Below are 48,348 nucleotides of genomic sequence, written 5' to 3' on the forward strand. Positions count from 1 at the left end.
GATAATGGGCAATTGCATATTTTATGGCTTAACTGCTTTTTCAGCGTTCAATTTAAGTTTTGGGCAAATGCCACCGCTTAAAGCCAATGCTTTTAACAGAACATTAAGCAGAATGTTCTCGCTGCATACTGTCTGCAAAAGCCTTGCATCCTTTCTTTAATAAAACAAAGGACAACACGCAGGCAATGCCGCCCACGATGGATAACGATGTTCCGACCATCAGCGGGTTTTCAAAAATTTTATCTGTCACCAATGCAACCAAAGTGGTTCCAATCCCGACTGCAACCAAGTTGCTGATCAGCAGGAAAATTGCCGAGATTTGCGCACGCAATTGGTTTGGCGCCAACATTTGCATTGCTGTTGTTGAGATTGGCATTGGGAAAGATGCAAAGAACATTGCAGGCGCGAGCAACGTCACCGCTAACCAATATTCAGAGACTTGGGTAAATGCCACTAAAGGCAATACCAAACCGACAATGCCAATAACGCCGGTAATTATTGGCGCATCTTTACGTCCTTTTTGAATCAACCAGTCATTCAGCCAGCCCGCACAAAACACACCTAGTGTATTGGCAACCAGCAAAACAGTACCTAACATATAGCCTGCTTCAGTCGGCGTCATACTGAACTTGCGCATAAAAAATGCAGGCGACCAGCTGATTAAGCAATACAAAGCCATCGCATAGAAAGTAAAGCCTAAATAATGGCAAGTAAAGGTTTTACGATGCTTTTTCAAAAACGTAAATGCAGCCCGGATAGTAACTTTTTCAACTTCACCTTCAGCATTTACACTTTGCCCTTTACGCTTTGGATCACGCACCGTCAAAACAAACAATAGGCCAATAAATATCCCTGGCAAGCCAACCAGAATAAAAGCCATTTGCCATGCTTTTACAGCGCCAAAAACTGGAATCTCGATGAGGCTTAAGTCTTTCAGCAAACCAATCACATAGCCGCCCACTAAAAATGCGATACCGCCGCCCACAAAAGAGCCAATCGAGTACACTGCGACTGCGCGGCCCAATTTGTCTTTACTGAACATATCACTGAACATCGAATATGCAGCAGGCGATAAAGCAGCCTCTCCAACACCGACACCCATTCGGCTAAAGAAAAGCTGAATAAAGTTTTTACTTAGGCCACAAAGTGCAGTGGCAATGCTCCAAAAAATAATTCCGACTGCAATAATTTTTGGACGTGAAAAACGGTCTGCTAAGTACGCCAAAGGCAAACCCATAAAGGCATAAAATAATGAAAATGCTAAACCGTGCAATAAACTAAATTGAGTATCAGAAAGGTTTAAATCTGCTTTAATGGGTTCAATCATTAACGCTAAAATTTGCCGATCAATAAATGAAAAGATATAAGCCAACATGCAGAGTAAAACCACATACCATGCATATACGCTCGATTTATTATTTACAGCTACCGCTCGATCATTTATAGAACTATTCATGTAACGCAATCCTTGTATGATGACTCGTCTTCCTCATAAGTCATATTTCCTTGATTTTCTTGATCTAAACAAGAAATGATGTATTCACGATAAATCTTTAACCGCCAGCGCTTTCAATGCGCTCTTCCTAGCGAGATTTATTGTTAAATCTAAAACGTCAAACTCCGTGACTCTGTATATAGAATATATTTACTTTTACATGTATATTTCCACATATTTTCAAGTATAAAACCATACCTTTTTGATTGGTTTTTGTCATTAGATATCTTCTAGATCATATTATTTTTTACAAATTTTATTGAATTTTACATGGATTTTTGATTTATTGTATTTACAGATATTTTTTATATAAGGAAATAACTCATGGCACTTTCTCCGGAAAAGGCAGTCGAAAGTATCCATACGATGCATGTTTTGATTGAAAAAATTTTTAGCGGCAAACATGCAGAAGAAGACCTTCCCCTGCTGATCGATTATTTTTCCGATCATTTTGAAATGGTCGGCGCAGCTGGAAAGCGGATTTCATTGCAGGAAGTTAAAGGCTTATTCGCCAATAATCAGGGAAAAATGCCTGATATTCAGATTGAAATTTATGATGAGCAGATTTTGATGCAAAAGCCAGATGCAATTGTTCTTACCTATACTGAAAAACATACGAAAGCTTCTGGCATTCTGATTCGACGCTCTTGCGCACTCATTGAAGAAATTGAAGGAAAAATGCTGTGGAGCTATTTACAGGAAACATTTTTAGCCTAAAAAAATTTTAGATCATAAGACATTGCAATCTAAAATTTTATTGAATCGCTTAAAGTGTGTCTTGTCCGATTTGCACCAAACAAGCCTAGAACTTCCTAGGCTTGCAGTTGTACACCAGCTTTTAAAATCAGCAATTAATTGTATTAGTTCAGACTGGCTTTGTTGCATAAAGACCTTAAAGACAGAGCTGCCCTAAATACCCCGAATTTAAGTGACAACTTGGGTATGAGGGCGCCCTAATTCTGTGAATTTATTCAAGACCGCTACACCTGCATGAATCTCATTCACCTGACTAGGAAAACTTCTTGCCCTTAATTTATCACCCAATAATTTGATGCAATCCATTTTGGTTTCCGCCAAACTTCGACGATAATAATCAGACCATGAATAGCCACCAAAATTCTAGACACAGTGGTCGCAATAGCAGCTTTTATCATTGATTTCATCTCATTTCCTTCAAAGTAGGTTGGCAATCTGCCCGTTATATTTGATATGAACACTTTATATTTGAAATAAATTGGCTTCAACTATCAAAAAAAATCCAACACTACATACAAAAAATTTCTAATTTAAGGAATTATTACCTATTGCTGAAATAGCGAAGTTAAAAAGCAAAAGATTCCGTGAACAATTTTATTCACCGCTTGATCTCAAATAAATAAAAACGAAAGAGGATTTTTCTTATCGTTGAAGCAAACATTTTGGCAACGCTAAAGCGTTGCCAAAATAGATCACATACCGTGCTTTTTAGACTTCAACAGCATCAGCAATTACTGGGCTAAGTCTTGAATTTGGCATGTCAAGCTGCTGTTTAATATGCGCCGCAACAAACTCAGCATCTTTTGCAATATCTAAAAAACGACCTGAGCCCCAAGTATGCAACCAAGGCAAACCAATAAATGTGACATTAGGGTCAAGCGTGATCCCACGGTCATGTTTTGGATAGCCATTTGTTTCAAATAAATCTAAATCAATCCATGAATAGTCAGGTCGAAACCCAATACACCAAATGATGGAAGTAATATTTTCCGCAACCAAATCAATTTCCGTAATTTCAGCTTGAGCTGTCCACACAGGCTCATAAACTGAAGCTGGCTCATCTGTCTCAATACCATTTTCAGCAAGATAAGCATCAATCCCTGCATTAATACGGTTATAGGTTGCATCTGCCATATCCAAGTTTTGCATCAAATCTGGACGAAACACCAATTGTCCATCTTTGTAGTCTTGAAAACGCCCTAATAATTGCATCCCTTCTAATGCAAATTGACGTAGATCAATATCACGACCTCCATCACGTCCAGTTACATAGTGATTGGTACTGTTCCGAACTTCCTCACTGTAACGATGGTCTTTGACTGTAGTCTCGTAATAGCCCATTTCAAAGAGCCACTTCACCACATCTTTACCCCGATAGAAACGTGCACAACGTGGTGCATCTCCTGTAGATAAATAAACTTTTTTGCCAGCAAGATGTAAATCTTCAGCAATTTGCGCACCTGACTGCCCTGAGCCAACCACCAAAACATTACCTGCGGGTAATTGCTCAGCATTAAAATACTGTTCTGAGTGAATCACGGTGACATTTTCAGGTAAAGCAGATGAAAGCTTTGGATAAATTGGCGTGTGATACCCTCCTGCGGCAACCACTAGCTGCTTCGCAGTTGTCGTCCCCCGATCTGTCTCAATCACAAAAGACTGGTCTGCAACTTTTTCAACATGCTGAACTGCAACACCTAAGATTGCAGGTGGATTGAGCTTTTCAATAAACTGATCCAAATATTCAACAATCTCATTTTTTTTCATAAATCCATCAGGCTGATGGCCCATATACGGATGCTCTGGTAACAAACACTGCCAGTTAGGTGTGACCAAGGTAAAATTATCCCAGCGTTTACGTCGCCACGCATGGGTTAACTCGGGTTCTTTTTCTAAGATTACATGTTCAATATTGGCTTTTTTTAAATAGTGGCTGACACAAAGCCCTGCCTGTCCACCACCAATAATCACCACTGGATATTCAGATTTAAGTTTTGCTTGTTCAACTCGGGTCATGGTCATCACCTGTCTTATTCGTTTGTCATTTCAATAATTTCGATTTGATCTTGGGCTTGAATGCTCAAAATATTAATGTGCCGTTTAATGCTGGCGAGATTATCCATCGCAGCACTACAAGCAAAACCGTAACGCAGTCGGACTCGTTCAGAAGCCTGTTCAAGACCATTTTCCACTTGCGTCACAAAGTCCATTAAGCTGTACACCTGCCCAACCCGCAAATAGTCATAAATAATGCTAGAGGGTGAGTAATATTGATTGACCTCGCCATTTGGCCATTTCACGGTAAAATTTACACTCGGCATAATGTTGACTCCTGTTGCTGTGCATGTCGGGAAAGATGGGAAAATGGAGCTTGCGCGAGGACTTTTTGATAATTCAGCCCAGTAAAAGCCTGTTGTTGAAAATCCCAAAAAGTCTGTTGTTCAGTCTGCTGCTGAATCTGTACCTTGCCAGAATCTGTGACCTCACCAATCACTGCACAATCAATATCTTGTGAAGCAAATAATTCAATGATGTCCTCACATTCTTCGCTATCGGCCGTCAGTAAAAAACCATAACTTGGGAAAATTTGAAGCCATTTCAGCCAATCGGTATGTTGTGGCTTCGGAATCTTATCTAGCCAAAGATTCGCTCCTGATCCCGTTGCCTCAAGGAGCATTAACAAACTACCTAAAATTCCTGCATTACTAATGTCACGCGCTGCATACGCGAGATGCTGTTCTGCAATTTCGGGCAATACTTCCAACTGAGTTCTTAAAACCGCAGCAGGAACATGTTCAAAACATTTCCAATAAGTGGTTTGCTCATGGAATTTGCCCTGCATATTCAGTGCAATTAAGATTTTCTGCCCCGCTTGAACATGAAAGACCGAGAGCAAATGATTAGCCAATCCTTGTATGGCAACGGAGAGCGTAGGTTGAAAATCTGTATGAATATTGGTGTGTCCACCCACAAGCTTTACGCCATAGGTATCACAAGCTGCTTGCATGCCTGCCAACAACTGTTGACCACGTTGTGTATCGGTATGCCAATAACTATTCACCAGAGTTAAAGCTCGCCCACCCATTGCAGCAATGTCGCTCACATTTGCCATCACCGCAGACCATCCTGCAAAATAAGGGTGATTAGCCACAAAACTTGGCAACATCCCCTCACAAGCATGCAATAAATATTGCTCACCGAATGGCATCGCAGCAGCATCATCCGCAGGCAATGCATATAAATCTTGTAGAGTTTGAATGTTCAGATTCAACTGCGATTTAATCGCATGAATATCTTGCTTAGACTGCATCGCTGGCGTGATTTGCAGTTGTGGGAGTAGCTCTGAAAGTCTCATCAGCAGACCTCTCTATAGCTATAAGCTTGCATCACCACATTTTGTAATGGGTAATTTTCGACTTGTGCTTGCATTAACACATGCGGAAGATTTGCAACATTCAGCTCATGTACAGTGTCCCAACACAACTTTTGAAAATAGCGTTCGTTCTGTTGCTGAACCGTCGCAAGGAATGTGGTACAGCCTAAATTTTTGGCAGTGGATACGGCTGCATTAATCAACGCTTTACCAATTGCATGTTGATGACGGTATACAGGATCAACACACAAACGCCCGCCCCACCATGTCTGTTCAGCTTCAGGGAAAATACGAACTGCACCAATAATACGATCATGTTCCCCAAATATTTGTCCAATCGCTACAATCGCTAAGGCTTTGAAATCATGTTCATCACGATCTTCTTTTAAAATTTTCTGCTCATCACGAAACGTTGCTTCGCGTAATTGATAATATTGGCGACGCTCCCAATCTTCTGCTACAACTTTGATAATGATGTCATCCGTGACAAATTGCTTCAGCTCTTCATTGAGCTCAATCAACCATGCATAATTAGATAATTTCATCATCAACTCCTTATTCATAAGCTCTGAGTGAAGAACAAGCCCCACATTTTGCACAACCTGCCTGCGTATCTTGTGAATTCAAACCATACTGCCGAAGCTGTGTGCCAATTTGGGGATAAAGCATTTGCATAAATGCTGAATCAGGTTTGGGGTGATGCTCTAAAGCCGTTCCCTGTATCGGCACAAAAGGAACTACAAAGGGATAAACCCCTATTTTTGCTAGGCGTTCGGTCATGCTGATAATTTCTTGCTCGGTATCACCTAAACCAGCCAAGATATAAGTACTGACTTGGCCCCGTCCAAAGACCTTTACTGCTGCTTCAAAAGCAGAAAAATAGAACTCAAGGGATACTTCTGCTTTCCCCGGCATAATTTGCTTGCGCACCCGATCGCTTACGGCTTCTAAATGCATCCCGATGGATACAGCACCAGCGTCTTTTAATTTTTGAAACCAAGCAAAATCATCAGGCGGTTCACATTGCACTTGAATCGGTAAATCGACTTTCGCCTTAATCGCAGCAACTGAGTCGTATAAAATCGCTGCACCGCGATCAGGCGTATTCGGTGTTCCTGTGGTCAGCACCATCTGAGTCACCCCATCCAGTTCTACGGCTGCCTTAGCTACTTCAGCTAATTGGTCGGGGCGCTTGCGAATAATTGTGCGTCCATCTTTTAAAGACTGATCAATAGAACAAAACTGACACGCCGTTGCTTTATCATTCATGCGAATACAATGTTGCAACACCGTTGTTGCCAACACATCATGGCTATGCAGCGTGGCAATCTGTTCATACGGAATGCCCTCTGCTGTGCTTAAATCATAAAATCGTGGTCGCGTTGGCGAAGTTAGCGTTGCAACAGGTATACGGTTTTTAAAGACAATCACCTCACCTGTTGCAGCATCTTTTTTACCCGTATAAGGAGAATCCTGTGAAGCAAGGTTTAACACTGGAATCATGAGCGTCTGACCACCCAAGGTCATGGCTTTATGATCGCTTGGACCTGCGCCACCTTTGCGAGAAAGTCCAACCTCACCTTCCCATTTCAACCCGTTACATTGCAAATCACTGAGTAATTCAATCGCAGACATGATCTTCTCCTGTTATTTTTAAACGGGGTTTCTATGCTTGTACTTCGGCAAATTCAGAGACTTTTTCGATGCTGTTATTCGATGGATTCTCCAGCTTTAACTCATGCAAAACTGAGGTAGGACGACGATCAATCAATAAACTGAGTAATTCTGGACGACTATAATGCCCAACAGAATCCATCATCCGTTTACGTTTTTCGATTAAGGAAAAGTCTAAATCCGCAATCACATAACCTTCGCCTTGTGTGATCGGTTCCGATAAAAATTTGCCTTCTGGAGAAACAATAGCCGTAAAACAACCACCCGAAATTGGACCGAGTTCACAGCCTGTGTCTTGCATAATTTGTTGTTGTTGCTCTGGGTCAAGCCATGCTGTGGCGTTCACAACAAAGCAGCCTGACTCTAAAGCATGGTGCTGAATAGTGGCACTGATCTGATCCGCAAAAATCTGCCCCACGAGTGAACCCGGAAACATCGCCGCATGGATTTGCTCACCATCCGCCATCAAAGCAAACCGAGCCAAAGGGTTATAATGCTCCCAACATGCCAGTGACCCAATACGTCCTACAGCAGAATCTATCGCACGCAACCCACTGCCATCACCTTGTCCCCACACCATACGCTCATGATAAGTTGGGGTAATCTTACGACGATGCTGAATAATCGAACCATCCGCATCAAACAACAATTGAGCGTTATAAATCGTGCCACCTGCACGCTCATTAATACCAATAGAAACCACCATGTTCGCTTCTTTGCATGCCTGTCCAATTAAAGTTGTTGCTGCTGATGGTACGACAACCGATTCATGCAATAGCTTTAAATGTTCTTTACCCATGGCAAACGGTGGTTGTACAAAAGAAAAATAAGGGTAATAAGGCACAACAGTTTCAGGAAATACGGCAAATTGCACCCCTTGCTGCCCCAACTCCAAAATCGTGTTACAGATTTTCTTGACCGTACCCGCTTGGCTATACAACACAGGGCTACATTGAACTGCTGCCGCTTTAATGATTTGGCTCATGACTTATTCCCCCTTTTTCTTAAATACTTAAACAGTCCACGTATCAATAATTAATGCATTGTCACGGCGCATCAAAAGTTTGAGATCCATCACATCAAGAGGATTAATCGGACGAATTCCCTCCATTAAAGCTTTTTCAGTTTGTCCATAAAGTGCTTGTAAGGCGAAACGACAGGCATAGACTTCACCGCCTTCGGCCATAAATGCTTTTAATTGATTATTAACCGCCAAATGTCCCGGGAATGCTTCTGCCCCCAATGTTGGAAATCCACGTTGTACCCCCAACTGAACACCCGGACCGTAAAGCAAAATTTTGGTTTCAAAACCTTTGCGTAATAATCGTTTTGCTTGTAAGACATTGACCAAGCCAATAGAACCTTCGAAGGCAACGGTATGGAACGTCACCAATGCTTTTTCACCCGGCTCAGCTTTTACATCCTCAAATACCTTTTCTTCATAATCGACAAGAAAATCACCATCTTTGTATTGTTCAATATCTACTTTAGGCATAGCCGTTCCTCATATCTACGGTTTCAATTCAACCAACTGTTTTGGTCTATCCGTGTTATTGCGAGAGCCATGCCAACATGATTCAAATGCTGTTTTAAAATTTTTATGTTATTGAAAAATATATTTTTATTATTTATTTAAGGGAGCTTTATAAAAATAAGAATGTGTTGAATAACTACGGTTTTTCGTAGTATTATGAAATTTCATAGTTAAGATTACGATTTTTCATAGCATGAATAATATCGACTTTATTTCTGATTGGGCGTCTTCTGAAGATTCAATTCGCCCGCTTGCTTTTGAGCATACATCTCAAGCATTGATCGTGATCGACCCACATCAAAATCGCTTTATTGATCTGAATATTAGCGCGTCTCAATTATTACGCTATGAACGACATGAATTGATCGCAAAAACAGTCACTTCTGTTTTTGGACACATCAATCAATTGCCACATCTCATGGCGTTTACAGATGAAGCACTCAGCAAGGGTTATGCTTGGAACAATGAGCTATATGCTTTTGATAAAGAAAATGAAAAAATACAACTCGATGTCACCGCTATTCGTCTGCCTTATAAAAATAAAAATCTACTCATTTGGTCATTGGTCGATGTCAAAGATCTAGAATTACGCCAATTGAATAAAAATGCAGACAAGGTCATTCGTGCAGGACTAAAAGAATGGCAAGCCTTACAAGAGCTGTTTATTGACTCAGATACAGGCAAACATTTATTACTCAGTTCCGTTGGTGATGGTATTTACAGTATTAACAAGCAAGGACTATGTACCTTTATTAATCCTGTCGGTGCAAAAATGCTTGGCTTACAACCCGAAGCTGTTCTTGGTAAAAATATTCATAAAGTTCATCATCATACCCATGAAAATGGAACACACTACCCTGTTGAAGATTGTCCAATTTATGCTGCGGTGCACGATGGTATTGTTCATGAAGGCATCCAAGAGGTTTTCTGGCGACGCGATGGCAGCTATTTTCCAGTCGAATTTACCAGTACGCCGATTATCCGTGACAGTGAAATCATTGGAGCTGTGGTGGTTTTCCGAGATATTACTGAACGTTTAAATACTGAAAAACAGCTTACCCATGCGTTAGAAGAATTACAAGATTTAAAAAGCCGCTTAGAGCAACAAAATGAATATCTACAAGAAGAAATTTTACAAGAAAATCAATATCATGAAATTGTAGGTAATAGCCCTGCTATTCTACAAATTATTGAAAAAATAAAAGTGGTCGCACCTACTGATGCCAATGTCATTATTTACGGAGAATCAGGAACAGGGAAAGAGCTGATTGCACGCGCCATTCATCAGTCCAGTCACCGTAAACAGCACCCACTGATTCGTGTGAACTGTGCGGCAATCCCCTCTGAATTATTTGAAAGTGAATTTTTCGGACATGTGAAAGGGGCTTTTACAGGCGCAGTTCGTGATCGGGCTGGACGCTTTGAACTCGCCGATCAAGGAACTTTATTTTTAGATGAGATTGGCGAAATTCCACTCGAATTACAAAGTAAATTGCTCAGAGTCTTGCAGGAAGGGACTTTTGAAAGAATTGGAGAAGAGAAAACACGACACGTTGATGTCAGGATTATTGCTGCCACCAATCGAAAATTAAAAGAAGAAGTGAAGCTTAAAAACTTCCGTGAAGACTTATATTTCCGTCTGAATGTATTCCCGATTCATTCTCCTGCATTACGTGAACGTAAACAGGACATTCCTTTACTCGTCTCGCACTTTACCAAATTGATCAGTGAGAATCGTAAAGTGCCTTATTTACCTTTTTCACAAAAACATATCCTCGAACTGCAACGCTATGACTGGCCGGGTAATATTCGTGAATTACAGAATGTATTGGAACGTGCATTAATCACTGCCAAACACGGGGCTGTTTCTTTCCAATATTTGCTTGAACAAGAACCATCTCAGACCGTACAGCACAATCAAGCCGTAGCAATTGAGCAAGTCCTGTCAATACAACAGCTCAAACAGTTAGAAATGACAAACTTCCAACTGGCAATCAAACAATGTGAAGGTAAAATTTTTGGTGATGATGGCGCAGCTAAACAGTTAGGCATTAATCCAACGACACTGATTTCAAAATTAAAAAAACTAGGAATTGAATATTGAATCATACTGGCTCAAATATGCTTGTTCAAACCGTCATCAAAGCCTGTGTTTACTCACCCAATTCATCCAAAGCTTCAGTCTTGGCAAACATCTCTTTTAGCGCATCCAAATCTTCATCAATCGCTGTTTTCATCCCTCGCCTTTCTAGCCATTTTCTGCCCCAAAGACTCAGTTCCATAATTAAATGCTGTAATTCTTTCCCTTCATCACTTAATGAATATTCAACTTTTGGAGGGACTACAGGATAAACGTGGCGGATCACTAACCCATCTTCTTCAAGTTCACGTAATTGTTTGGTCAGTAAGCGCTGATTAATACTCACCAAATGACGCTGCAACTCGCTAAAGCGTAAAGTCCCATCCTTAAACAGATGAAATAAAATTACACCCTTCCACTTTCCACCCAAAATATGCAGTGCTGCTTCCATCGAACACCCCGGAGCAGAATCATAATTACGCAGTTTTTTCATAGCAGCTTACAGTTACCTTTTGGTAAGTATAGGAATTTTTTTAGCGTATAAACACTAAAAAACAGTATGTATCATCACCTCATCAAAGTAAAACTGATTCTTGGAGAGGACGATGTCCGCACTGTTATTCCAACCGATTACCATTCGCAACACTGAATTTAAAAACCGTATTGCCATGTCTCCAATGTGTATGCACTCTGCTACATCTGACGGGCATAGCACTGATTTTCATATCGTACATTATGGCGCACGTGCTTTAGGTGGCGCAGGGCTAATCATGCTAGAAACTGCTTCTGTACTGCCCAATGGCCCGATCGGTCCTGGCGATTTAGGCATCTGGAAGGATAGCCATATTGACAGTTTGGCTCGGGTGGTCGATGTGATTCACCACTTTGGTGCTAAAGCAGGTGCGCAACTCGGTCATGCAGGTCGTCAACTGGGGATTGATTTACCCTCAATTGCCCCTTCTGCAATTCCGTTTACTCCAGAATCTCGTGTTCCACATGAAATGAGTATTGAACAAATCAAAGAAGTGGTTGAAGCCTTTCGTTTAGGTGCAGCGAGAGCAAAAAAAGTGGGCTTTGATGTGATTGAAATTCACTGCGCACATGGTTATTTGCTCAATGAATTTTTATCACCACTTGCAAATAAACGTACTGATCTTTACGGTGGTAGCCATGAAAACCGCTACCGTATCGTTCGAGAAGTGATTGATGCTGTTCGCAGTGAATGGGATGGTCCATTATTCTTACGAATTTCTTCAACAGACTATGTTGAAGGTGGCAATACACCTCAAGATTTTCTGATCTATGCGCAATGGATGAAGGAACAAGATATTGATTTAATTGATTGTTCATCAGGTGGTATTGCGATGGTTCCAGTCAATACTTACCCGAATTATCAAGTGCCTGCGGCTGAATTATTGCGTAAAGAACTCAAGATCAAGACAGGTGCGGTAGGTTTAATTGAAACGGGTCGTCAAGCTGAAGAGATTCTACAAAATGGTCGTGCTGATATTGTTCTGGTTGGCCGTGAGATGTTAAAAGACCCGTTCTGGGCACGTACAGCAGCAGACGATCTAAAAACTGCAATTACGGTTCCCTCTCAATATACCCGTTATGGTTCAGCTTGGCAGCGCACAATGCCAAAACTAGATGCTGTCCCTTTGATTGAAACAGTTGAACAATAAATATTGCTGAAATGAAGGGGAAAATATTTCCCTTCATTTCACTATTCGCTTTCAGTTTTTCTTATTTATAACAAAAGTTTAGATTCCAAATTTAAGCACAATAAAATCAATGAAACTTTTTAATTTAGGCGTCATCCTACGGTCACGTGAATATAAAATATGTAGTGAACCCACAACAGGCTCATACTCGTTCAGCACTCGAATTAAACGTCCACTTGCCAAATCATCCGCAACCAACTCATAGGGCTGTAAAAGTAAACCTTGCCCTGCAATCGCAGCCGCACGTAAGGCTTCACCACTATTGGTCCAAAATCTTCCAGTAATCAATGCTGAGCTGATACCATCAGGGCCTTTAAATGACCACTGCGTTCGCAAAATAGAATGTGTAAAGACTAAACATTCATGATGTTTTAAATTATCTGGAGTCTCTAAAAGAGGACTATTACGAATATATTCTGGAGAGGCACATAAAACTAACTTATAAGGGGCTAAACCACGCGACAATAAACCACTATCCTGTAATTCACCCGAACGAAAAATAATATCGTAGCCCTCCTCAACCAAATCGATTTTACGATTGCTGAGATTCAATTCTACAGAGACTTCTGGATATCTCTTTAAAAATTCAGTAATTGCAGGTGCTAATGCATGATTACCAAAGGTTACAGGAGCACTAATGCGCAATTTTCCTCTAGGTGTTGAACGTGTTTCAGCCAAAAAAACTTCAGCCTCTTCCATTTCTGCCAAAATATGTTTGGCTTTTTCATAATAAATCCGACCTGCATCGGTCAAACTTTGTTGACGAGTCGTCCGATTCAACAATTTAATTTCCAATGCTTGCTCAAGGAATCTAATATGCTTCCCAGCCACCTGAGAAGATAGATCTAGCTCGACAGCAGCAGCAGAAATTGAGCCCAACTCCACCGCTTTAACAAACACCTGCATACAAGAGAATCTATCCATTTGAATCTTTTTATATCTAATGTTGATATTTTTAGATAATTTATCTCAAATTATTTCCTATGTATAGTGAGCTCATTAACAAAACTCAGATCAAGAGATTCGCTATGCAAAATCATCAACATCACACAGACACGCAAAACAAACCGACTATCGTATTAGTACATGGGGCATTTGCAGATGGTTCAACATGGAATCCTGTTATTCAACTTTTGCAAGCTGAAGGATTCAACACAATTGCAGTACAAAACCCCTTAAGCTCATTGGATGATGATGTACTCGCAACCCAACGTGTACTTAATAGAATTGGAAGCCCCGTTGTTCTTGTCGGTCATTCTTGGGGAGGCATGGTGGTAACTGAAGCAGGACAACATGAGTCGGTAAAATCTTTGGTTTATGTCGCCGCTTTTGCACCCGCCGTAGGTGAGTCAGTCGTCAACTTAGGACAAGGCCTTCCTGCACCATCAGGCTTTGCTCATTTAGTCAGTGACCAAGATGGCTTTTTAACTTTGAGCCTTGAAGGTATTGAACAACATCTTGCACAAGATCTTAATGACTCTGTTCAAACCCAATTGATGTATGCAACACAAACCCCAATTCGGGCAAGAAACTTTGAAGAAAAAGTAAATGCTGCCGCGTGGAAAGTAAAACCATCCACTTATATCATTAGTGAAGATGACTATATGTTGCAACCTGAGCTACAAAAGAAAATGGCTGAAAGAATGTCAGCCAATATCACCACCTTGAAGGCAAGTCATGTTCCACATTTGTCACAAGCAGCTGAAGTTGCAAAAGTAATTATTGAGGCAGCATCAAAAGTTTAACCGTTATATAAACGTATGATTAGAGCTTAAAATGTTTCATGCATTCAACAGAATGCTGCATTTTAAGCCTCTAAAAGCATTTCCACGATCTAGCCATAAAATTAAATCACAAACATGAAGATTTACGTTATTCAATCACAAAAGAAATGCGATATATCCTTTTACTCAAAATCTAAATGCACCTTCACCAATTGATTAAACCCTAAAAGTGCTTTTTCAATTACAGCATCTTTAGAAATATGTTCTGGTAACTCAAAAACATTATGAATCATCAATGACGCGAGTCCGTGTGCAAAAGACCATGCAGCCAGCGCAGCAGAACGAACTTCTTTGGACTGAATATCTTTTTCAAGCACATCCGCTACACACTGCTCCACCACAGCATAAGCATTTTTTCGTGCCGTAGAAAGAGTAGGATTCATTTCACTATGTGCCAATTGAGAACCAAACATTAACTGATACATGGCAGGATGTTCAAAAGCAAATAACATGTACTGCCGACTAATCACCTGCATCTTATTTTTCTTGTCTATCCCTTGCTGACATTGTCCCAAAACAGTTTCTAGCTGAGCAAAGCCTTGTGCGGCAAGATGACTCAATAGTTCATCCTTATTGGCAAAGTGATGATAAACAGCCGTTGCACTCACACCCACTTGTTCAGAAATAGCCCGAATAGACAACTTATCAGGTCCGACTTCTTCAAGCATTTTCTTTGCTTGATCAATGAGTTGGGATTCAAGATTACCAACATGGTAATTTTTTCTTTTGACGGATTTGTTCATAAAGTGCTGAGTAAAAATCAATATTCTTCTGCCATTTATCCTAGCATAAATTTAAATGCACCATTTAAATTAATCTTTACACTGTAAAGATTAAGGTTTAGAGTATTTTTTAAACATCTTAAGGACAGAGTGATGAATCAAAATTATGAGTGCTTTCAACTGAGTATTCAGGCTCAGATTGCGCATATACAACTTTCCCGCCCTGAAAAAGCAAATAGCTTAAATTTGTCTTTCTGGCGTGAATTTCCTCAAGTGATTCAACAATTGCATAAATCTGGACAGATCCGAGCGTTGATTATCTCGGCTCAAGGTAAAGTATTTTGTGGAGGTCTTGATCTGAGCATGTTTAGTAATCAGGCCGAATTTCATGCACAAAATGCTGTAGCACGTGAAAGCATCATGCAAAGCTTAGCTCTGATGCAAGACGCATTGACTTGCCTTGAAAAAGTTAGATTCCCTGTAATTGCAGCAGTACATGGCAGTTGTGTCGGAGCTGGTTTTGATTTAATTGCAGCATGTGATTTTTGTTTTGTGACTCCACAGGCCAAGTTTCGTATTGAAGAAACCAATATTGGGATGATGGCGGATATTGGCGTATTACAACGTATACCCCATCAAATTCCCTTCAATCTTGCCCGCTATCTTGCTTTCACGGGAGACACATTGCTCGCTGAAGATGCGTACCGTCTCGGACTAGCGGTTAAAATTTTAGAAACACCAGAAGCACTATTGGAACATTCTTTTAGCATTGCAAAAAATATTGCTGTAAAGCCACCTGTAGCCATGCAAGGCATTAAACGTAGTCTACTCTATAGTCGAGACCATAATGTGGCTCAAGCCCTAGACCATACTGTGATGTTGCAATCAGCTATTTTAAATGGACAAGATATTTTAACCATGGTGCAAAGCCGTATGTCTAAAGCATCACCGCAATTTGAAAACTTACACCCGATTCAATTCGCTGAAACTCAATAAAGCGCTAGAAAAAATCAACCCGTTCTAATTTTTTTCAATCAAATCTTACCAATGTTAAGATTGGAGTTTAAAATGCAAAACTATGATGTCGTAGTCATTGGCTCTGGCAACGCAGGCTTAACTGCAGCCGTCACAGCACAAAAGGCAGGCAAAAAAACCTTACTGGTCGAACGTCATAACATACCCGGTGGCTGTGCCACCTCGTTTGTCCGTGGTGATTTTGAATTTGAAGTGGCATTGCATCAACTAAGTGGTTTAGGCACAGAAGAGCGCCCATTTATCATGCGGCAGTTATTCGACCAGCTCGGTGTGATGGATAAAGTCGAATTTGTACAAGAGCACGAACTTTATCGACTCGCTGTTCCCAATCAGGTCGATATCACCTTACCCGCAAGCTGGTCAGGGATTCGTAAGTTGCTACAAGCACAGTATCCTGCTGAGGCAGATCAACTTGAACAATTTATGTTGGCCTGTGAAAAAGTCACTTTAGAAGGTTTTACAACCCTGCCTAAAGCACAAAAAAGCAATGATCCACTGCTCATTGATCAACTCTGTCCATATTTTAAACGCTATGGTCTACGTTCTGCCCACGATGTATTGCATGAGTTTTTCACCGATGAAACTCTAATCAGTATTTTGGCGACCTATTGGTTTTATTCCGGCATTCCACCCAAAAATCTCTTATTTAGTGATCTCGCCAATATGTTATATGCCTATGCGATGTTTAAGCCATGGCATATCAAAGGAGGATCGCAAACCATGTCCAACGCGCTGTTGGAATCATTCTTAGAGTCAGGCGGTGAAGCACAATTCAACTGCGGTGTGGAAAAGATCATCACTCAGGATCATGCCATCATTGGGGTTAGGCTTGAAGATGGGCGCTTGATCAACTGTAAAGCCGTGATTTCCAATGCTAGTCCTTTACTCACATTTAACGAATTATTAGATGATCCCCTCCCTACAAAAATTCAGCAAGACTTCAAATCTCGGCGGATGGGAACATCTGCCTTTGTCATTTATTTGGGTCTAGATTGCACCCCAGCACACTTAAAGATCAATGCAGCATCAACCTTTATTTCCTCGACCATGGACTGGGAAAAAACCCATGACAATATGGAAAGTTTTGATAGCCCTGTTTCAGGAATGCTGACCTGCTATAACTACGATGATCCACAAGCTGCTCCAGAAGGCAAAAGTCAGGTGGTGTTGGTGTGCTTGCAATATGCTGATGTCTGGAAAAATGTGAAAGCCGAAGACTATGCCAAAACCAAATATCGTTTTGCGGATGAATTAATTGATCTGATTGAACAGGTCTATCCGAACCTACGTCAACACATTCAGGAAGTTGAAGTCGCGACACCACTCACCATGATGCGCTATTTGAATACTCCAGGCGGTGCAATTTACGGCTATAAGCAAACACGCGAAGACACCAGTTTTATCCGAGACCGATTGAACCATTTACAAGGGCTTTATTTTGCCAGTGCGTGGACCACGATGGGCGGATTCCAACCGACTTATGCTGCAGGAGTATCTACAGCCAAAGCCGTGGTGCGTCAACTCGACAAAATGGCACAACAGGAGCTAAGCAATGTCTGATCTACATATTTTAAATGCAGTCACAGGCTATCAGGAAATTATTCAAGCCAAATCTGAACTAGAACAAAATGGTACAGACTTTTCTGAATATAAAGGCCAAGTGCAACGGATAATGCACTCGCTGCATCCCAAGCGTATTGATTTGATTGTTCAGGCGATTATTGAAGAAACGCCAACGACTAAAACCATCCGCCTAGCCTCTCAGCATGGTGAAGCCTTGCCAGCATTTCAAGCAGGTCAATACATCAATCTATTTGTCACTGTGGCAGGTACTTACACAGCTCGTCCCTATGCAATTGCATCTTCGCCAACCCAAGCAGACTACTATGATCTCACCATCAAAAAAGCAGATGCGGGCTTTGTTTCACACTATTTGGTCGATCAACTATCGGTAGGACAAACCTTGCAAAGTAGTGGTCCAATGGGGAACTTTCACCACAATCCGCTGTTTCATGGTGATGATCTGGTGTTTTTGGCAGGTGGCTCTGGGAGTGTGCCAGCGTGCAGTATGCTTTTAAATCTACTTGAACAAAATCTTCAACAGCGATTCCACCTGATTTATGTCAATAGCTTTGAAGATGATGTGATTTATGCCGAAGAGCTCAGAGCACTGGCCAAACAGTATGCTCATTTCACTTTAACCGAATATATCACTCGTCCGACAGCAGACTATCAAGGTCAAACAGGAAGATTAAGTGCAGAGCGCTTGAGCGAATTATTAGGTACAGAGCCGAAACAAAAGATGTTCTACATCTGTGGCCCAACGCCATTTAACCAAAGTTGCCAACAACTTTTGGCTGAGTTAGAAGTTCCTGCTCGACGTATTCGTGTTGAAGCCAATGGTGCCCCCAAAGCCCCAAACACACAGTCAACTTGGACGTCGGACATTGCATTAAATCAAGAAGTGACAGTCACAGTAAGAGGCAAAGGACAGTTTACTACCACGGTTGGTGAGCCTTTACTGAACAGTCTAGAACGACATGGTTTCTTTGTCGAAAATGCCTGTCGCTCAGGCGAATGCAGTCTGTGTCGGATCAAACTGATTTCAGGTGAAGTCTTTACTCCCGACGAGGCGCACTTACGCCGCTCAGACCGCCAATTTGGCTGGATTTATAGCTGTGTTGCATTTCCACTCAGCAATATTGAAGTGATGCTTTAAATCATTCCGCTGAACTTTTTAAGAAAGTTCAGCTTTTTATTTTTAAATACATGCAAAACAAAGGAATAAAGCATGAACAATAAGTTATGGGAAAAAAGTTATCCAAAACAATTAAAAAATTATCAGCTCGATGAATCACTCCTGTCAGGCTCGGTCAGTGAATTCTGCCTTTATGCCGCACAACATTTCAAGACCAACCAGCATTTAGCGTGGTTCTACCCAATGGTTTTAGCCAAAGTCTAAGTTTTAAAGAAATTCACTGCTATTCAGACCATTTTGCCAACTATTTAAAACATGTTCTCAAGTTGAACTTAGGCGATATAAAATTAACTTTCAATACGATATTGAAAAGTATTTTTAACATTCAACACGCTAGTTGGTTTGCCATCGACTAGACGAGGCTGATATTTAAAAGTGAGTGCAGCCTGAATCGAAGGTCGTACAAACATCGGATGGCAGTCGCCTTGTGCCTTCGGGTTTTCTACCCGCCCTTTTTCGTTCACGCTATACACCACCGTACAATCCCCCTCCAGCTTACGATCCAAAGCTTGTTCTGGGTAAGCTGGTGCTATTTTTGAAACAGGTTGATAATTTTTAACATCAAATGATTCAGGATGAGTTTGTGCTTTAGGTTCTACTGATTTCTGGGTCTTCGTCTGAGTTGGTATATCCGCTTTAGACTGCGTATCTACTGTTTTCTGAAATTCCGCTGTTGCCGTTTGCTTTTCCATCACGACTTGCTGTGTCGGTTTAGCCGCTGTAGGTACAATTTTGTTGCTCTGTGACTCTACAAACTTCTTGGTGGTTTTCGGTTGGACTTCAGCAGGTTTCTCAAGCTGTTTTTTGACAGGCTCATGTAACGGTTTTTCTTCGACTATCGGTTCAGGCTTTTTAGGTTCAGGTTGTTGTTTGGCTGGAGGGGGTATTTGCACAAATTGTAATTGAATGGTTTTCGGCTTGGGTTCCGCCAATGTTTCATGCATCTCAACCGTACATAACCATGCAATTAGCGCAATATGCAATCCAGCCGTGACCGAAAGTGCTAGACCTTGATCACAAAACCTAATTTTGGAAACGGTTGCCATCATGATTGTGGTTCCTCTGTCACTAGCCCCAAGTTCGTTACCCCACTTTTTTGCAAGGATGCTATGGCCTGTGCAACCAGTTGATAATCAGCATCCTGATCGGCACGTACATAAAACTGTAAGCTTTTATCTTTTTGAATAATCGGAACGAGCTTTTGTTGCATAGTGGCTAAATCAATGGCCTGATCCGTAACTTTCTCGGTATTCACTTCTGATCCAATATTCCAGTAATACTGGCCATTGGCTTGAATAGATAAGGTTACAATACGCTGCTGTTGTGACGCGGGCATGACATTGGCATCCACTTTAGGCAAATCAATTTGAATGCCTTGCGTCAACATTGGTGCAGTCACCATAAAAATTACCAACAACACCAACATGACATCAATATAAGGAACCACATTCATTTCAGCATTGGGTTTTAATTTTTGAGGACGCTTAATCATGGTTCTTACTCCTTAACGCGAAGTGCGCTCAGTGTGCCCCAACAAACGATAAATACGCGTTTGCAACTCATTGGCAAAACCGTAATAACGACTAGAAAGCTTGTCAGCACGTGCCGAAAAACGGTTATACGCCACGACCGCAGGAATAGCGGCAAATAAACCAATGGCTGTCGCAATCAGCGCTTCTGCAATCCCTGGTGCAACTGTATTGAGGGTTGCCTGTTCAACGGCAGACAGTCCAATAAACGCATTCATAATGCCCCAGACTGTTCCAAATAAGCCTATATAAGGGCTGACTGAACCGACTGTTGCGAGAAAGGTCAGATTTTGCTGAAGCTTTTCTTCTTCTTCACTGATACTGCTGAGTAAACGACGTTCTACTCCATCAATCACATCACTTGTGGTGAGTTGCTCATCTTTGATCAATTGATGGTATTCATCCACACCATGTTGAAAAATGCTGACAACGCCTTTTTGTTGTTCAGGCTGTTGGTAATCTTGCTGTAAAAGATTGAGATCTTTTTGCTGTCTAAAATTCTTTAAAAAACGGTTCCAAAGCTGCTCTTGTCCACGAAGTAACATGCCGTGACGCACGATTAAATACCAACTTACGACTGAGGATAAAACCAAAATCAACATCACTACTTTTACCAACACACTGGCATGGCTAATCAACATCCAAACCGACATTTGATCCATTGTTGCTTGCATAACGCACTCCAATTTTTTTACTGCATGGTGCAGTACATATATATTTTTTAAATGGGCTGTGATTCTTTAGCAGCCCATGTATTAACTCAGGTACTAAAGCGCTATTTAGTCCAAATGCAGGGCTTGAGCGATTTTTTCCCACGGCACATATTTAAAGTTCTGATTGGTTTCAGGCATACGTTTACGTCCGTCTTGCACCACCAACATGCCTTGCTTCCATTTGCCACCAAAATTTAGGGAACTCACATCTAGTCCATCTGTTTCAGACACAGCGTCAATGCCTTTGTCGGTATTGATGCCGATACGAAATGCGCCACGAACCGTATAAGGTGCAGCGGCATCAAGCACCACAAAGCTGTCATTGCCTTGGCTTGAAACCACCAAATAACTTTGGTTTTTGCCGTGATAAAGTCCCATCCCCTCAATGTCATCATGCATCACCTCTCCTACACCAATCACCTGCTGCATAGGAAGCTGAGTTTTTGGGTTGAGATCTTTTACCCACACCGCGACATCTTCTTCACCCAAGAAAATACGCCCTGTGGCATCGTCTACGACACAGCCTTCGGGTTGGGTTTTCACGGAAAAACGTTGTACTTCTTCAGCCCGTAATTTTTGCTGTGCAGCCGTGATGTGGTATTGAACAAAAGTCCCGTTTTTATCGTTGGGAATGGCATAGATTTCCCCTTGAGCATCGCGGTACATGCAAATGCCATAGATATCATCCAATGTGGTTGCTAACTCGCCAAGCACAGAAACCTTGCCCGTTTTGGGTTGAATCGCAAAGAGATGCAGGCTGTTATGATCTCGGTTCGATGCCACCGCCAAATCGACTTTCTGATTGCCCCATTTAAAACCGTGGCGTACATCGACATTATTCAATCGCCCTACTGGCAAGTACTGCACAGTTTTGCCCTGTAAGTCGTTAACCTGTAGACCACCTTGTTTATCTGTCGCTAAAATACGGGACTGACTCGGCTGTGCAGCGTTATGCCAAATCGCAGGATCATCAGCCGCGTCACCTGTACTTGGCACACCCTCCGTCTGCACTTCTGCTGGAATAGTGATGATATTTTGAGCTTTGGTCTGAGTTTGAGTTTCCCATTCCACATCTGTCACTTTCACGGTTTTATCATCTAAAATCAGCAAGGATTTATCAGTTAAATTACCTTGAACACTCAAAGTCTCTGCTTCTTTCACAGTGTCTAGTTGTAAAGGCGGCTGTACTTTCCATTGCTTATCTTGCTTTTGATAACGATAAAGCAAAGGTTTTTCTGCATCGAGTACAGCGACATGATCATTTACAATTGCAATTGCAGAGGGTGAACCTTGAATCGAACCAAAGGGTTGCACGAGATCCACCGCCTGACGCACCATGTCTGCTTCAGAATGGGCTGGATATGCCCAAACGCCAACATTCGCTTCATTAATAAACAGCTCTGCTGTGGCATCATTCACTTTGCATACACTACTAGCAGGTGGAAAACTGAGACGGCGTACCAGCTGTGGTTGAACCAAAGCCTTCTCATGCTGAGCCACCAACCATTGTTCACCAAGCCCCTCTTCACCTACTAAAAAAGCAAAACTCAGCCCTTGAGCATCGGTATATAGGCAAACATCTTCAGACTTAAATGAACGCTTTGGAATAAAACTAGGTTTGTCCCATGCTTTATTTTTTAAGTTCATGCTCATCAATTGAATTTGCTGTTGTTGCAAATTCGACGCAGCAATCAATAAACGCTCCGAACCAATCCGATAATCAAAACGCCCAAACTGACCTTGAATTTGATGTAGTACATTTTGTTGATCATCTAAGATTTGTAGCCCTTTATTTTTACTGCTCAACAGTGCGGCAACTTCAGGCCATGCACTCAAGGTTAACCATTGCACATCCTCAGTTTTCGCCCCATTCATGTCGACTTCACGTAATTGCAACTTCGCTTCCATAGGCTGATCTATTGGTATTTCAACCGAGCTTAACAACTGGCTACTTTGCGGAGCTTGAGGCACACTGTGCTGACTGCATGCACTCAATAACAGCAAGCAACTGCTTAAAGCAGACAATTTAAAAGATGAAAATTTCATAGAGATACTCAAAATTGGGCAAGGAACCTCAGGTCTGCTTTTGTTGAGCACACCTGAGTACTAAATTTAATTCGACTTAAAAATGGGTATAGGTCAGTGCCAGTTTGTAAGCTGGGCCATATTCTTCGTATTGCGCGTTATAAGCCTTAGAACCTGCATAGTTGTAATAATGCTCATAGGTGATGTTTTGTACATCAAACTTGAGCTGTAAGTTTTTAGATAAGTTCACATGACTACTAAAATCAAGGAAGATTTGGTCATCGGTATAAATATCTTTTTCAGGCGTATCAATGTCACCAAGTTCATACAGATAACTCGATTTATAATTTGCTGAAAGTCGTACACCAAAACGTTCATTCTCCCAGCCAAGCATCGCATTCGCCACCACATCCGACTGATTTGGCAAATGAATACGACGACTCAAAAGCTCTCCATCTTTCATCGAATCAATATCCGCCTCTGACTTACTAAAGGTGGTATTTAAACCCAACAAGAACCCGTTCCATGGTGCTCCTAAGTGGTCAAATTTTTGTGAATAGGCAAACTCCATTCCATAGAGTTTGGCACTTTGACCATTTTTATAGGTCACAGCTTCATCAAAGTCAGCCCACTGCCCCGTCCCTGCAATATTGGTGTTATAGATAAAATTGTCGATATCTTTATAGAAGCTATAAAAACTCACCATACTGGCTTTGCCAAAATACTTTTCTACACCCAAATCAAAGTTAGAAGACTCCAAAGGCTTCAACATTGGGTTACCAAACTCAGCCTCATCACCATCTATGTAAACACCTGGTGCACTTTGCGCAAAGTTCGGACGCACGATACTATTGGTCCATGCCGCACGCAGGTAGGTATTGTCCGCCAATTGATAACGCAAATGTAAGCTTGGCAACCAATGATCATAGTCATTTTCATATTTGGTCACAGTGATCACATCATCATTAAACTCAAAACCACGTGCTTCAAAGTTGGTATTTTCATAACGTAAGCCAGCAATCACACGCAGTTGATCAAAATCAATCGTATTCATGACATAAGCCGCTTGTATGTCTTCATTTGACTTAAAGTCATTAATGATCGAGCCATCCGCAACCACATAGTCAGCAGCATTTAGCCCGTTTATTTTATCCTGAATAGCCTTCTCATTGATGCTTGGACCAAACTGTCCCAGTTCATAATGGCTGTTTGAATTGAAATCTGAACTTGACGTACTGAGGTCTTTATATTTCCATTCATCGGTATTGTTGGTTTTTTCACGTTGACTAATTTTGCCGCCGAACTTCAATGCAGCCGCATAATTCCCCAGCATATAGTCTTTTAGAAAGTCTAATTTACCATTGTATTCTTTATCGGTGGTTTTAGACTTTTCCCACGACACCGAATCTAGCTCATAGTTGGCAGCATCATAAAAATCTTGATCTGCTGTTACAACTGGCTTTTGGGTACTGCTAAAGCCAACATTACTAAACTCAGCTTTATATTTCGCCCCCGAAATACCGCCTGGGTTTTCCTCCGATGCTTCGCTATAACCGAGCTGACCTTCCACCGTCCAAGTACCAAAACCTTGCTTGCCGCCTAAAACAAAAGACTGAATTTCTTGTGTTTCAACACGACTTTTTAATGAGCGAGTGACTTCTGCATCTCCACTTTGCCCTGCAAGTTGTGGATTGGCAAATTCAACTGAAACTTCTTGACGCGATTCGGTATCTTTAAATCGGCTATATAAAGTTCTTAAATAGTATTCGCCTGTGTCATTGGGGCGGTAATCAAAATTCAGTCCCGCACCAATACGCTCACGCTCGATGTCATATTGACGCATTGCGGTTTCTTCAAGTGCGTCACCATCCCAAGCCCCACCCGTTTCAACATTGTCCGAGCCAAATTTTCGGTTTTGATAACTCAGTGCCAACGCCACCCCAAGGTTGTCTTGCCCCTCACCAACACTGAAACGGTTACTGATGGCACCAGATGCTTTAGGGCTATATTTTTCCCGTTTTTCATCATAACCACCTTCAACCGTTCCCGTATAAAACAAACCGCCATGGTCAAAAGCCGATAAACTTTCAACCTGCACCGTACCGCCTAATGAGTTGGCATCCATATCTGGTGTTAGCGTTTTCACCACAGCCAAAAACTGCACCAGCTCTGAAGGTAAGACATCCAATGCCACGCCACGGCGATCGCTTTCAGGCGCGGGAACCAAAGTACCATTGATGGTCACTGCATTTAAGTCAGCGCCTAAACCACGAACCGAAACAAAACGTCCTTCGCCTTGGTCACGCTCTGTAGATACACCCGATATCCGTTGCAAAGCTTCTGCAGCATTGTCATCGGGTAATTGTCCGATGCCATCGGCATGTACCACACTGCTGATTTGGTCGGCACGTTTTTGTTCTTTGAGTGCTTTATCCATACTTGCAGCTTGGCCAATGACCTGTACATATTCCACCGTGTTATCTTCGGCATGTAGATGCGTCATGCTCAGCATTGACAGGACCAGTGTGCTGAGCTGAAAACCCGCACGCTTATGTTTCATGAAACGGCTCTGATTATTTTGCATTATGTTCTTCCCCTCAAGCCAAAGTGGCATGGTTTGAACGCACAATAGAAATTGAATGTGAACATGATGTGACAGTGCCTTTTACGATCTGCCCTTTTTATTTGTTTTTGGTCATTTTCGGCAAAAAGTGAGCTAATTTGATCTGTATAGAGAAAATTCTGAGCATACAGAATGATGCATATTCACCACAAAGATAGGGTTTTTCAGCATTTTTATTCTCAAAAAGCAAAAATACACTGATCTATTTTGACTCTAGCCTTTGCCATCAAACTGTCATCTAAATCTGTTTAGCTTGGGCGAAAATAAATCATTTCAAAAAATGCTATGCCTAAATACTTTGCTTACTACCGCTGGCCTTTGTTATGTGTAGCGACTGCCTGTAGCTTATCTCTCTGGTTGTTTATCTTACTTGGGCAGAGCAAGTCGTTTGCTGAATGGAACTGGGTCGATATTTTAGGTGAAGGGGGCGCAACTGTTTTTATTGGTATTTGGATTTTCTTTATTATTAAAAGCCGTCCTTTGGGCCGTGTAACTAACTATATCTTTTATGGACTGTGTTTTATTTTTTTCCATATGTGGATGGACAGCTTAGATGAGTTTATTCGCCTACCTAAAGAAATCATGTGGGATGCATGGCTTGAGTCCATTCCTTTTCCAATTGGACTGTGCCTATTTACCATCGGGATTTATTTTTGGCATCAAGAAGAACTGGCGATTTCTAAACACATGCAAAAACGAGAACGTATTTATCGGGATCATCGTTTATTCGATGCACTCACCCCTTTGGCCGATGCTCATTACTTTAAAACACAGCTCAAAGCTGCAATTGAGCAAAACTTGCATGAACCCAGCGACATGTCCGTCATATTGTTAGATATGCATAATTTTAATCAGATTAATCAAACACATGGTTTTGATGAAGGCACATCTATTTTACAGCATGTTTCACAATTGATTAGCTTAAACTTACGACCACAAGACCTGCTCTGCCGCTTCGCAGGAGATCGTTTTATTATGCTGTTACCAGAGACGAAGCTACAACAGGCTGAAAAAATGGCAGCTCAACTTGAGCGCATGCTTATGGTCAGTGCTTATTATCAACGTGATTTGTCCGTGCACATTCCTTTAAAAGCACTCACGACCTGCTGTTCAGTCGGGCAATACCAAACTGCTCAGCAACTTTTGAGTGCCTTAAATCAGCAATTGCTCCAAGTGAAGCAATACTACTCACCAAAGCGAGTCACCGTATGAGCTTTGAATGCGACTACAGCTACATTCCTGCGCATCATCAATTGTCTATTTTAATTGATTTAGCAGTCAGCCATGAAGTCGAACATCACGTCCTACTCAGTGGTAGCGGTATTTTCTTGGAAGATATCTTTTCAGGGCAAAAGCTGATTAGCCAGCAACAGTTACAACAGGTTTTAACAAATGCTGAGCAGTGTTTTCGCAATCAGGACATCAGTTTTTTATTCGGTCAACGCAGCCTAACCACCCCCTTTAATGACGCCATTAAATCCATGCTGTATGCATCGACCTTCGATGAAGCGCTTAGCCGTTATTTAACATTTTCCGCGTCTGTTTCACCGTGGTTATGCCCTCGACTCATGTACAGCCAAAACCATATTCATATTTATTGGTTAGATGAAAACAAGCTTGAAAATCGCTTTTTAATCGAAAGCGCAATGAGTGCAATACAAGCATTTAGCCGTCAACTGTATCAAACCAAGTTAACGTGGAAATTCGAATTTAATTTTTCTGAACCGGATTATATTGAACAATATTGGACGCATTTAGGCAGTGCTTTAGAATTTAATCGCCCGATCAACATGATGAGCCTGCCTCGTGACTTGGTCCATGAAAAACTTCCCAATGCCTCTTCGACCTTAGCTGCAATCAGTTATCAACATGCGCTGAAAGAAATGACAGCTCAAAATATTCAACAGAGTTTTTTGCTCAGTTTGCATCAATACTTCATGCAGAATATTCAAAATAATATTCAACTCGAACAAACTGCTGATTATTTTCAAATGAGTTCTGCCACCTTAAAACGTAAACTGAAAAAGCATCAGACCCATTTTCAGGCGCAACTCGATCAAAGTCGTTTGCATACCGCCATCATTTTATATCGTGTGCATGGTTTTAAAACTGAACAGATTTCTCAGTATTTACAAATTAACGATGCCACTAATTTTCGACGCGCGTTTAAGCGTTGGAGTGGTTTAACGGTACAAGCTGCACAGTCCTAACCGCTTATTTTCCCCAAAAAATCACGGATATTCCTGTTGTAACGCCGAAATTAAAAGTCAAAAACTCATCGGCTAATCACTAAAGTCCGCATAGTCACGTTCGCTGTATTTTTCTGTTTGCGTCCAAGGTGTAGCAACATATTGGCCAATTTTGCGCACGGTAAAGGTTTTGGCATAGCCTGAGATCGGTTTGAGCAATTCATATTTTTGAACCAGTTGATCCTGTTCATTCCATATAATATTCAACGTTTGCCCAGCACTGCGTATTTGATAATGCGCTAACTTCGGATCACGTTGAATCAATTGTGCTCGCTTTAAAATATTAGGCTGAATCAAACTATATTCACAACGCCAACAGTTTTTCAGCCCTAGCATTTCTTGATCGACATCCTGCAATTGCACCCGCATTTTTTCATCTGACAAAATATAAAAACGCTGAAACGGACTTTCTCCGTTTGCTTGCCCGACTACATCTTTACGTTGCATCCACTGAATTGCATGGTCAAAACTTGCATGCTCATGGGTGTCTGTTTTGGCAGACACATGAGCGTTGCCATGTGTCTGGGCTTCGTCAGCATGCGTTTGAGTGTTTAAACGTTCAATCCAAATATTTTGCGCATCTCGAATTATTTTCTCACTGTATTTTTGAATGGTCGTGACCCCATTGGCATCCAACCGTTCAATCTGATAATCAATACGATATTCATCGGCCGACCATACCCATGGACTGAGCAAACTGAAAGACAATGCTAAGAACTTCATTTTGAATTTGAACGGCCGTATTAATCTTGTATCCATTAAAATCCAAACGCCTTTTTCAATTGCTCAAATACCCATGTATTTTCTTGTGTGCCTTTGAAGAGATTTGAATTCTTTCCTTCAGCAAACAGCATCACATCTCCGCCGCCATGCGTTTCGCTTTTCGCCAGTTGTACCCCGACTTCTTGTTTATAGTCGTCAGCAAAGGCTTGCTCGTTGCTAATACTGTCACGAATATCTAAACGCTTGCCCGTACCATTTCCAAAAACGAGCGTCGTTCCTGTTGTCCCATTTACATCGCGGTATGGATTATGTACTTGGCCATCAGCCAGCACTTTGCTGTAAGCATTTTGCTCTTTTGCAATATTATAGTCATAGCTCAGCCCCAAAATACCTGGATTAGTCTCCGTCGTTTGACCCGTTCGTGCAGCATAACCATTAAAGGTCATCACATGGTCATGGTCTGCCGTCACTACAACCAAGGTATTGCTCAAGTCCACTTTATCCAGTGCAGTTTGAATTGCATCATTAAATGCCTTGGTTTCCTGCAATGCCCGTTTGGCATTATTGGCATGTAGCGCATGGTCAATACGCCCACCCTCAACCATCAAGAAATAGCCTTGTCCATGACTCTGTGCTTGCAGTGCATCAATCGCTTTACTGGTCATCACCGCCAGACTCGGTTCAGTCTTTATATTCTTCTTGAGTCGGTCCAAATCAAAATTTAAATGCGATTGTGTCGAGAATACGCCGAAAATTTTCTGAGTATTGACCGTCTGTGCCAAATCACTTTGGCTTAAAACGGTTTGATAACCCTGCTGTTTAAACTCTGCCAATAAATCACGACCATCCAAGCGCCCTTTGGGGTTAGAGACTGCATCATAAGGCGTCCAGTGATTTAAGCCACCTCCCATAAGGACATTAATGCCATCCAATAAGTTTGGATTATAAGCTTTACCTTTTGGAACAGCTTGAAGCGCAATATCGTATTGCGCATCACGGTGACAAATATGTGCATAGGTTGTCGCAGGTGTGGCATGGGTGAGTTCAGTCGTCGTCACTACGCCAACCGCTTTTCCCTGCTTTTTTGCCATTTCTAAAATACTTAACGCAGGCATCCCTGCGACCATACTGCTGCCCTGTTCTGGACAACGGTTGATGGCTTTCGCTAAGCTTTTGCCATTCGGCAATTTTCCATCTTCAGGTTCGACCGCAACCGTTCCTGTTGTCATCGCAATCACTTCATTTTTATTTTTCTGCCCAGTCATATAGGCGCCCATAGAGGGAGCGCTATCTGTGGTTTGACCATCCTCAGAATAGGTTTTAATCCGTGCTGCGTGCTTCATGCTATCCATGGCCAGTTTGCCATTTTCTCCCACAGCATAAATACGACTTGCCGTCACTATGGTTGGTCCCATGCCATCGCCTAAAAAGAATATAACGTTTTTCGTCGGTGTAAGTGTGGTATCAGCAGCATACAAAGCATTTGAAGAAATCGACGCTGTAAGCAGAAGCATCATGTATGGGATGGTTTTTAAAATAGGTTTCATGGATATCCCTCTGCTATAAGCCTGTGATCTTACGAATGAGGTGATTGACCTCAATATTTTCAAGGCTACCTGAGAACTGATCGGCTCCCTGACCAATTGCACCTAAAAACACATCTGCACCGCCATGCGTTTCTTTATCTTTATAGCCCGTTTGAATCACAGCTTCTTGTTGGAAATCATCCGCAGCAGTGCCCGTACACCAACCCGTTTCAGCCAAAGGATAGGTGAAACTATATTTTTCACCTTGCGGTGCCTTTGGCCCTTGTACAGGATGACAGACATCACTGTCTTTTAAGTTCAGCACCAAGTCATCCATACGGTTTTGAGTAGGGCGTTTTTTGCCAGTACCAAAACCGATAATCGGATAAGGTTGACCATGAATATCTTGAGCAAAGCCCGCTTGGTCATAGTTTTTCACTAGACCAAGCACACTGGTTTCCTTACCTTCGATATATTTTCCTGTGCGCTTGGCATAACCATTTAAAACTAGGGTGTGATCATGGTCTGCCGTGATTACAATCAGTGTATTTTTAAGTTCAGGATCACTTTGTTTAAGTTTTTGAATAGTTGCTTCTAAAGCATCATTTAAAGCAATCGTGTCTTGTAAAGCACGTTTGGCATTGGTGTCATGTAGCGCATGGTCTATACGCCCGCCCTCCACCATAAGGAAAAAGCCTTTTTTATTTTGTGTCAAAATGTCTAAAGCAGACAGCGTCATTTGCTTTAGACTCGGCTCTGCCAAGTTTTTCTTGCTTCGATCCAAGTCATAATTTAAATGGCTGTTATTAAATAAACCCAATAATTTTTCATTTTTCGCCAGTTGCACTTGGGATAGTTGGCTTTCATCAAAAACCACACGGTAGCCTGTCTTTTGCATCTCGGTAATTAGATTGCGCCCATCAGTACGCTCTCCGCCTGCATCTTTAGGCAAAAATTGACGCTTGCCGCCACCTAAAACCACATCCACTCCATCTTTGAGTTTTTGGTTATAGTGCTGATAGATATCCCCTTTAGAGCTTGGTACCAATTGTGATGCAATGTCATTTTCAGCATCACGGTGGCAAATATGCGCATAAGTTGATGCAGGCGTGGCATGCGTGATACGCGTCGTGGTCACAACCCCTGTCCTCCAACCCTTCGCTTTGGCTAATTCAAGTAAAGTTTGCGTGTTTTGCTTATTTTTGTTTTGTGGGTTAGTCGCGCACTGGTTATTTCCTACTGAGTCAGGTTCAACCGCAATTGTCCCTGTCTGCATCGAGATCACCTCGTTTTTCATCTTCACACCTGTCATGTACGCGCCCATCGAAGGTGCGCTGTCCGTGACTTGCGCATCTTCAGAAAAGGTACGGACAAAGGCAGACTCAGGCAGCCGATCAATCGCCAACTGGCCATCTTCACCAACAGCATAAATACGTGAAGCGGTAAGCGTGGTGATGCCCATTCCATCACCCAAAAAAAAGACCACACGTTTCGGTTGTTGGACTTTTTCTTGTTGGAGCTGTTGCACTGTATTGGCCTGTTGATTTCGCGTTATCGTCGTACTTTGACAAGCGGTAAGCAATAAAGTGCTGAAACTTATACATACCACGCTGATTGTTTTTAATTGGAATTTTTCAAGAGAACCGAGCATGGCATCAATCCATCTAAAGATGGCTGAACCATACACTTCGGATATTTAAGTCAGATGACATTTAAAAGCAAATATAAATTTATTCACTAAAATAATTTAATCATTTTTGGTACGTTTTTTTATTTTAGCTAAAATTGATGAGTATGAATATGTTGTAATTCTTGCTTTTAAAAATTCACTTCTTGGCACAATTCCTTAATCGAGCCCGATGAAGTATCTGCATAGGTCATCGGCTTAAAAATCGCCTATAATAAAATAATAGTCACATAATTTAATTTAGAAAAACACATAACTTGTTGCATACTGCTCATCCGTTCAAAAAGCATGGATAGCCATTCCTATGGCTATCCTCAGGCTAGATTTAAGTATGAATTCAAAAGACAATCAGTTTGGAATAGATGAACCAGTTCCATTTCTATCAATAATATTTTTTTTAGTAGTGAAAACATTTGAATTTACAAGAAAAACTGCAATCGCTGCGATCACACCAGGAATAGCAATTGCAAGAAAGTTCATGTGGTGTGGAAGATTTAAGGTAAGCAAAGCACCAGTGAGTACTGGACCTACAATTGCCCCAATACGACCAATACCTGATGCCCAACCAATGCCTGTAGAGCGAATCGAACTTGGATAGTATTGCGCGATAAAGGCATATAGAACAATCTGTGCACCGATCGTTGCTGCCCCTGCAATCGCAATCAAACCATACAAAATATAGATCGAGCTTTTATACCCAAGTAAAGCCAATGCAACTGCACCAAGCAAATACATGATGGTAAGCACTTTTTTCGGATGATATTTATCCGCAAGAAAGCCTCCACCGATTGCACCAATCATGCCACCAATATTCAACGTCAGTAGGAACAGCATACTGGTGCCTAAAGAGTAACCTGCTTGTATCATTAACTTTGGTAACCAACTGCCCAATGCATACACCATCAACAGACACATAAAGAACGTGGTCCAAAACAATAAAGTATTCATGGTACGGTTTCTTTGGAATAATCCTTTAATCGATGATTCCTCGGCCACAAAGTCTTTTTGCGAGCTGATCTCAATCTCTACATTCTCCACATTGGTTTGTGGTGAGATTTTCTTAATGATTTTTAACAGTTCTTGTTTACGCCCATTTTTGAGCAGAAAGTAAGGTGACTCTGGCAAATATTTCCAAACCAGAATTAATGTCAGTAATGGGATACCAGCAATGTAGAACATGATATTCCAACCATAATTCGGTACAAGCCAAGCACCTAACAATGCAGAAGTCATGCCTCCCACTGCGTAACCACTAAACATGATGGCAACCAGCGTACTGCGTAACTTCTTAGGTGAATATTCGGATGTTAGTGCACCAACATTCGGCATCACTCCACCAATTCCCAAACCAGCCAAAAAGCGCAGTATGCCAAATTCAATTGGTGTTGAGGCTAATCCACCTAAAAAAGTGAAACCACTAAACATCCCAATACAAAGTAGAATAATTTTCTTTCGACCAAATCGGTCAGACAATGTTCCAAATAACATCGCACCAATCATCATACCGAATAAGGCTAAACTAGCAAGTGAGCCCGCTTGTACAGAGCTTAATTGCCACTCTTTCATTAACAAAGGGAGTGCAACACCATATATGACTAAATCATAGCCATCAAAAATGATAATTAATAAACACCAAATGACCACCTTCCAGTGAAATGTATTAAATTTTGCCTGATCTAAAATATCGGATAGATAAATTTTATTATCTCTCATATTTCACTTCCTTGATGTATGCTACAAAGCATTTTTCCTTATCAATGAACCTATTTCTATAGTTCATAATTCCCTAAAAAATCATCACTCGCCCCAGACCATATACTCAGAAAATAAATCTGATCAGGTGCCATAAGGTACTCATAGATGATTTTTCGACTTGATCTCATATTCAGGTCAATCCGCTTGAATAATGAATATGTAGATAAATTTGGATTTAATGGACCTTAATTCTCTGAAAACTTTTCGAAGAAAAAATTTTGTGGCTGTATATTGCTCTTCTCCAACCAAATTTTTACTGCTTCGACCATTGCAACTGGACCGCATAAATACATATCGGCATTTCCAGCATTTAACCAATCTTCATCGATATGCTGTGTGACATAGCCTTTACGTATATGATGACTTTTAACATCTGCAACGACAGTTCTATATTCAAACCATGAGAATTTTTGCTGAACCTCATTTAATTGCTGTAAAGCGACCAAATCCGTATCATGGGTGACGCCGAAAACCAAACGCACGGGATGTGCTGAGCCCTTGGCTTGCAATACCTTTAGCATGGAAAGAAATGGTGCAATACCCGTTCCTCCGGCCAGCATCAATACGGGTCGGATAATCTCACGCAGATAAAAACTGCCATAAGGTCCACTAAAGCTGAACTGATCACCAACTTGGCACTGATGACTGAGGAAATTACTCATTTTTCCATTCGGTATGTTACGCACTAAAAAACTTGGGCAACGCTCATCGGGTTTAGAACTAAATGAATAAGATCTTGTTTCATTTGTAGCTGGAATCCCAACATTGACATACTGACCTGCCAAAAACTGAATATTGGGTTGGTCTTGATCTAACTGGATATCAAAACTAATTGTTGAATCAGATAGATTTTCCAGTTTAGCCAATCTACCCTTAAAAGTATGAATCTCTGTTTTACACACATCAGATGAAACAGGAATTTGAAAAACCGCATCCGATTTAGGTCTGCATTGACAAGCCAATATATAACCCTGCTCTGCATCTTCGGCACTTAAGGCATCTTCGATATAACTGTCTTCAGGTAGTTCATAATCCCCTGATTCACAATAAGCTCGACAGGTTCCACAAGCACCATCACGACAATCCAATGGAATATTTACTCTTTGGCGATATGCGGCATCAGACAAAGTTTCACCTTCCATCAGATGAATAAAACGCGTCACGCCATCCTCAAATTGAAGCGCTATTTGATATTGAGACATAGTTTTTCCGGTTACTTTGAATTAAATACAACTTGATGAGCGATATAGACCATCAACATAAACATTTGCTTTCTGCTATTTTTTAAGCATGTGTCCATCCAAGGTGTACTTACTAAATGTGATAAATATCCAGTACCTGATTAATGTAATCATTCATCAGAATAACCTTCTTATTTTTGATTTGCGGTTGCTGCCCATTAATCTGCACGGTGTAAAATGACTGACCAAAGAACTGCTCAATTTTTTTGAACCGATAAATCATAGTGTGCCAGTTAAAACGCAGTTTGATTTGATGAATATTCTGTTCCAAAATTTCAATATTACTGATCTGATGCACCGTTCTCGGCTCAGGACTGCTTGCACCAGAACGTTCGGTCTTAATTCTGAAAATCCGGTCTTCCAAGCCACTGCGATTAGCATAATAAAGTAGTGAAACAGCATTAGTTGGAGACTCCACTAATGTATCTTCATCCGTCCAACAAGGTAGCCAGAACTCTACATCCTCAGCATACAAAGATAGCCACTCATCCCATTGCCGATCGTCAAGCAAACGTGCTTCGTTATAAAGAAATGCCGAAATTGAAAGAATATCGTGTGTCATGATTAAGCCTCCTGTTTACAAGCAATCTTCTGCACAGTTTTTGACTGATCTTGTTTCAATCCTTTGATGAGTTGCTCTGCCCAATATTGATGCTGTTTGACAAATAAGCCCTCATCAGTCGAATCAATAGTGGACTGTACTGGGTTAAAGCCCAGTGTTTTAGCATTTTCATCTGCACCATCTAACCAGCGTGTTGCACCTCGGCTCAGATCATTCCATTCTGCAATATCGCCATGAAAACCTTCTTGACAAGCTCTAAACTCTTCTAAATCATCTGGTGTCCCCATACCACTTACATTGAAAAAGTCCTCATACTGTCGAATACGAATCTCACGAGTTTGCTCATCTTCCCCAATAGGAGCAAAACAATAAATCGTAACTTCTGTTTTATCGACAGAAATAGGCCGAATAATACGAATTTGGGTAGAAACCTGATCCATAATGTACATATTCGGATAAAGACATAAATTACGAGTTTGATTGACAATTGCATCCACTTTTTCTTTAGAGTAGATTTCTTCTAATTGTTGCTGTTTTTCATATACAGGACGTACTTCTGGATTGAGTAATTTAGTCCATAACAACATATGACCATTTTCAAATGAGTATGTTCCACCAGAGCTTTTACCCCACGCATTCGGATCAACTACTTTAGTCACAGTCTCATCTTGTTTTCGATGATTCATCGTTGCTACATAATTCCAATGCACACTAGTGACATGATAACCATCGGCACCATTTTCTGTTTGCAATTTCCAGTTACCATCAAACGTATAGCTCGAGCTACCAGACAAGACTTCTAGTCCTTGCGGTGCCTGATCGACAATTTGATCAATTACTTTACGTGCTTCACCTAAAAACTCATATAAAGAAATTTCTGTGGCATGAATACTGCCAAATAAAAAACCACGATAGTTTTCAAAGTGCGCTAGTTTTTTCAGGTCATGCGAACCATCTTCTTTAAACTGTGGTGGATATCCTCCTGTCTTTTCATCTTTAGCCTTTAATAATTTACCTGTGTTGTTAAAGGACCAACCATGAAACGGGCAGGTGAATGTAGATTTATTACCCTTTTTATATCGACATAAGGTTGCACCACGGTGGGCACAAGCATTAATTAGTGCATGCAACTCATTATTCTTATCGCGAGTAATGATGACGGGTTGGCGACCAATAGTGACATTTAAATAGTCATTGATATTTTGAAGCTGGCTTTCATGTGCAAGAAAGACCCAGTTTGCTTCAAAAATATATTTCTGTTCCAATGCAAATAATTCAGGATCTGTGAAAATATCACGACGACAACGAAAAATACCCTTTTCTGCATTTTCTTCTATTGAGTTTGCTATCCGTTCAATTAACAATTCGGAATGGCTAGACATCATTCTAACTCCTGTATAGTAATAGTTCCTATACAACTAGAATAATTGCTATTTTGATGTTGGGTCTGTTCATTCTCTGCATATTGATATACAAATTTTGCAAATTTTATTTCTTATAAAAGTCAAACAACCAAATTAATAGTTTATAATCTAAATATATTGAGCCTAATATTATATTAAATACAACTATTCATTCTCAGTTATTTCTTTTTTTAAGTGTTTCTGAAGGTAGCTCACCGAACTTATCTTTATATTCTTTAGCAAAACGCCCTACATTATAAAATCCATATTCTATTGCCAATTCAGAAATATTTCTGACTAAACCACCACCTTTGATAATCTCATTAATTTTTAATAATTTACGATTCTTTACATACTGTTTCGGAGAGCATTTAAGGTATTTATCAAACAACATATATAATGATCTTTGGCTGGTATAGGTGATTTTTAGCATGTACTCCAAACTTATATCCTCTGTCAAAGAATTATCTATATAATTTAGTAAGAATTCAAAAGAGGCAGGATAGTCCTTATTTCTATATTCAGCATTATGTGACAGTGTCGTCAAAATTTTATTCACCATGATGTCATTGTACAATTCTATCACATTTGAATTAGTGTCCACATATTCTGCTTCAGTACAATAAAGTTGTAAAAAGCTTAGTAAATTTTCACTTTCATTTATATTGTATTTATTCATTTGAAATTTTAAAGCATGTTCTGAAGTACTCAATCCCAACTTATCACAAGCATTGTGCATAATAGTGCTTGGGATCTTCACAATAAATTTTCGAACGTTCTTGGCATAAATTTGTTTCACATACTGATCAGGATTAACCATCATCATTTGCCCTGTGACGAATTTTGCTGAACCTTGTTCATCTGTCCACTCACACTGACCTGATAACATGAATTGTAAATGATAGGCATCACCTAAAGTTTCACAGCAAATTTCAACATCACTTCCATACTGGATCTGACAAATGCTCAAAGCCGAAGCCTGTCGATAATCGAGACTCGCTGTATTTTTGAAGTTATCTAGGAGTTTGATTTCATGATTCCCAATATGCTCCAATACAAATGAAGATGCCTCAACTGGATTTGCCCGAGTAAGGATGGAACTATTTTTTAATAATGTCAGCATACCTTTGGCCTATATTTGATATCCTAGATAAAAACTATGTCATTCTTCGGAAATATCGAAATTTGACCTACTGTCAGCTTATAAAATAAACGCTACAACAGCAAATCCTTTAAAGTATAAATTTATACTTTAATCACATGCTAATAATTTCTTTGGCTAGATTAGATCTATTTTATAAATCAAAAGGGCTTTGTTGCACAAACCTATCCAAGAAGGCCTGTTCAGCAATATAATTTCAAAATGAATAAGCCTACACCTAAAATCTATAGAACAACGAATTGGTTCGCTTATAACCGAGCATTAATAAATCGTGGAAATATCTCGATTTGGTTTGATCCTACGACTCAATGGTATGTTCACCCACAAGACAAACACGGACGAAATCACACTTATTCTGACGCAGCTATCCAATGCTGCTTAATGATTAAATATCTATTGAAATTGTCTTTGCGAATAGTTACTGGCTTTGTTCAAAGTTTAATTAAGCTTTGCGGATTAAATTGGATAGCGCCAGATTATTCAACACTATGCAGAAGACAAAGGCATATCGATATTGCGATTGGCTATCAAAAAAGTAGTGATGAACTCCATCTACTTGTCGACTCTACTAGTCTAAAGTTTCTAGGTGAAGGTGAATGGAAACGAAAGAAACATCAGCCTGAATATCATCGCCAATGGCGTAAACTACATATTGGTGTAGATGCTGAAACCCTGCAAAGCTCACTGCAAATAATGTTAGTGATTTGCAAGTACTAGAGATTTACTTAATCAGGTTGCACTTGATGAGCAAATAGACTCTGTCTATACCGATAGAGCTTATGACACAAAAAAATGCCGTCAAGTCATTACGGATCGACAAGCGCATGCGGTGATGCCACCCAGAAAAAAATGCAAGACCTTGGAAAGATACAGAAGCACATTCTCAGGAGAGAAATGAGTTACTTCAATCAGTTAAATATTTAGGCAGAACACTATGGAAAAAATGGTCATGCTATCATCGCCGAAGCTTGGTTGAAACCAAGATGCATTGCATCAAGTTATTAGGCAATAAACTCAGTGCTAGAAATTTTGACAGTCAAGTTAACGAGATTCATGCACGTGTGACAGTCTTACATAAATTTACGATATTAGGCCGACCTCATACCCAAGTTGCCACTTAAATTTGAGTCGCTTAGATGAAGTTATACTTTTTAAATCTTTGTGCAACAAAGCCGCTCGAATTCAATATCTCAAAAATGAGAATGGCTGGGCAAAAGAAGAAATAGTCATTGAACATGTAATTAATGCATATACCAATTTCATGGTTTACAATAAAGCAAAAGTAGATACAAAAATAATCAAACTTCAAGTCCTTAATCAGAAAATCAATAAAAATTTACTCGAAATCGAAAAGCAAAAAATGAAATTACTAAATTAAATGAAGAACTTTTAACAGAAAAATCAACTAGAGAGTATTATCAAAATCTTTGCAAAGAACATGGTATTGATGGAGGAAACCCACAGTACTCTGAGACAACTCCATCTTAGCCAATCTATTTATTAATGATCTCTGCGGGTAAATTTGGGAGTTTCCTACATAGTTAATGATCATTTGAATTGGAGGCTAATTTTTTGTGTAAAACATCCGTATTTTGAGCCTTGAGACCCAAATCTTCGAATAGCTTGAACTGAAAAAGATTAAATCAGCATAAGAAACAGCCTGTCATAGACAGGCTGTTTCTTTCATATTAAATTAGCCCAGAGCATTTCACATAAGATGTTTTATTGTTAATTTCAGAAACATCAAATAGCCTAGAGTAATACAAAAAGTAGCAACCTAAAAATTTAGGTAGGAGAGTTACTTTTTTCATAACATGGAGTTGTTGTGATGTTACAAGACAGTTTAATTCAAGATTGCCGAGGAGGATACATTCCTCAGGCGCATAAAAATATCTCAATGGACTGGGATGAAATTAAAAATTGGTCTGATCAAGTCTATATGCCCTACAATGCACAACCTGTAGGTAAGGGACTATTGCCAAATTCAAGTATGCACTCTGTATCTGTGGCAGATATGATTGTCACTCGTTTTAAATATGGCATCCCCGTTTATCTTGATCAATGGAATCAAGATAAAGGTCATATTATTCTTCTGACTACTATAGAGGGGCATGGAAAACATGCAATTGCTCCCAACAACTGGCAGACAACCAACGTCGGCGAATCTTTTCTTGTAGATTGTAGCCAAACAGATGATTATGCTGTGCACTTCGACCCACAGCATTTACAGTTGAATTTGACCATTCCACATGATGTCTTAGCCCGTTTGGTCGTTGCAAATTTTGGGCATGAAGCCCCTATTCACATGTGGCAGTTTAAAACTTTTTTCGGGGGAAGTGATTCAAGCTGGCTATCCTTACTGACCTATCTAAGTAAAAGTATTTCGGAAATTCCATTAGCACAATTAAAAAAGAAAGCAGGTGAACATTTACAACAAATGATTGGTCTGCATATTCTCAATGAATGGTCAATTCGGGCAAATATAGATTTAAATCAAAAAGCATGGATCACACCTAAATTTATAGAGCACGCTGAGCAGTATATGCGTGAAAATTTACGTGATAGCCCTACAATTGCTGAAATTGCACAAGCGATTGGCATCAGTATTCGAAGCTTATCCAGTGGTTTTAAAAAATACCGACAGTCTAGCCCAGCTCAAGTTATGCGAAATATGCGTATGACGTTAGTAAGGCAAGAATTATTAGAAGCCTCACCAGAACAAACAGTAACTGAAATTGCATTGGCTTGTGGTTATCTCAATTTAGGTGATTTTGCTCGTAACTATTATCAGATGTACAATGAATTGCCCTCACAGACATTGAAAAATAGATATTGATTATCAAATAATTGCCGTTTTTCGATAAAGCTTGCCTATTTGCGGTAGAGCCGTTGAAACATTCCTTTTTAGACTAAAAATGTTGTCATATGACATCGATTAAGTAATAACTCAAATGGAATGGAGTGTTTCTTCATGAAACAGCAATTACAGCAAATTCTCGATCCTATCTTAGATCAGGTTGTTAATAACAGTCATCCTGTTGCAGGAGTTGTAGCAGGGGTTACAAATAGAGATCAAACTCTGTATTTAAATCATGCAGGTGAGCGGGATATTTCAACACATGCAGCAATGACGAATGATAGTGTATTCGCAATTTTTTCAACAACGAAAGCAATTACAACGACTGTGGCTTTGCAACAATACGAAAAGGGACTACTTGATTTAGACGCCCCTGCTAAAGAGTATATTCCTGAAATTGGTCAACTTGAGGTTCTTCATGGCTTTGACCCTCAAGGAAAACCTATTCTCCAAGCCCCGAAAATAGATGTAACTACTCGAATGTTATTATTACATACAGCTGGTATGGGGTATGATTTTTTTAATCCTGAGTATCAGAAACTCACTTCTGAACATGGTTATCCAAGTGTCATCACTTCATCAAAAGCATCTTTAAAAACCCCTTTATTGTTTGAACCAGGCACACAATGGGAATATGGTTCAAATATTGATTGGGCTGGATTAGTCACAGAAAAAATTGGTGGCAAACGCCTTGGTCAACTCATGCAGGAACAAATTTTTAATCCTTTAGAAATGAATGACACTGCATTTACCTTAACACCCTCTATGCTTAAACGCCGTGCGAGTATGCACCATCGTCAACCAGATGGCAGTTTGATAGCAGACTCAGATTTCCTATTACCGCAAGAACCAGAAGTACATATGGGGGGGCATGGTCTTTATTCTACTGTCAGTGATTATTTAAAATTTATTCGCCTTTGGCTAAATCGTGGTGAGGTCAACGGTCAGCGTTTACTTCAAGAAAGCACACTTGAACTGGCTCTTAATAATGGCTTAGCAGATATTGCCATGAAAAATTTACCAGGCTCGATTCCTACTTTGTCCAATGACGTCAATATCTATCCTGAAGCTGAAAAAGGCTGGACACTTGGTTTTATGGTCAATGAACAAGTGACTGACTCAGGTCGTCCAGCAGGTACAATCGGCTGGTGTGGTTTAGCAAATCTCTATTATTGGATTGATATTAAAAACAATATTGGCGGGTATTGGGCAACTCAAACACTCCCTTTTGTTGATCCTACAGCCTATAACGGATTCCTTGCTTTTGAAAAAGCTGTCAATTCTATAAATCATTAAAAAGTCAAATTGCTTCTAAGCCAAAGTATGGCTTAGGGCATCATGCTAATAAACTTTACTCAGTCAATAACATCATGATTTTGGTATCAGACAAGGAATCGTTATGAAAAAAATACATACGTTGGCAACCAGCCTTCTTGGATTGTTATTTCTACAAAATGTATATGCAGTCGATCTAGATGCTGGCGATTATGACTATGCGCCTAGTGGCACAAATTTAGCTATGCTCTACTACCAACATGCTTCCAGAGATTCGCTTTATAATGGAAATAATCGAGTATCAGATAATGTGGAACTTAAGTCCGATATTGGTATTGCTCGTTATGTACACTATATGGATGTTGCTGGGCTTCACATCGCACCGCAAATTCTAGTGCCGTTTGGACATCTAGATGCTGGAAAAGATATCACTTCTTTAGGAAGTAGCAGTGGTTTAGGCGATATTATTTTAGCAAATACTTTCTTTATTTATCATGATAAAGATACAAAATCGACATTTGGTATTACCCCCTATCTCTATTTACCAACAGGAAAATACTCAAAATATAATGATTTGGATCTCGGTGAGAATAGAGTCAAGCTAACTGTTCAAGGGGCTTATACAACCCAGCTTATAGATCGTCTAAACTGGGATATTGCTGGAGATTTTACAATTTATGATAAGAATGATGATGTTATAAATGGAAGCTTAAAACAAGATTTAGGCTTTCAAGTTCAAACTAATGCCAGATATCGTTTAACTGATATTGCTGATTTGCGTGCTGGACTCTCATACAGTGATGCTGGAGATACAAAACAAGATGGTGTAACTACAGATTCAAATAAACAAACCAAATTTTGGATTGGTACTGGAATTTCACCTACAGCAACAACACAAGTTATTTTAAATTATGGTCGTGATCTCAGGGTAGAAAATGGTTTTAAAGAAGACAATCGTATCAACCTTAGACTTATGAAAGTATTTTAATATCAAAATTGATACTAGCTTTTTGCTAGTATCAACTATTCCATTTAACTTAAGTTTATCTGAAGTCTGAATTAAAAGAATCCAGAGGATCAAACTATTTTTTATTGTGTCTGCCAGTTTATTTTCAGCTCTTCTTATTAGAAACTCATTAGACTCCCCACAATCTTTATCCAATAAAGTCTATTCTGATATATTCCAATCCAAAATTTTATGTGGGTTTTTATGTGGGACAAAAGCACAGGCAAGAAAAAAGCCCTTGCAAATACAAGGGCTTAATTCAAAATTTGGCGGAAGCGGTGTCCGTCTAACAATAGTCCAAAGCAATCCAATCCAATATTATAAAAATATATTTTTCAATAATTTACAGTTTAATCCATCCAACTTTGTCTTGTCTATTCCAANTCCGTCTAACAATAGTCCAAAGCAATCCAATCCAATATTATAAAAATATATTTTTCAATAATTTACAGTTTAATCCATCCAACTTTGTCTTGTCTATTCCAATCATTTCCAGTATTTTATGTGGGGTAGGTTGAGGGGTAACCAAAGATCATGCCAAAGAAATCTAAAGAGCTATCAGCACTCAGTGTAGCAAAAATTAAAACAACTGGTCGACACTCTGTAGGTGGTGTCGATGGCTTATGCTTGAATGTCGAAGGCAATTCTCGTGTTTGGATTTTACGTGCTGTTGTTGGCAAACGTCTCGATAGAGATGGAAAGTTAAAACCTCATCGCCGTGATATTGGTCTTGGTCCCTACCCTGAAGTTTCATTAGCTGAAGCCCGAGCTAAAGCAACTGAATTAAGATTACAAATACGAAATGGCATTGATCCAATTGCACATAAGCAGAAACAGCTTGAAAAGTTGCATAGCCAAAAACTTCGTGACAAAACATTCATGGAGTGTGCGGAAGTTGTTATTGCCAATAAAACCCGTGAACTCAAAAATCAAAAGCATATTGGGCAATGGTCATCCACATTAGAAACCTATATCTATCCAACTTTAGGTGATATCAGTATTGGCACAATTACTAAAGTTGATATTGCCGAAGTTCTTAGACCTATCTGGATTGAAAAGAACGAAACAGCTAAACGTATTCGTGGTCGTATAGAAGCCATTTTTGATTATGCTAAGGCCATGGGATATTTTGTTGGTGATAATCCTGCTGAATGGAAAGGTAACCTCGAGCCAATCTTGGGGAATTTAAAGCAGGAGTCGCGTCCTCACCCATCATTACCTTATGAACAGGTTGCTGAGTTTATTCAGCACTTGAGACAGAAAAAAGGAATTTCACCTAAAGCTCTAGAATTTGCGATTTTAACTGCATGTCGTTCTGGCGAGGTTTTTGGGGCAAAATGGTTGGAAATCGATTTTAAGAATAAAGTTTGGATCATTCCTAAAGAACGGATGAAAGCAGACAAAGAACACCGTGTTCCATTGTCTCAAGAGGCAATCACTTTGCTTGAATCAATTAAAGAATATACCCAACCACAAGACTTTATTTTTCCTGCCCCTCGTGGTGGTATGCTTTCTGACATGTCATTAACCACATTAATTAAACGTTTGCATGAACAGAAGTTTAAAGAAAATGGCTTAGGCTATATTGATCCAAAACAAAATCGAGTAATTACAACACATGGTTTTCGATCAACATTTCGTGATTGGTCAGCCGATAAAACTGATTATCCTCGTGAAGTCTGTGAGCATGTACTAGCACATAAACTACCTGATGAAGTAGAAGCAGCTTACTTACGTGGAGCTTATCTTGAGAAAAGGAAAAATTTGATGGTTGATTGGTCTAATTTCGTACTAAGTAACTATTGAAGTATTTTAGCTTTTTTATATTTTATGGGAAAAGTGAATAATATTTAGAGTTAGTAAGATTGATTAATTAGATTAGTGTGTAAATTTGGACTAATGATTTAATTAAACACAGAGTCATGCAACCCTACCTAACCATCTTAAATAGGATAATTCGGGGATGGTTTCAGACTACTGAAATATTCAAACAGCTTCGATTAATACAAATACCCAATCTGGATTTGAAACGTAACCGAATATATACACTGCTTACCCTTTAAAAGAGGATTTCTCTTTCAGTCTCCATGATTTTTACGAGAGAATTATTATTTAAACAAAACTTTCAATCTCAAGTTTGATAACTATAAGACTTTTAGATAATTATGTGTGATATTTGTAGCATTTTTGTTATATTATTTATTTGAGATTAATAATCAACCTTTAGCTCTGATTTTACTAATTTCGCTTGAGAATCTATCAAAAATGCGCAATACAACTCAAGGACGGTATGCTATATGAGTCAAACAGCGAGTTATTTAGATACTCAATCCATCTTTAATTTAATTGGGCAACATGCAGACTTAGCAATCATCTTTCAGACCGTCAGTGAATGGTTAGAGGTTCGGATACCAGATTCAATGGTCTCCATCATGTTGTACTCAGAAACAGAACAAACTTTAAATTTAATTAGTGGTAGCCAGCATTTTTCTAACCGATATATAGAAACCGTTTCTGATTTAAAAATAGGTCCACATGTGGGAGCATGTGGTGCGGCAGCTTTTCACCGAAAACTGGTGATTTGTGAAAATTTAGCCACTGACCAAAACTGGGAAGCTTTCCATAGCCTGATTCAAGAAGAAAATCTGAACGCCTGCTGGTCAACACCTATTATTAATGCCCAGGGAACGCTCTATGGAACCTTTGCAACCTATTATCGTTCCCCTAAATGCCCCACCTCTACTCATATTAAGTTAATTTCTCATGCCGCATCTCTGGTTGCCCTGAGTATGGACCTGCATGCAGAACGGCAACAAAGACTGGCGCTCAATGATAAATACCGTTCGTTCTTCACCTACCATCCCGATGCGATTTTTGAACATAATCCTGAAGGCATCATTATTGATGTCAATCTCGCCTCTGAAGAGATCACTAAATTTAATCTTGAACAGACTCGGGGCTCACATTTCTCAAAATTTATTTGTGCTGACTTTCAGTCAGTAGCTCAAACTGCATTTGAACAGGCCTTGCAAGGCCACAGTCAACACCTGGAAATCCAGGCACAGAATGCCTTGGGGAAATGTTACTGGCTAGACCTCACTTATTTACCTATTCAACAAGCCCAACAGGTGGTCGGTGTATTTGGGATTGCCCATGATATTACCGAACGGCATGAAACCGAAGAAATGTTACGGCTACTGAAACGTAGTGTCGATGCCAATCCTCATGGCATCGTGTTGACTAAGGCCACCGCGGACCAGGCCATTGAATATGTGAATCCTGCTTTTGAAAGCCTGACGGGTTATAAAAAAGAAGAAATCACTGGTAAAAATTGTCGCTTTCTGCAAGGTCCCGAAACAGATCCAGAGGCAGTGTATAAAATCCACAATACACTTCAAGAACAGCAAGAAATCCAGGTGACCTTAAAAAACTATCGTAAAGATGGCAGCTGGTTCTGGAACCAGCTCATATTAGGACCCGTTTTTGATGATAAAAATTTTTGCACGCACTTTATCGGGATTCAGCAAGATATTACCCAACAGCGGGCGAATAGCGAATATATTGCCCGTCAGCAAACCCATGACAGTTTAACCGGATTAATTAACCATCATACTTTTGAAAAAATACTGGATGTTGCCTTCCACCTTCAGCATGACAATCCTCGCTCCCTGATTGTGATGTATGTTGATTTAGATGGATTCCAGCCTTTAAATCAAAGTTTGGGGCACATCATTGGTGATCAACTTCTGATTGCTGTAGCAAATCGCCTGCGTCAGGTCATTCAAGAAGAAGATATCATTTCCCATTTTTCAGCAGATGAATTTGGCATACTTCTGAATAAATGCCATGATTTAAAACAGGTCGCTGTTATTGCAGAGCAAATATTAAAAAGCCTGTCAGCTCCATTTGAGCTTGATGGCCATAAAATTCATATGAGTGCGAGTATTGGCATTGCAGATGATGACCCTCAAATAGAAAAATCGACTCAATTACTTCATCATGCGATACATGCCATGAATGAAGCGAAAAAAGAAGGCGGAAATGCCTGGCATTGGTATGCGTTTAATTCTATCGGCACACCGAAAATCGATTACGTGCTGATGCGCCACGAATTAATGGTTGCCATGCAAGAAAAGCAGTTCAGGTTAGTCTATCAACCCGTTATTGATGCTCGCTCAGGCCAATTAAAAAGTGTCGAAGCCTTAATCCGTTGGCAGCATCCACAAAGAGGCTTTATCTCTCCGGTAGAATTCATTCCGTTTGCTGAAAAAACCGGCCAGATTGTCGTCATTGGCCAATGGGTGTTACAGCAAGCCTGTCAGGATATTGTAGCTTGGAACAAGAAAAACGGAGCTAACCTGAGTGTAGCTGTCAATCTTTCCCCTTTACAATTTAAGCGCACAGGCTTTTTGCATGACTTACAGGAAACGTTATCTGATACTCAGTTACAACCCGACCTATTAAAAATTGAAGTCACCGAGACCATGTTAATTGCGGGTGCTGACCGTTCTTTAGAAATTCTAAAAGCTGTTCGTGATTTGGGTATCAAGGTTTCTGTCGATGACTTTGGCACAGGATACTCGAGTCTGAGTTATTTACGCACTTTACCTGTGGATGAGATAAAACTTGATCGCAGCTTTATTGAACATTTACCTCAAAATGAAAAAGATGGCGCGATTGTCGCAGCCATTATTGTTATGGCTCATCAACTAGGATTGCACGTGGTTGCTGAAGGAATAGAAAATCAGGATCAAGCCCAGTTTCTAAAAAAATATGAATGTGATGATTTTCAGGGCTACTATTTTGCTCATCCCGCTTCGCTTAGCGAGCTCAAGCTTGATTATAGGCAGGTAGAAGTCATATGATAATAAATAAAGGTTACTATCTAGGGCGTGTCCTCATTTGGCTTTGCACCAAATAAACAAACTAAAAAGAATATGGACTTGCATAGTTTTGAATTTGCATCTCAATTTCATCAATTATGACTCTACGAGAAATGTTAAAAAACCTATTTTATTTTAAACAGTGAAATAATATATTAGATTTCTTTCATAAGTCATTTTTCACTCAGCTCCAAGTT

The 48,348-nt window shown here is 40.1% G+C and carries 40 protein-coding genes and 2 pseudogenes; 17 read left to right on the plus strand and 25 right to left on the minus strand.

What is annotated here, in order from left to right:
* Positions 1–103: 103 nt before the first annotated feature.
* A complete protein-coding gene (locus OKC24_RS07575) occupies positions 104–1,456 on the minus strand; it encodes a spinster family MFS transporter (RefSeq protein WP_131276287.1) in 1,353 nt (450 codons plus the stop codon).
* A 363-nt stretch (positions 1,457–1,819) separates the two neighbouring features.
* On the opposite strand from OKC24_RS07575, the gene OKC24_RS07580 reads away from it, so the two are divergent.
* Positions 1,820–2,212, plus strand: a complete 393-nt coding sequence (locus OKC24_RS07580) for a DUF4440 domain-containing protein (protein ID WP_130146735.1) — start codon at positions 1,820–1,822, stop codon at positions 2,210–2,212.
* 207 nt (positions 2,213–2,419) lie between these two features.
* Here the strand turns inward: OKC24_RS07580 and OKC24_RS07585 are convergent.
* The 8 genes and pseudogenes from OKC24_RS07585 to OKC24_RS07620 all read right to left on the minus strand — a co-directional run.
* Positions 2,420–2,596, minus strand: a pseudogene (locus OKC24_RS07585) (IS5/IS1182 family transposase); the annotation flags it as partial.
* 363 nt (positions 2,597–2,959) lie between these two features.
* Positions 2,960–4,273 (minus strand): MSMEG_0569 family flavin-dependent oxidoreductase, encoded by a 1,314-nt coding sequence (locus OKC24_RS07590; protein ID WP_416346072.1) that lies wholly within the window; start codon positions 4,271–4,273, stop codon positions 2,960–2,962.
* Positions 4,274–4,281: 8 nt separating this feature from the next.
* Positions 4,282–4,572, minus strand: coding sequence for an MSMEG_0570 family nitrogen starvation response protein (locus OKC24_RS07595; protein WP_130146739.1), 291 nt, complete (start codon positions 4,570–4,572; stop codon positions 4,282–4,284).
* Positions 4,560–5,606 carry a sll0787 family AIR synthase-like protein gene (locus tag OKC24_RS07600; RefSeq protein ID WP_130146741.1) on the minus strand — a complete coding sequence of 349 codons (1,047 nt, stop codon included), beginning with the start codon at positions 5,604–5,606 and terminating at the stop codon, positions 4,560–4,562. The genes OKC24_RS07595 and OKC24_RS07600 overlap by 13 nt, the downstream gene beginning before the upstream one ends.
* Entirely contained in the window at positions 5,606–6,169 is a 564-nt protein-coding gene (locus tag OKC24_RS07605; RefSeq protein WP_130146742.1) for an MSMEG_0567/Sll0786 family nitrogen starvation N-acetyltransferase, read from the minus strand. The genes OKC24_RS07600 and OKC24_RS07605 overlap by 1 nt, the downstream gene beginning before the upstream one ends.
* A 10-nt stretch (positions 6,170–6,179) precedes the next feature.
* On the minus strand, positions 6,180–7,259 hold the full coding sequence (locus tag OKC24_RS07610) for an MSMEG_0568 family radical SAM protein (RefSeq protein WP_130146744.1): 1,080 nt from the start codon (positions 7,257–7,259) through the stop codon (positions 6,180–6,182).
* A 31-nt stretch (positions 7,260–7,290) separates the two neighbouring features.
* Positions 7,291–8,283, minus strand: coding sequence for a Nit6803 family nitrilase (locus tag OKC24_RS07615; protein ID WP_130146746.1), 993 nt, complete (start codon positions 8,281–8,283; stop codon positions 7,291–7,293).
* A 27-nt stretch (positions 8,284–8,310) separates the two neighbouring features.
* The gene (locus OKC24_RS07620; protein WP_131276288.1) at positions 8,311–8,793 is read right to left on the minus strand and encodes an MSMEG_0572/Sll0783 family nitrogen starvation response protein; all 483 of its coding nucleotides are present in this window, start codon (positions 8,791–8,793) and stop codon (positions 8,311–8,313) included.
* Positions 8,794–9,025: 232 nt separating this feature from the next.
* Between OKC24_RS07620 and OKC24_RS07625 the strand changes: the two genes are divergently transcribed.
* On the plus strand, positions 9,026–10,936 hold the full coding sequence (locus OKC24_RS07625; protein WP_131276289.1) for a sigma 54-interacting transcriptional regulator: 1,911 nt from the start codon (positions 9,026–9,028) through the stop codon (positions 10,934–10,936).
* Between the two features lie 49 nt (positions 10,937–10,985).
* Here the strand turns inward: OKC24_RS07625 and OKC24_RS07630 are convergent, their stop codons facing one another.
* Positions 10,986–11,405 (minus strand): winged helix-turn-helix transcriptional regulator, encoded by a 420-nt coding sequence (locus OKC24_RS07630; protein WP_130146750.1) that lies wholly within the window; start codon positions 11,403–11,405, stop codon positions 10,986–10,988.
* Positions 11,406–11,517: 112 nt separating this feature from the next.
* Between OKC24_RS07630 and namA the strand changes: the two genes are divergently transcribed.
* A complete protein-coding gene (namA, locus tag OKC24_RS07635; protein WP_130146752.1) occupies positions 11,518–12,594 on the plus strand; it encodes an NADPH dehydrogenase NamA in 1,077 nt (358 codons plus the stop codon).
* Between the two features lie 78 nt (positions 12,595–12,672).
* On the opposite strand, the gene OKC24_RS07640 is transcribed toward namA, so the two are convergent.
* Positions 12,673–13,557, minus strand: coding sequence for a LysR substrate-binding domain-containing protein (locus OKC24_RS07640; RefSeq protein WP_130146754.1), 885 nt, complete (start codon positions 13,555–13,557; stop codon positions 12,673–12,675).
* A gap of 104 nt (positions 13,558–13,661) precedes the next feature.
* On the opposite strand from OKC24_RS07640, the gene OKC24_RS07645 reads away from it, so the two are divergent.
* The gene (locus tag OKC24_RS07645) at positions 13,662–14,378 is read left to right on the plus strand and encodes an alpha/beta fold hydrolase (protein ID WP_213073149.1); all 717 of its coding nucleotides are present in this window, start codon (positions 13,662–13,664) and stop codon (positions 14,376–14,378) included.
* A 161-nt stretch (positions 14,379–14,539) separates the two neighbouring features.
* On the opposite strand, the gene OKC24_RS07650 is transcribed toward OKC24_RS07645, so the two are convergent.
* Positions 14,540–15,160, minus strand: a complete 621-nt coding sequence (locus tag OKC24_RS07650) for a TetR/AcrR family transcriptional regulator (RefSeq protein ID WP_130146767.1) — start codon at positions 15,158–15,160, stop codon at positions 14,540–14,542.
* A 132-nt stretch (positions 15,161–15,292) separates the two neighbouring features.
* Here OKC24_RS07650 and OKC24_RS07655 point away from each other — a divergent pair, with 132 nt between their 5' ends.
* The 4 genes from OKC24_RS07655 to OKC24_RS07670 all read left to right on the plus strand — a co-directional run bounded on the left by OKC24_RS07655 (position 15,293) and on the right by OKC24_RS07670 (position 19,136).
* Entirely contained in the window at positions 15,293–16,135 is an 843-nt protein-coding gene (locus OKC24_RS07655; RefSeq protein ID WP_131276290.1) for an enoyl-CoA hydratase-related protein, read from the plus strand.
* A gap of 72 nt (positions 16,136–16,207) precedes the next feature.
* Positions 16,208–17,734: a phytoene desaturase family protein gene (locus OKC24_RS07660; protein WP_131276334.1), complete on the plus strand. Its 1,527-nt coding sequence runs from the start codon at positions 16,208–16,210 to the stop codon at positions 17,732–17,734.
* Positions 17,727–18,893, plus strand: a complete 1,167-nt coding sequence (locus OKC24_RS07665; RefSeq protein ID WP_131276291.1) for an FAD-binding oxidoreductase — start codon at positions 17,727–17,729, stop codon at positions 18,891–18,893. The genes OKC24_RS07660 and OKC24_RS07665 overlap by 8 nt, the downstream gene beginning before the upstream one ends.
* Positions 18,894–18,965: 72 nt before the next feature.
* Positions 18,966–19,136, plus strand: a complete 171-nt coding sequence (locus OKC24_RS07670) for a hypothetical protein (RefSeq protein ID WP_165381181.1) — start codon at positions 18,966–18,968, stop codon at positions 19,134–19,136.
* Positions 19,137–19,219: 83 nt separating this feature from the next.
* On the opposite strand, the gene OKC24_RS07675 is transcribed toward OKC24_RS07670, so the two are convergent.
* The 5 genes from OKC24_RS07675 to OKC24_RS07695 form a co-directional block, all read right to left on the minus strand.
* A complete protein-coding gene (locus tag OKC24_RS07675; protein WP_171457739.1) occupies positions 19,220–19,981 on the minus strand; it encodes an energy transducer TonB in 762 nt (253 codons plus the stop codon).
* Positions 19,978–20,424, minus strand: a complete 447-nt coding sequence (tolR, locus tag OKC24_RS07680) for a protein TolR (RefSeq protein ID WP_086208627.1) — start codon at positions 20,422–20,424, stop codon at positions 19,978–19,980. Before tolR ends, OKC24_RS07675 begins: the two co-directional genes overlap by 4 nt.
* A gap of 12 nt (positions 20,425–20,436) precedes the next feature.
* Positions 20,437–21,135: a protein TolQ gene (gene tolQ / locus OKC24_RS07685; RefSeq protein ID WP_049590884.1), complete on the minus strand. Its 699-nt coding sequence runs from the start codon at positions 21,133–21,135 to the stop codon at positions 20,437–20,439.
* A 105-nt stretch (positions 21,136–21,240) separates the two neighbouring features.
* A complete protein-coding gene (locus tag OKC24_RS07690) occupies positions 21,241–23,082 on the minus strand; it encodes a phytase (RefSeq protein ID WP_265464936.1) in 1,842 nt (613 codons plus the stop codon).
* Positions 23,083–23,296: 214 nt separating this feature from the next.
* On the minus strand, positions 23,297–25,783 hold the full coding sequence (locus OKC24_RS07695) for a TonB-dependent receptor (RefSeq protein ID WP_265464937.1): 2,487 nt from the start codon (positions 25,781–25,783) through the stop codon (positions 23,297–23,299).
* 324 nt (positions 25,784–26,107) lie between these two features.
* Here OKC24_RS07695 and OKC24_RS07700 point away from each other — a divergent pair, with 324 nt between their 5' ends.
* Together OKC24_RS07700 and OKC24_RS07705 are read left to right on the plus strand one after the other, a co-directional pair.
* Positions 26,108–27,034 carry a diguanylate cyclase domain-containing protein gene (locus OKC24_RS07700; RefSeq protein WP_131276292.1) on the plus strand — a complete coding sequence of 309 codons (927 nt, stop codon included), beginning with the start codon at positions 26,108–26,110 and terminating at the stop codon, positions 27,032–27,034.
* Complete coding sequence (locus OKC24_RS07705; RefSeq protein WP_131276293.1) at positions 27,031–28,032, plus strand: helix-turn-helix transcriptional regulator; 1,002 nt, start codon at positions 27,031–27,033, stop codon at positions 28,030–28,032. The genes OKC24_RS07700 and OKC24_RS07705 overlap by 4 nt, the downstream gene beginning before the upstream one ends.
* A gap of 72 nt (positions 28,033–28,104) precedes the next feature.
* Here OKC24_RS07705 and OKC24_RS07710 read toward each other — a convergent pair whose 3' ends face one another.
* The 8 genes from OKC24_RS07710 to OKC24_RS07745 form a co-directional block, all read right to left on the minus strand.
* Entirely contained in the window at positions 28,105–28,830 is a 726-nt protein-coding gene (locus OKC24_RS07710) for a hypothetical protein (protein ID WP_131276294.1), read from the minus strand.
* Positions 28,830–30,341 (minus strand): alkaline phosphatase, encoded by a 1,512-nt coding sequence (locus OKC24_RS07715; RefSeq protein WP_131276295.1) that lies wholly within the window; start codon positions 30,339–30,341, stop codon positions 28,830–28,832. The genes OKC24_RS07710 and OKC24_RS07715 overlap by 1 nt, the downstream gene beginning before the upstream one ends.
* 13 nt (positions 30,342–30,354) lie before the next feature.
* Entirely contained in the window at positions 30,355–31,971 is a 1,617-nt protein-coding gene (locus OKC24_RS07720) for an alkaline phosphatase (RefSeq protein ID WP_131276296.1), read from the minus strand.
* 384 nt (positions 31,972–32,355) lie between these two features.
* Positions 32,356–33,720: an MFS transporter gene (locus OKC24_RS07725; RefSeq protein ID WP_265464938.1), complete on the minus strand. Its 1,365-nt coding sequence runs from the start codon at positions 33,718–33,720 to the stop codon at positions 32,356–32,358.
* A gap of 227 nt (positions 33,721–33,947) precedes the next feature.
* Entirely contained in the window at positions 33,948–34,964 is a 1,017-nt protein-coding gene (gene benC / locus OKC24_RS07730; RefSeq protein ID WP_131276298.1) for a benzoate 1,2-dioxygenase electron transfer component BenC, read from the minus strand.
* Between the two features lie 112 nt (positions 34,965–35,076).
* A complete protein-coding gene (gene benB / locus OKC24_RS07735) occupies positions 35,077–35,568 on the minus strand; it encodes a benzoate 1,2-dioxygenase small subunit (protein ID WP_416346073.1) in 492 nt (163 codons plus the stop codon).
* Positions 35,568–36,950 carry a Rieske 2Fe-2S domain-containing protein gene (locus OKC24_RS07740; protein WP_252151892.1) on the minus strand — a complete coding sequence of 461 codons (1,383 nt, stop codon included), beginning with the start codon at positions 36,948–36,950 and terminating at the stop codon, positions 35,568–35,570. The genes benB and OKC24_RS07740 overlap by 1 nt, the downstream gene beginning before the upstream one ends.
* A 193-nt stretch (positions 36,951–37,143) precedes the next feature.
* Positions 37,144–38,091, minus strand: a complete 948-nt coding sequence (locus tag OKC24_RS07745; RefSeq protein WP_265464939.1) for an AraC family transcriptional regulator — start codon at positions 38,089–38,091, stop codon at positions 37,144–37,146.
* A 240-nt stretch (positions 38,092–38,331) separates the two neighbouring features.
* Between OKC24_RS07745 and OKC24_RS07750 the strand changes: the two are divergent.
* The 7 genes and pseudogenes from OKC24_RS07750 (at position 38,332) to OKC24_RS07780 (ending at position 48,133) form a co-directional block, all read left to right on the plus strand.
* Positions 38,332–39,251, plus strand: a pseudogene (locus tag OKC24_RS07750) (IS5 family transposase).
* A 2-nt stretch (positions 39,252–39,253) separates the two neighbouring features.
* Positions 39,254–39,508, plus strand: a complete 255-nt coding sequence (locus tag OKC24_RS07755) for a hypothetical protein (protein WP_130146795.1) — start codon at positions 39,254–39,256, stop codon at positions 39,506–39,508.
* Positions 39,509–39,958: 450 nt separating this feature from the next.
* The gene (locus tag OKC24_RS07760; RefSeq protein WP_130146797.1) at positions 39,959–40,966 is read left to right on the plus strand and encodes a helix-turn-helix domain-containing protein; all 1,008 of its coding nucleotides are present in this window, start codon (positions 39,959–39,961) and stop codon (positions 40,964–40,966) included.
* Positions 40,967–41,101: 135 nt separating this feature from the next.
* Entirely contained in the window at positions 41,102–42,283 is a 1,182-nt protein-coding gene (gene acmB / locus OKC24_RS07765) for a methyl acetate hydrolase AcmB (protein ID WP_131276300.1), read from the plus strand.
* A gap of 103 nt (positions 42,284–42,386) precedes the next feature.
* Positions 42,387–43,250 carry a transporter gene (locus OKC24_RS07770; protein WP_131276301.1) on the plus strand — a complete coding sequence of 288 codons (864 nt, stop codon included), beginning with the start codon at positions 42,387–42,389 and terminating at the stop codon, positions 43,248–43,250.
* A 552-nt stretch (positions 43,251–43,802) separates the two neighbouring features.
* On the plus strand, positions 43,803–45,074 hold the full coding sequence (locus tag OKC24_RS07775) for a tyrosine-type recombinase/integrase (RefSeq protein ID WP_265464940.1): 1,272 nt from the start codon (positions 43,803–43,805) through the stop codon (positions 45,072–45,074).
* A gap of 491 nt (positions 45,075–45,565) precedes the next feature.
* Positions 45,566–48,133 carry a bifunctional diguanylate cyclase/phosphodiesterase gene (locus OKC24_RS07780; protein ID WP_265464941.1) on the plus strand — a complete coding sequence of 856 codons (2,568 nt, stop codon included), beginning with the start codon at positions 45,566–45,568 and terminating at the stop codon, positions 48,131–48,133.
* Positions 48,134–48,348 lie beyond the last annotated feature (215 nt).

It is taken from the genome of Acinetobacter entericus (assembly GCF_026168575.1).
GTDB lineage: Bacteria > Pseudomonadota > Gammaproteobacteria > Pseudomonadales > Moraxellaceae > Acinetobacter > Acinetobacter bouvetii.

Excerpts from the sequence above, each read along its gene's own strand:
- OKC24_RS07575 (WP_131276287.1), bottom strand. The coding sequence starts at position 1,456 with ATGAATAGTTCTATAAATGATCGAGCGGTAGCTGTAAATAATAAATCG.
- OKC24_RS07580 (WP_130146735.1), top strand. The coding sequence starts at position 1,820 with ATGGCACTTTCTCCGGAAAAGGCAGTCGAAAGTATCCATACGATGCAT.
- OKC24_RS07590 (WP_416346072.1), bottom strand. The coding sequence starts at position 4,273 with ATGACCATGACCCGAGTTGAACAAGCAAAACTTAAATCTGAATATCCA.
- OKC24_RS07595 (WP_130146739.1), bottom strand. The coding sequence starts at position 4,572 with ATGCCGAGTGTAAATTTTACCGTGAAATGGCCAAATGGCGAGGTCAAT.
- OKC24_RS07600 (WP_130146741.1), bottom strand. The coding sequence starts at position 5,606 with ATGAGACTTTCAGAGCTACTCCCACAACTGCAAATCACGCCAGCGATG.
- OKC24_RS07605 (WP_130146742.1), bottom strand. The coding sequence starts at position 6,169 with ATGAAATTATCTAATTATGCATGGTTGATTGAGCTCAATGAAGAGCTG.
- OKC24_RS07610 (WP_130146744.1), bottom strand. The coding sequence starts at position 7,259 with ATGTCTGCGATTGAATTACTCAGTGATTTGCAATGTAACGGGTTGAAA.
- OKC24_RS07615 (WP_130146746.1), bottom strand. The coding sequence starts at position 8,283 with ATGAGCCAAATCATTAAAGCGGCAGCAGTTCAATGTAGCCCTGTGTTG.
- OKC24_RS07620 (WP_131276288.1), bottom strand. The coding sequence starts at position 8,793 with ATGCCTAAAGTAGATATTGAACAATACAAAGATGGTGATTTTCTTGTC.
- OKC24_RS07625 (WP_131276289.1), top strand. The coding sequence starts at position 9,026 with ATGAATAATATCGACTTTATTTCTGATTGGGCGTCTTCTGAAGATTCA.
- OKC24_RS07630 (WP_130146750.1), bottom strand. The coding sequence starts at position 11,405 with ATGAAAAAACTGCGTAATTATGATTCTGCTCCGGGGTGTTCGATGGAA.
- namA (WP_130146752.1), top strand. The coding sequence starts at position 11,518 with ATGTCCGCACTGTTATTCCAACCGATTACCATTCGCAACACTGAATTT.
- OKC24_RS07640 (WP_130146754.1), bottom strand. The coding sequence starts at position 13,557 with ATGGATAGATTCTCTTGTATGCAGGTGTTTGTTAAAGCGGTGGAGTTG.
- OKC24_RS07645 (WP_213073149.1), top strand. The coding sequence starts at position 13,662 with ATGCAAAATCATCAACATCACACAGACACGCAAAACAAACCGACTATC.
- OKC24_RS07650 (WP_130146767.1), bottom strand. The coding sequence starts at position 15,160 with ATGAACAAATCCGTCAAAAGAAAAAATTACCATGTTGGTAATCTTGAA.
- OKC24_RS07655 (WP_131276290.1), top strand. The coding sequence starts at position 15,293 with ATGAATCAAAATTATGAGTGCTTTCAACTGAGTATTCAGGCTCAGATT.
- OKC24_RS07660 (WP_131276334.1), top strand. The coding sequence starts at position 16,208 with ATGCAAAACTATGATGTCGTAGTCATTGGCTCTGGCAACGCAGGCTTA.
- OKC24_RS07665 (WP_131276291.1), top strand. The coding sequence starts at position 17,727 with ATGTCTGATCTACATATTTTAAATGCAGTCACAGGCTATCAGGAAATT.
- OKC24_RS07670 (WP_165381181.1), top strand. The coding sequence starts at position 18,966 with ATGAACAATAAGTTATGGGAAAAAAGTTATCCAAAACAATTAAAAAAT.
- OKC24_RS07675 (WP_171457739.1), bottom strand. The coding sequence starts at position 19,981 with ATGATGGCAACCGTTTCCAAAATTAGGTTTTGTGATCAAGGTCTAGCA.
- tolR (WP_086208627.1), bottom strand. The coding sequence starts at position 20,424 with ATGATTAAGCGTCCTCAAAAATTAAAACCCAATGCTGAAATGAATGTG.
- tolQ (WP_049590884.1), bottom strand. The coding sequence starts at position 21,135 with ATGCAAGCAACAATGGATCAAATGTCGGTTTGGATGTTGATTAGCCAT.
- OKC24_RS07690 (WP_265464936.1), bottom strand. The coding sequence starts at position 23,082 with ATGGAAGCGAAGTTGCAATTACGTGAAGTCGACATGAATGGGGCGAAA.
- OKC24_RS07695 (WP_265464937.1), bottom strand. The coding sequence starts at position 25,783 with ATGCAAAATAATCAGAGCCGTTTCATGAAACATAAGCGTGCGGGTTTT.
- OKC24_RS07700 (WP_131276292.1), top strand. The coding sequence starts at position 26,108 with ATGCCTAAATACTTTGCTTACTACCGCTGGCCTTTGTTATGTGTAGCG.
- OKC24_RS07705 (WP_131276293.1), top strand. The coding sequence starts at position 27,031 with ATGAGCTTTGAATGCGACTACAGCTACATTCCTGCGCATCATCAATTG.
- OKC24_RS07710 (WP_131276294.1), bottom strand. The coding sequence starts at position 28,830 with ATGGATACAAGATTAATACGGCCGTTCAAATTCAAAATGAAGTTCTTA.
- OKC24_RS07715 (WP_131276295.1), bottom strand. The coding sequence starts at position 30,341 with ATGAAACCTATTTTAAAAACCATCCCATACATGATGCTTCTGCTTACA.
- OKC24_RS07720 (WP_131276296.1), bottom strand. The coding sequence starts at position 31,971 with ATGCTCGGTTCTCTTGAAAAATTCCAATTAAAAACAATCAGCGTGGTA.
- OKC24_RS07725 (WP_265464938.1), bottom strand. The coding sequence starts at position 33,720 with ATGAGAGATAATAAAATTTATCTATCCGATATTTTAGATCAGGCAAAA.
- benC (WP_131276298.1), bottom strand. The coding sequence starts at position 34,964 with ATGTCTCAATATCAAATAGCGCTTCAATTTGAGGATGGCGTGACGCGT.
- OKC24_RS07740 (WP_252151892.1), bottom strand. The coding sequence starts at position 36,950 with ATGATGTCTAGCCATTCCGAATTGTTAATTGAACGGATAGCAAACTCA.
- OKC24_RS07745 (WP_265464939.1), bottom strand. The coding sequence starts at position 38,091 with ATGCTGACATTATTAAAAAATAGTTCCATCCTTACTCGGGCAAATCCA.
- OKC24_RS07760 (WP_130146797.1), top strand. The coding sequence starts at position 39,959 with ATGTTACAAGACAGTTTAATTCAAGATTGCCGAGGAGGATACATTCCT.
- acmB (WP_131276300.1), top strand. The coding sequence starts at position 41,102 with ATGAAACAGCAATTACAGCAAATTCTCGATCCTATCTTAGATCAGGTT.
- OKC24_RS07770 (WP_131276301.1), top strand. The coding sequence starts at position 42,387 with ATGAAAAAAATACATACGTTGGCAACCAGCCTTCTTGGATTGTTATTT.
- OKC24_RS07775 (WP_265464940.1), top strand. The coding sequence starts at position 43,803 with ATGCCAAAGAAATCTAAAGAGCTATCAGCACTCAGTGTAGCAAAAATT.
- OKC24_RS07780 (WP_265464941.1), top strand. The coding sequence starts at position 45,566 with ATGAGTCAAACAGCGAGTTATTTAGATACTCAATCCATCTTTAATTTA.